Genomic DNA, 55,083 nt, shown 5'->3' with positions numbered 1-55,083 from the left:
GCGCCGCCGCAGGGTAGCCTCGCCACGTGGCCGCCCTGCCACTGCCGTTCCGCTAAGTTACAAGATGTCTCGCTCTGTCCGGAGGCCCCAGTGACGACACGTGGAGTTCTCTACGTGCACTCCGCGCCCCGCGCGTTGTGCCCGCACGTCGAGTGGGCGGTCGCGGGGGTGCTCGGCACGCGCGTCAACCTCGACTGGATCCGGCAGCCCGCCGCGCCGGGCACCTGGAGATCCGAGTTCTCCTGGAAGGGCGAGGTCGGCACCGCCTCCAAACTCGCCTCCGCACTGCGCGGCTGGCACCTGCTGCGCTTCGAGGTCACCGCCGAACCGTGCCCCACCGCCGAGGGCGAGCGCTACAGCTGCACCCCCGAGCTCGGCATCTTCCACGCGGTCACCGGCATCCACGGCGACATCCTCATCCCCGAGGACCGGCTGCGCGCCGCGCTGCTGCGCTCCCAGCGCGGCGAGAGCGACCTGGAGGCCGACCTCGCCAAGCTCCTCGGCAAGCCCTGGGACGACGAACTGGAACCCTTCCGCTACGCCGGCGAGGGCGCCCCGGTCCGCTGGCTGCATCAGGTGGTGTGACGCTCCGTCAAGGGCGCTCCTCCATAACCGAAGAACGAACGGCGTGTGGCCCGTACCCCTTGATCAAGGGGTACGGGCCACACGTCATTCAAAACAGGGAACCGGCGTCAGACGGAGCGGAACGCCAGCACCACGTTGTGCCCACCGAAGCCGAACGAGTCGTTCAGCGCGGCGATGCGGCCCTCGACGGGCAGCTTGCGCGCCTCGCCGCGGACGATGTCGGCAGCGGCCTCGGCCTCGGGGTCGAGGTTCTCCACGTTGATGGTCGGCGGCGCGACCCGGTGGTACAGGGCGAGCACGGTCGCGACCGACTCGACGCCACCGGCGCCACCGAGGAGGTGACCGGTCATCGACTTGGTCGCGGAGACCGCGAAGTGGTCGGCCTCGTCGCCGAACACCTTGCGCAGCGCCTTCAGCTCGGCCACGTCACCGGCCGGGGTCGAGGTGGCGTGCGCGTTCACGTGCACGATCTCGGCCGGGTCCAGGTCGGTGTTGTCGAGCAGGTTCTGCAGGGCGTGCGAGATGCCGCGGCCCTCGGGCTCCGGCTGCACGATGTCGTGCGCGTCGGCCGAGATGCCCTGGCCGACCGCCTCGGCGTACACCCGGGCGCCGCGCTTGGCGGCGTGCTCGGCGGACTCCAGGACGAGGACGCCGGCGCCCTCGCCGAGGACGAAGCCGTCACGGGCGACGTCGTAGGGGCGCGAGGCACCCTGCGGGTCGTCGTTGTTCTTGGACATCGCCATCATGTTGCCGAACGCGGCGATGGGCAGCGGGTGGATGGCCGCCTCGGTGCCACCGGCGACGACGACGTCGGCGCGGCCCGTGCGGATCATCTCGATGGCGTAGCCGATGGCCTCGGCGCCCGAAGCGCAGGCGGAGACCGGGGTGTGCACACCGGCGCGGGCACCGACGAGCAGACCGACGTTGGCGGACGGGCCGTTCGGCATCAGCATCGGCACGGTGTGCGGGGAGACACGGCGTACGCCCTTCTCCTTCAGCACGTCGTACTGGTCGAGCAGGGTCGTTACGCCACCGATGCCGGAGGCGATGACAGTGCCCAGCCGGTCGGGGTCGACGCTCGGGTCCTCGCCCGCCTTGTCGGTGAAACCGGCGTTCGCCCAGGCCTCCTTGGCCGCGATCAGCGCGAACTGCGCCGAGCGGTCCAGGCGGCGGGCCTGCGGGCGGGGAATGACCTCGCCCGGCTCCACGGCGATCTGCGCCGCGATACGGACAGCCTGGTCGGCGGCCCACTCCTGCTCGAGGGGGCGGACGCCGGAACGTCCGGCGATCAGGCCCTCCCAGGTAGAGGCTGCGTCGCCACCCAGCGGTGTGGTTGCGCCGATACCGGTGACGACCACGGTGCGATTGGTCGGGCTCACGGGAATTCTTTCTCCAACGGATACGAGGATTCAGCGGCGCCACCGCCGGGTGGCGGGGCATCAGCCCAGGGGAACCAGGGCGCCAGGCCCCGGTGAACCCGGACGGTCGGCCCAGGTGACCGGAAGATCAGGCCTGGTGCTTGAGGATGTAGTTCGTCGCGTCGCCGACGGTCTTGAGGTTCTTGACGTCGTCGTCCGGGATCTTGACGTCGAAGCGCTCTTCGGCGGCGACGACGACCTCGACCATGGACAGCGAGTCGACGTCCAGGTCGTCGGTGAAGGACTTGTCCAGCTGGACGTCCTCGGTGGGGATCCCGGCGATCTCGTTGACGATCTCGGCGAGACCTTCGACGATCTCTTCCTGAGTGGCGGCCATGTCAGGCGCTCCTTCGGTGTGTTTCCAGAGGGTGGCGGTTTTCCGTACGGACCGGATGATCCGGTACGGAGTGCCTAAGGGAGGGTAACGACCGTCGCGGCGTACACGAGACCCGCCCCGAAGCCGATGACGAGCGCGGTGTCGCCGCTCTTCGCCGCACCGGTCGCCAGGAGCCGCTCCATTGCGAGCGGAATCGAGGCGGCCGAGGTGTTGCCGGTGGTGCGCACGTCACGCGCGACCGTGACGTGTCCCGGCAGTTTCAGCGTCTTCACCATCGAGTCGATGATCCGCTCGTTGGCCTGGTGGGGAATGAAGACATCCAGGTCGTCCGAGGTGATCCCGGCCGCGTCCAGCGCCTGCTGGGCGACCTTCGCCATCTCGAACACGGCCCAGCGGAACACCGCCTGGCCCTCCTGCGTGATGGCAGGGAACTTGATCTCGCCCTTGGAGTCGAGCGGGAGCTCGGAGACGTCGCCGACCTTGAAGCGGTCCCACGGCACGGTCTGCTTGATCGTGCCGGCCTTGTCGCCCTCGCTGCCCCAGACGGTGGGGCCGATGTGCGGCTCCTCGGAGGGACCCACGACGATCGCGCCCGCGCCGTCGCCGAACAGGAAGGCCGTCGCGCGGTCCTCCAGGTCGGTGAGGTCGGACAGCCGCTCCACGCCGATGACGAGGACGTACTCCGCGGAACCCTCGACGATCATGCCCTTGGCGAGGGTCAGGCCGTAGCCGAAGCCCGCGCAGCCGGCCGAGATGTCGAAGGCCGCGGCCTTGTTCGTGCCGAGCTTGTCGGCGATCTCGGTGGCGATGGCCGGGGTCTGGCTGAAGTGCGACACGGTGGCGACGACCACGGCGCCGATCTGCTCGGCGTTGATCCCGGCGTCGGCGATGGCCTTGCCGGACGCCTCGATCGACATCGCGGCGACGGTCTCCTCGTCGGAGGCCCAGTGCCGCGTCTCGATGCCCGAGCGCGAGCGGATCCATTCGTCGGACGAGTCGATCGTCTCCAGGATCACCTCGTTGGGCACCACCCGGACGGGACGGTAGCCGCCGACGCCGAGGATGCGCGCGAAAGGAGCGCCCTTGGGTGCCTTGATCTTCGACATGCTCTCGGGCTCCTTAGGCCGCGCTGTGCTCGGCGATGAGCTCGCGAGCCGCGTCGAGGTCGTCTGGTGTCTTCAGGGCCAGCGTCGTGACACCGGGCAGGGCGCGCTTGGCGAGACCGGTCAGCGTCCCGCCGGGGCACACCTCGATCAGCGCGGTCGCGCCGAGCTTCTGGAAGGTCTCCATGCACAGGTCCCAGCGGACCGGGTTGGCGACCTGGCCGACCAGGCGCGAGACGACCTCGGCACCGGAGGCGACGGACTGGCCGTCCCGGTTCGAGATGTAGGTGACCCGCGGGTCCGCCGGACTCAGTTCCTCGGCGGCCTTGGCCAGCGCCTCGACCGCGGGGGCCATGTGGACGGTGTGGAACGCGCCCGCCACCTTCAGAGCGACGACACGCCGGACACCCTCGGGCTTGTCCGCCTCCAGGGCGGCCAGCTGCTCCAGCGTCCCGGCGGCGACGATCTGGCCCGCGCCGTTCACGTTCGCGGGGGTCAGCCCCAGCTTCTCCAGGTGCGCGACCGTCGTCTCGGGGTCCCCACCGAGCAGCGCCGACATACCGGTCTGCGTGATGGCGGCGGCGTCGGCCATCGCCAGGCCGCGCTTGCGTACGAGGGACAGCGCGGCGGTGTCGTCCAGCACTCCCGCGAACGCGGCGGCGGTGATCTCGCCGACGCTGTGCCCGGCGACCGCACCGGGGGTCACGTCACCGAGTGCCGCGGCGGACAGGAGGCCGGCGGCGACCAGCAGCGGCTGGGCGACAGCCGTGTCACGGATCGCGTCCGCGTCGGCCTGCGTGCCGTAGTGGGCAAGGTCGAGCCCGATGGCGTCCGACCACGCGGCGAGGCGTTCGGCGGCGCCGGGGAGGTCGAGCCAAGGAGTCAGGAAGCCGGGCGTCTGAGCGCCCTGGCCGGGAGCGACGAGTACGAGCACTCTCACACTCTCTCTTGTGGACGGCCACGGCCGCCCGTGGGGACAGGGACGAAGAACACGAGAGGGAATTGTAGGTCCCCGACAAAAGGCTAGGTCTGGGGATCTCCATCGGCCAGACGCCCCAGGATCAGCGCGATCCGCAGCGTGAACGCGGATCGTACATCCGAGGGTGACCAGCCGGTGACGTCAGTCACACGTCGGAGCCGGTAGCGCACGGTGTTGGGATGGACGAACAGCATCCGGGCGGCGCCTTCGAGGCTGCTCGCCTGCTCCAGATAGACGCTGAGCGTCTCCAGGAGCGCGGAGCCGGCTTCCTCCAGCGGTCTGTAGATCTCCTCCACCAACTGCTCGCGGGCGGAAGGGTCTCCGGCGATGGCGCGCTCGGGCAGCAGATCGTCCGCCAGCACCGGGCGCGGGGCGTCCTGCCAGGCAAAACACGCCTTCAGCCCGGCCGCCGCGGCCTGCGCGGACCGGGTCGCGGCGAGCAGATCGGGCACGATCGGCCCGGCGACGACGGATCCGGCGGCGAACGGACCGATCAGTGACTTGGCGACCGCGAGCGGGTTGTCGCTGCCGCCCGCGATGACGACCAGCCGGTCCCCGAGCACCCCCGTCAGCACCTGCAGCTTGGCGTGCCGGGCGGCCCGCCGGATCGCCTCGACCGTCAGTTCGCTGTCACCGTCCGGTGCCGTGCCCAGCACCACGCAGACATGTTCGGGCGAGTTCCAGCCGAGCGCGGCGGCCCGGGAGACGGCGCCCTCGTCGGCCTCGCCGGAGAGCACGGCGTTCACGACGAGCGATTCGAGCCGGGCGTCCCAGGCACCGCGTGCCTCCGCCGCCTGCGCGTACACCTGGGCGGTGGCGAAGGCGATCTCGCGGGCGTACACGAGCAGCGCCTCGCGCAGCACGCCCTCGTCCCCGGGAGCCGCCACCTCGTCGATGGCCGACTCCATGACCTCGATCGTGGTCCGCACCATCTCCACCGTCTGGCGCAGCGTGATGGCCCTGGTCAGCTCGCGTGGCGCGGTCCCGAAGACATCGGTGGAGATGGCCTGCGGCGCGTCCGGGTGCCGGAACCACTCGGTGAACGCGGCGATACCGGCCTGGGCGACGAGCCCGATCCAGGACCGGTTCTCCGGGGGCATGGCCCGGTACCACGGCAGCGTCTCGTCCATCCGCGTGATGGCCTGGGCGGCGAGACTGCCGGCCGACTTCTCCAGCCGCTTGAGGGTCGCGGTGTGCATCTGGACGTCATGCGCTGGGCGCTCGGTCTTGCTGGCTTCGGGTTCGGGCACGGGACAAGACTGCCTTATCCGGACGGAGCTGTGCGGCGGCGGGTCGCAAAGTAAGCGCGGGGCGTTCGCCTGGCCGGGGCTACGGTGGGCGGGTGATGGACGTCCGCCGCGCCGACGAGCGCTACCGCGGAGGGGACCCGGCGGCCGGGATCTCCTCGCTCCACGCCTTTTCCTTCGGCCCGCACTACGACCCCGACAACCTCCGCTTCGGCGCGGTGATCGCCTGCAACGAGGAGCGGCTCGCCCCTGGCGCCGGCTTCGACGAGCACCCGCACAGCCACACCGAGATCGTCACATGGGTGGTGGAGGGAGAGCTGACCCATCGCGACTCGGCCGGTCACGAGACGGTGTTGCGCCACGGCGACGTCCAGCGGCTGAGTTCCGCGGGCGGCGTCCGCCACGTCGAGCGCAACGACGGCGAGCTGCCGGTGGTCTTCGTCCAGATGTGGCTTGCCCCCCTGGAACCGGGTGGCGACCCGGCGTACGAGACCGTCCGCGGTATCGCCGATTCCACCCCGTACGCCGTTCCCGAAGCGGGCGCCATGCTCCATGTGCGCCGACTGACGGCGGGTGAGCGCACGGCGGTCCCGGACGCGCCCTTCGTCTATGTCCATGTCCTGCGCGGCGAGGTCCGGCTGGACGGCGTGGAACTGGGGGAGGGCGACGCGGCCCGCGTCACGGACGCGAAGGACCTGGAACTGGTCGCGGGTGTGCCCGCCGAGCTGCTGGTGTGGGAGATGGCGGCCGTCTGACACCGACGCCGGGATGCCGCCCGGATCGCCCCGACGCCGACGCGCCGCCTCCGAGGCCGGTTCGTCCACTCCTACGTCGACCGGTCGCCTCCGAGGTCGGCGCGTCCGGTCTTACGTCGACCGGTCGCCCCCCCGAGCCGGCGCGTCCATCCCAGCACCAGCGCGTTCGGCCCTAGGCCGACGCGTCCAGCTCGCGGATCAGCCGGTCTCCCTCGCGGGTCATGATCTCGGGGTCGCGCAGGGCGTTGGAGAGCAGGGACATCCCCTGGTAGGCGCCGACGAGCGTCAGCGCGCGGCCCTCCGGGTCGGCGACGCCGATCTCCCTGTACTGCTGTTCGACCCAGTCCAGCAGCTGCCGGACGACCCGTCCCGCCAGGAGATCGAGGCCGCCCTCGTCCCGCTTGTCGAGCTCCGCGGCGAGGGTGCCGGTGGGACAGCCGTAGCGCGCCGCGGTGTCCCGCCCGGAGACCCACGCCGCGATGAGCCCCTTGAGGCGGTTCCGCGGCTCGGGGAGCTTGTCGAGCTCGTCGGTGAGTTCCCTCAGGTGGCCGGAGTGTTCGGCTAGAGCGGCCTCGACCAGCTCATCCTTGGTCTTGAAGTAGTAGTACACGTTGCCCGCCGGGACCTCGGCGGCACGGGCGATGTCGGCGATCGTCGTGCGCTCCACGCCCTGCTCGTGCAGCACCCGGGCCGCGGCCGCCGTCAGCTGCCGCCGCTTGCCGGCCGCTTTGGCCCGCGGCCCCCGGGGCATCTCTGAGTCAGTCACCCGACTGACTATAGACAGCGGCATCCCGCCTTGCTAGCGTCCTGCCCATCGGGGTTAGTCAGTCGACTAACTAACTTTCGGCCGAGGGAATCGACATGTACGTGGTGACGGGTGCGACCGGGAACGTGGGACGCGCGCTGGTGCGGACGCTCGGCGGAGCCGGACTGCCGGTGACGGCGGTGGCCCGGAAGATCACCGGGGACGAGGTGCCCGAAGGCGTCCGGGCGGTCGCCGCCGACCTGGCCGAACCGGCCGGGCTCGGACCGGCGTTCGAGGGCGCCGAGGCACTGTTCCTGCTGGTGGCGGGCGAGGATCCGCGGGGCGTCCTGGACGCGGCGAAGACCGCCGGAATCCGCCGGGTGGTGCTGCTGTCCTCACAGGGTGTGGGAACGCGCCCGGAGGCCTACGGGCACCCGGCCCGCTTCGAGGAGGCCGTACGGGAGTCCGGCCTCGAATGGACGGTCCTGCGGTCCGGCGGGATGGACACCAACGCCTTCGCCTGGGCCGAGTCGGTCCGCGCCCGGCGCGAGGCAGCCGCGCCGTTCGGTGACATCGGTCTGCCCTTCGTCGACCCCGACGACGTCGCGGCCGTCGCGGCGGCCGCCCTGCGCGAGGACGCCCACGCGGGGGAGACCTACACCCTGACCGGTCCCGCGCCGACCACCCCGCGCGAACGGGCCGCCGCGATCGGCGCCGCCCTGGGCGAGCCGGTGCGCTTCACCGAGCAGACCCGCGAGGAGGCGCACGCCCTGATGGCGGGCTTCATGCCGCTGCCCGTGGTCGAGGGCACCCTCGCCATCCTGGGCGAACCGACCGAGGAGGAGCGGCGGGTCGGCCCGGACGTGGAACGCGTCCTCGGCCGCGCGCCGGGCACCTTCGCGGCCTGGGCGCTGCGCAACGCGGCGGCGTTCCGCTGACCGCGCCGGGGCCGCGCCGGACGGCGTGAGGCGGTCCGGCGTCAGCCGGTCCCGCGTCAGGAGGCGAGGTCGGCCAGCACCGCGTCGGTGAACGGGGTCCACGCCTCGATGGCCCAGGGCCCGAAGGTCCGGTCGGTCAGCGCGACGCAGGCGGCGCCCACGGCCGGGTCGACCCACAGGAACGTACCGGCCTGCCCGAAGTGGCCGAAGGTCCGCGGTGAGGACGAACTCCCCGTCCAGTGGGGTGACTTGGAGTCGCGGATCTCGAAGCCGAGCCCCCAGTCGTTGGGGCTCTGGTGGCCGTACCCCGGCAGGACGCCCTTGGTCCCGGGGTACTGGACGGTCATCGCCTCCGCGACCGTACGCGGGTCCAGCAGTCGCGGGGCCTGGAGCTCGGCGGCGAACCGGACGAGGTCGTCCACCGTCGAGACCCCGTCCTTCGCGGGCGAACCGTCCAGCGTCGTCGCGGTCATGCCGAGCGGTTCGAGGACCGCCTGGCGCAGATACTCCGCGAAGGGCATGTCCGCGGCCTTGGCGATGTGGTCCCCGATCACCTCGAACCCGGCGTTGGAGTACAGCCGCCGCTCCCCGGGCGCGAAGGTCGCCCGGTGCTCGTCGAAGGCCAGACCGGAGGTGTGCGCGAGCAGATGGCGGACCGTCGAGCCGGCGGGCCCGGCCGGTTCGTCGAGCTCGATCGCACCCTCCTCGTACGCGACGAGCGCGGCGTACGCGGCGAGCGGCTTGGTGACGGAGGCCAGCGCGAAACGGTGCCCGCCCGGCCCGTACGAGCCGGCCACCGTGCCGTCCGCGCGGACGACCGCCGCGGCGGCGGTGGGAACGGGCCAGTTCGAGATCAGCGCCAGACTCTGCAAAGACATGCCCACGAGCCTAAGTCGTTCACAGGCTCAGCCGCATCGAGGGGTCAGGCTTGCGGACGAACCCGAGGGCCGCGTAGAGCGGCTCGGCCTCGGCGGACGTGTTGAGGTCGACGTGGGCGACACCCCGCTCGCGGAACCAGTCGAGGAGCGTCTCCATACAGGCACGGGCGTATCCGCGGCGCCGTGCCTCCGGATCGGTGGCGACGCTGAAGACGTACCCGACCGTGCCGTGCGGGTTGTCCGCCCGCCCGATCCGGTACTCGATCGTCCCGGCGGCGAGGGCCGCGAGAGCCCCCGGCCGGTCCGGGCGGTCGACCACGAACGCGGCGAAGGATCCCCCGGGGTCGGCGAGCTTCCCGCGTACGGTGGGGAGCGACGCGGCGTGCCACTCGGTGGAGGCGCCGACGTCGAACACCGAATCGATCATCACCTGGCGCAGGCGCAGCACTTCCCGGGCGTCCTCCGGCGTGGCACGGCGTACGAGACTCATGATCCGCACGGTATCCACGGCCTCCCGGCCACGTCCTCGCAATTTTGGCGGATTCGACTTGCTTGGAGTGCACTCCAAGGTTTTAGCGTGGGGGCCATGACGGTGATGGAGACCACAGCCGAGGCCACCGGGACCGATACCGGGACGGACTTGTGCGCCGGCCCTCCCGAGCGGGAGCGGCGCCCGGACGGCCAGGACAACTACACGATCAGCGAGGTCGTCGTCTTCACCGGCCTCAGCGCGCACACCCTGCGCTGGTACGAGCGCATCGGGCTGATGCCGCACATCGACCGCTCGCACACCGGGCAGCGCCGCTACAGCAACCGCGACCTGGACTGGCTGGGCCTCGTCGGCAAGCTCCGGCTCACCGGGATGCCGGTCGCAGACATGGTCCGCTACGCGGAGATGGTGCGCGCGGGCGACCACACCTACCTGGAGCGCTATGAACTCCTGGAGGCGACCCGCCGGGACGTCCGGGCCCGGATCGCGGAGCTCCAGGACACCCTCGCCGTGCTCGACCGGAAGATCAGCTTCTACGGTGACGCCGGGCGCGCCCTCGCGTCGGAGAGGTCTCGATGACCGACAGCAGGATCAGGGCGGTACGGCTCGGCAACGAGGGGCCGGAAGTCGGTGTGCAGGGCCTCGGCTGCATGGGCATGACCTGGGCGTACGGACCGCCGGACGCCGACGCCTCCCGGGCCGCCCTCCACCGGGCGCTGGAACTCGGCGTCACGCTGTACGACACCGCCGAGGGCTATGGCGGCGGCGAGAACGAGAGGTTCCTCGCGCCGTTCCTCAAGGCGCACCGGGACGAGATCGTCATCGCGACCAAGTACGGCGTGACGGTCCCGCCGGACAACCCGCGCAAGCGGATCATCCGCAACGACCCGCCGTACATCCGCCAGGCCGTCGAGGGCAGCCTCCAGCGCCTCGGCGTCGAGGTGATCGACCTCTATTACATGCACCGACGCGATGTGAACGTGCCGGTCGAGGAGAGCGTCGGTGCGATGGCCGACCTCGTCCGCGAGGGCAAGGTCAAGTATCTGGGTCTGAGCGAGGTCACCGCGGGGGAGCTGCGCGCCGCCCAGGCCGTGCATCCCATCGCGGCCGTCCAGTCGGAGTGGTCGCTGTTCAGCCGGGACATCGAGACGAACGTGGTGCCCGCCGCCCGCGAGCTGGGCGTGGCGCTCGTCCCGTACTCACCGCTCGGCCGCGGCTTCCTCACCGGCTCCTTCGGCAACGCCGACCAGGACCTCTCGCGGGACGACGTCCGCCGCACCCAGCCCCGCTTCACCGGCGAGAACGCGGCGGCGAACGCGGCGCTCCTCGCCCCGATCCGTACCGTCGCCGACGCCCGTGGTGTCTCGCTCGGCCAGATCGCGCTGGCCTGGGTCCAGCAGCGGGCGAGTGTCCACGGCCTGACCGTCGTACCGATCCCGGGCACCACCCGGCGCGAGCGGGTGGAGGAGAACACGGCGGCCACCGGCATCGCGCTGACCGAGGACGAGCTGGCCCTTCTGGAGCCGATCGCGGCCGAGGTGGCGGGCGACCGCTACCCCGACATGTCGTTCTCGTCGGCGGGCCGGGAGTGAGCGGGGCCCGGAGCGTCCCGGTCCCCGCCGCTACAGCTGCGCCAGCAGCTCCGCCTTCTTGACGGAGAACTCCTCGTCCGTGAGGAGCCCCGCCCCGTGCAGTTCCCCGAGGTGCCGGATCCGGTCGGCGATGTCGGCCGGGTCCCGGCGCGGTACCGAGGACGCGGCCACCGGCGCGGGACTCGCGGAGCGCGCGGCGGCGAGCACGGCCGCCGCGAACGGCAGCGACTCGTGGACGGGCCCGTACCCGAGCCCGAAGACGACCGCCGCCGGGTCCTGGTCCGCCTGGGCGGGCTGCGCGGGCGCGGGCTCCCGCCGCAGCAGGCGGAGATGGCCCTCGAACACCTCCGGGGAGCGCCATTCGACCCCGCACAGTCCCGAGACCGGGAAGGTCTGGTCGCCGGCCTTCCACTTCGCCGAGGACGCGCCCGTCCAGAACCACCGGAAGGACACCGTCCTGCCGTCGAAGGAGGCCTTCCCGTCGTAGGCCTTGAAGTGCAGCGGTCCCTCGGGCGGCTTCACGAGATAGCGCTCGGCGGGCTCGTCGTCCTTGGTGAGCTGTCCCCGCAGCTCGTCCGCGTAGTACTCGGCGAGCGTCTCGCGCTCGGCCGGCAGCACCAGGCGGTAGGGGTCGCACCCCTCCTTGAGCTGTCCCGCGGCCGCCTCCATCAGCGGATCGGCGCCGGGCCGCGGCACCGCACGCAGAACGACCGTGCCTCGCTTCCCGGGCGTCAGCGTCACCGCCGCGATCGCCTCCAGGGGGATGCGGCGTTCGCCGAGCGCCTGGAACAGCTTCGGCGTACGGATCCCCCGTTCGAAGCGGATGAGCACGGAGTCGGACTCGAACTCCCAGGCGGCATGAAATCCGGCCAGTACGTCACCCATGCGGGCCATCGTATGCGGCACGCAAGCCTCCGTCGCCTCTCTGGGCGGACCGCAGTTTTTCGTCCTCTACGCGTGTCAGGCCGACGCGCCGACGGACAAACCCGTCCGGCATACGTCATCATCGTGCGCGCATCGGACAGCGCGGTACGCGCCGATCCCGATCTCCGCGAAGTTGCGGAGACTCTCCGTGCCCGGCTCGAAGTAGCCGGCGTGCCCCTTCGCCCCGTCGGCGGACAGGAGGCGCGCCCCGAACCCCTTCGACACCGGGTCCGCGCCGTGTCCGAGACCGCCGACCTCCAGGTGCGGCACGTCCTGGATCCAGTCGTCCGCGTCGCGCATCGCCCAGACCCGGGCGGTGGTGTGCAGGTTCGCCGCCTTCGCCGCCCGCATGCCGGGGCTGCCCGCCACCGCTATGTCGGACACTCGGGAGGGCAGCGAGGAGGCGGCCACTCCGCACAGGACCGAGCCGTAGCTGTGGCAGTACAGCGCCACCTCCGTGCTTCCCGGCAGTGCCCGCACCAGCGCGTTCAGCCGCACGGCGCCTTCCTCGGCACGCATGGCGGTGGCCGCGTCCATGCCGAGCCCGCTGGGCGCCGTGTAGTCGGCCCACGCGATCACGGCCGTACGCGTGAGCGGGGCAGCCGAACGCTCCGCCCTGTACAGGGAGTCCGCCATACCGACGGGCGCCGAGTACTGCTTGAACGTGCGCTGGAAGGTGAGCAGGTCGGTGTCGACACCGGGCACCACGACCGAGACGCGGCGGGCCGTGTCGAGGTCACCGAAGACCTCGGCGACGCGCCCCGAGCCGTTGGGGTCGAAGGCGAGGATCTTGCGGCCCTTGTGCAGCAGTGCTTCGTAGCGGTGCATCCGGCGGCCCGCGTCGTGCTGGCCGAGCGAGGACAGCCGGTTGTCGTGCATGCGCTTGCGCTCGACCGTGCGCTCGTGCTTCAGGGCGAGACGGTTCGCCGTGTAGCGCAGGGTCACCGGCGCGCCGTTCATGTTGCCGACCGCGAGCGGATAGCGGTGGGCGAGCCGGGAACGCTGCTGCGCGTCGAGCGTGGTGAAGAAGTGGGCCAGCCGGCCCGGAGCGGAGTCCGGGTCGGGCAGCTTGTGCCCGGCGACCGTGCCGTGCTCCCACGCCGAGCGGGACGCCTGGAGCGGGGAGGGCTCGCGGTGGCTGTGGAGCGCGGTCCAGCCACTGGTGGCCAGCATCACGAACACCACGGCCAGCGCGAGCAGTGCGCGCCAGGCGTTGAGTTGGGGGGTTGTGTCGAAGGAAGTCACTGAGAGGACACCCTAGGAGAAGTGAGCAGCCTCCCGTTAAACGAGTGACTGGGATCACGTTTCTGATGGGGTGATTGGGGCAAACCGGGTTCAGTTTGAGTTAAATGGTGACACTGTGTGCGTACATCTCTGCGACGCGTGTGCGATATGTGACGCTCCGCGCGGGGGTGTTGTGATTCCGCGGGGTCCCCGCGAGGGGTCTCGCGGGGACGTCATCCGTACAACGAGCGCGGGTATGCGCGAGGTTCCGTGCGTGGGCATGGGCCGGGTTCTGTACGCGGGTGTGTGCCGGGTTCCGTAGGTGGGCATGCGCACGGTTCCGTACGCGGGGCATGCGCGGGGTTCCGCGCGCGAGCATGTACCGGGTTCTGTGGGCGGGCGCATGTCGGGTTCCGTATGCGGACCGCACCGGCTGTCGTGCGCGGACATCGTGGACATCGCAGGGTGTCGCGCGGGGCTGCCTCGGAGTGACACCGCGAAGCGTCACCGGACGGTCACTGTGGCGCCGTGCCCCACTTCTCGGCCAACGCCGGCCCCACATGGTCGAGATAGGTCGCGGTCAGCTCGCGGATCGCCTCGACGCTGGTGTCCTCGCCCGCGCCCCACAGGCGGCCCGTCACCCGCATCACCCCGCCGAACACGGCGACCGCGATGCGCGGGCGCGGGTCCGTGTCCACGTCGAGGCCCTCGCGGTCGGCGATCAGCCGCGCGATCTCCTCCTCGATCTCCTCCGAGCGGCGCAGATGGACGGCGAGCAGCGCGGGTGTCGACTCGATCAACTGGTAGGTGCGCATGTGCAGTTCGATCGGCACGACGGCCTCGATCGCCTCGCCGATGGTGTCCCAGCTCTCCAGGACCGCCCGGCGCAGCGCCTCCAACGGGGCCTCGTGGGGCGGTCGTTCGCGCACCGCGGCGATGAAATGCGACTCGGCGAGCCGCTGCAGGAAGAGGGCGGCGTCCTCCTTGCCGGCGAAGTAGCGGAAGAAGGTGCGCTGGGAGACGTCGACGGCCTCGGCGATCTCGTCGACGGTGGTCCGCTCGTACCCCTGGGTGGTGAACAGTTCGAGGGCGGCCCGCAGCAGCGCGTCCCGGGTGCGCTGCTTCTTGCGCTCCCGCAGCCCGGGGCGTGACGCCGCCGGCTCCGCCGTGCGTACCGTCTCCGCCGTGCCGACCGTGTCCGTCATGGTGTCGCGATCTCTCCTGTCCAAGCTGTTCGCCCAGTTCAGCCTATCTGTGAGTAACGTGACAGTTACCGACTTGTGAATCGGTTTGTCAATTGTCAGCGGCTGTCACTAGCCTCGAAAAATGACTAGTCAGACCACCATCGACAAGACGGGCCCGGGGGACAAGACTCCGGTCTCCCCGTTGGACCAGGCTCCGTCCACGGGCCTGCGCGGCCATCCGTGGTTCACCCTCATCACCGTGGCCGTCGGGGTCATGATGGTGGCCCTGGACGGCACCATCGTGGCCATCGCCAACCCCGCCATCCAGAAGGACCTCGGCGCCAGCTTCGCCGACGTCCAGTGGATCACCAACGGCTACTTCCTCGCCCTCGCGGTCACCCTGATCACCGCGGGCAAGCTCGGCGACCGGTTCGGTCACCGGCAGACCTTCCTCATCGGCGTGGTCGGCTTCGCCGCCGCCTCGGGCGCCATCGGGCTGTCCGACAGCATCGCCCTCGTGGTCACCTTCCGCGTCTTCCAGGGCCTGTTCGGCGCGCTGCTGATGCCGGCCGCGCTCGGCCTGCTCCGCGCCACCTTCCCGGCCGAGAAGCTGAACATGGCGATCGGCATCTGGGGCATGGTCATCGGCGCCTCCACCGCGGGCGGCCCGATCCTCGGCGGTCTGCTCGTCCAGCACGTCAGCTGGCAGTCGGTGTTCTTCATCAACGTGCCCGTCGGCGTCATCGCGCTGGTCCTCGGCGTGCTGATCCTCACCGACCACCGCGCCGAGAACGCCCCGCGTTCCTTCGACGTCCTCGGCATCGCGCTGCTCTCCGGCGCCATGTTCTGCCTGGTCTGGGCGCTCATCAAGGCCCCGACCTGGGGCTGGGGCGACGTCCTGACCCGGTCCTTCCTGGGCGCCTCGCTCCTCGGGTTCGTGCTCTTCGCCCTCTGGGAGAAGCGCGTCAAGGAGCCGCTGATCCCGCTCGCGCTGTTCCGCTCCGTGCCGCTGTCGGCCGGTGTGGTCCTGATGGTCCTGATGGCCATCGCCTTCCTCGGCGGACTGTTCTTCGTCACCTTCTACCTGCAGAACGTGCACGGCATGAGCCCGGTCGACGCCGGTCTGCACCTGCTGCCGCTGACCGGAATGATGATCGTGGGCTCGCCGCTGGCCGGCGCCCTGATCACCAAGGTGGGCCCGCGCATCCCGCTGGCGGGCGGCATGGCGCTCACCGCGATTTCCATGTTCGGCATGTCCCGGCTGGAGACGGACACGAGCAGCCTGGTCATGTCGCTCTCGTTCGCGGGCCTCGGCCTCGGTCTCGCGCCGGTCATGGTCGGAGCCACCGAGGTCATCGTCGGCAACGCCCCGATGGAGCTCTCCGGTGTCGCCGGCGGTCTCCAGCAGGCCGCCATGCAGATCGGCGGCAGCCTCGGCACGGCCGTGCTGGGCGCCGTGATGGCCTCCAAGGTCGACGCGGACCTCCCGGGCAACTGGACCGACGCCAAGCTGCCGCCGCTCACCCCGGCCCAGCTCGATCAGGCCTCCGAGGCGGTCCGGGTCGGCGCCGCGCCGGTGACCAAGGACACCCCGGCCGCCATCGCCGCGCAGATCACCGATGTCGCCCACGAGACCTTCATCTCCGGCATGAGTCTCGCCTGTCTGGTCGCCGCCGGTGTCGCCGTCGTGGCCGTCTTCGTCGCGCTGCTCACCAAGCGGGGCGAGAACGCGGAGGCCGCGGGAGCGGGCGGCGGACACATCTGACGGACGGTCCGCGCACCGGCAGGCCTGCCGGCGTGGAACGGGGGTACCCGACTCATCGACCCGAACCGACCGAGAGGTCACGGGAGTTCAGGAGTGGATGATGACGGGCTTCGGAAACGGTACGCGCAAGTACCCCCGTTCACGTGGCCGGATGGGACCACGGACCGGGCCGGACAGCGCGACCCTGGGCATCATCGGAGTCGTGTGCGCGGTGGCCGGATTCTTCACGCTGGGAATCGTGCTCGGGCCGGCCGCGATGGTCTGCGGCTGGCTCGCGATGGGCCGCCGCTGGACCGGCTCCGGGCCGGTGCCGGCCCTGATAGCCCTGGTGCTGGGAGCGATCGACACCCTCCTGGCGGTCATCTGGCTGGCAGGCGGCGCGGGCAACGGCCTGCTCTGACACCGGCCGGGCAGCTGATATCGGCAGTGGGCTCGCGCGTCGCCCCGAGCGGCACGCGGGCCCACTGGTCCGTTCGGGGGCGTTCCACCGTCCTCAGGTCCTCAGGTCCCCAGGTCCCCGGGTCCACGTGTCCCCCGGGGTCTACGTGGGGGAGTGTTCCTCCGTTCCCGCCGGCAACGGATGCGGCAGGATTCCCGGGCCGCCGGTCAGGGCGGCGACCTCCGCCCGCAGGGCTCGTACCTCCGCCGTGAGCGCCTCGATCGCCGCGGTCTGCCGCCGCTCCTCCACGTCGTCCTTCTCGAACCGTGAGATGAACCAGGCGGCGATGTTCGCGGTGACCACACCGAGGAGGGCGATCCCGGAGAGCATCAGGCCGACCGCGAGGACGCGGCCCATCCCCGTGGTCGGGGCGTGATCGCCGTACCCCACGGTCGTCATCGTGGTGAACGACCACCACACCGCGTCACCCAGTGTCTTGATGTTCCCGTTCGGCGAGTCCCGCTCCACCGACAGCACGGCGAGCGAGCCGAACATCAGCAGGCCGACGACCGCGCCCCCGACGTACGTCGTCAGCCGGATCTGCGAGGCCATCCGCGCTCGCCGCCCCACCAGCATCAGCGTGGAGACGAGCCGCAGCAGCCGCAACGGCTGGAGGATCGGCAGGATCACGGCGCACAGGTCCAGCCAGTGGTCGCGGACGAAGGACCGCCGCTGCCGGGCGAGGGCGAGCCGGACGAGGTAGTCGATGGCGAAGGCACCCCACACCACCCACTCCACCAGCGTGCAGGTGAACGTCACCGAACGGCCGGCGTCGCTGTCCACGATCGGCACGGCGTACGCGAGGGCGAACGCCACCGCGAGGACGAGCAGGGGCCGCTGGGTGTGCAGCTCCCAACGGGCCTGTGCCGATTCTTCCTTCATGGCCGCATCGTAGAAAGAAAAAAAGAGGGAGGGGCGGCGGGCCCACGGCCCGCCGCCCCTCATCCGTCGTACCGGTGGCCAGGGCCCGTCCTAGGCGTCGCCGCCCGCCGCGCCCGGGTCGGCGGCCGTCACGTCGAGGAGCTGGTAGCGGTCGACCGCCTGCTTCAGCACCGACCGGTCCACCCTGCCCTCACGGGCCAGCTCGGTCAGCACGGCGACCACGATCGACTGCGCGTCGATGTGGAAGAAACGCCGGGCCGCACCGCGCGTGTCCGCGAAGCCGAAGCCGTCCGCGCCGAGGGACTGATAGGTGCCGGGCACCCACCGGGCGATCTGGTCGGGAACCGATCGCATCCAGTCGGAGACGGCCACGAACGGACCCTGGGCGGCGGACAGTTTCCGCGTCACATACGGGACGAGCTGCTCCTCCTCGGGGTGCAGCAGATTGTGCCGCTCCACGTCGACGGCCTCGCGCCGCAGCTCGTTCCAGGACGTCGCCGACCAGACGTCGGCCCTGACGCTCCACTCCTCGGCCAGGATCCGCTGCGCCTCCAGGGCCCAGGGAACGGCCACACCCGAGGCCATGATCTGCGCGGGGATGGTGCCCGAGGTGCCCTCGCTGAAGCGGTAGAGGCCCTTCAGGATGCCCTCGGCGTCCACGTTCTCCGGCTCGGCCGGGTGCTGGAGCGGCTCGTTGTAGACGGTGAGGTAGTAGAAGACGTCCTCGCCGTGCGGGTGCTCCTCGGACGAGCCGTACATGCGGCGCAGACCGTCCTGGACGATGTGCGCGATCTCGAAGCCGAACGCCGGGTCGTAGGCGACACAGCCCGGGTTCGTCGAGGCGAGCAGCTGCGAGTGGCCGTCCGCGTGCTGGAGGCCCTCACCGGTCAGCGTCGTACGCCCAGCGGTCGCGCCCAGTACGAAACCGCGCGCCAACTGGTCGGCCATCTGCCAGAACTGGTCACCCGTTCGCTGGAAACCGAACATCGAGTAGAAGACGTAGACCGGGATGAGCGGCTCGCCGTGGGTGGCGTACGCGGAGCCCGCAGCGATCAGCGATGCCGTGCAGCCCGCCTCCGAGATGCCGTCGTGCAGCATCTGGCCGGTCGGCGACTCCTTGTAGGCGAGCAGCAGTTCGCGGTCCACGGACTCGTACTGCTGGCCGAGCGGGTTGTAGATCTTCGCACTCGGGAAGAACGAGTCCATGCCGAAGGTGCGGTACTCGTCGGGCGCGATCAGCACGAACCGCTTGCCGATCTCCTTGTCCCGCATGAGGTCCTTGAGCAGCCGGACAAAGGCCATGGTCGTGGCGATGGACTGCTGACCCGAGCCCTTCTTCACGCTCGCGTACGTCTTGTCCTCGGGCAGGACCAGCGGCTTCGACCGCACGACGCGCGTCGGGACGTACCCGCCGAGCCCCTTGCGGCGGTCGTGCATGTACTGGATCTCCTCCGAGTTCCGCCCCGGGTGGTAGTACGGCGGCGCGCCGTCCTCCAGTTCCCGGTCGGAGATCGGCAGGTGCAGCCGGTCGCGGAAGCCCTTGAGGTCGGCGACCGTCAGCTTCTTCATCTGGTGCGTGGCGTTGCGGCCCTCGAAGTTCGGGCCGAGCGTCCAGCCCTTGACCGTCTGCGCCAGGATCACCGTCGGCTGGCCCTTGTGCTCCTTGGCCGCCGAGAACGCCGCGAAGATCTTCTTGTGGTCGTGACCGCCGCGCCCGAGGTGCAGGATCTGGTCGTCGGTCATGCCCTCGACCATCGCGCGCAGCCGGTGGTCGTCGCCGAAGAAGTGCTGGCGGATGTACGCGCCCGTCTCCGTGGCGTACGTCTGGAACTGGCCGTCCGGCGTGGTGTTCAGCCGGTTGACCAGGACCCCGTCGCGGTCCTGTGCGAGCAGCGGGTCCCAGGTGCGGTCCCAGACCAGCTTGATGACGTTCCAGCCGGCGCCCCGGAACTGCGACTCCAGCTCCTGGATGATCTTGCCGTTGCCGCGCACCGGGCCGTCGAGGCGCTGGAGGTTGCAGTTCACGACGAAGGTCAGGTTGTCCAGGCCCTCGCGCGCGGCGATCGACAGCTGGCCGAGCGACTCCGGCTCGTCCATCTCGCCGTCGCCGAGGAACGCCCATACGTGGGACTTGGAGGTGTCCGCGATCTCGCGCGCCGCCATGTAGCGGTTCATCCGAGCCTGGAAGATCGCGCCGAGCGGGCCGAGGCCCATCGACACGGTCGGGAACTCCCAGAAGTCCGGCATCAGCCGCGGGTGCGGGTACGAGGACAGTCCGTAGGGCGCCTTCGACTTCTCCTGGCGGAACGCGTCGAGCTGCTGCTCGGAGAGCCGGTCCAGGAGGAACGCGCGGGCGTAGATGCCCGGCGAGGCGTGGCCCTGGAAGAAGATCTGGTCGCCGCCGTCGCCCTCGTCCTTGCCGCGGAAGAAGTGGTTGAAGCCGACGTCGTAGAGCGAGGCGGAGGAGGCGAAGGTCGCGATGTGGCCGCCCACGCCGATGCCGGGGCGCTGCGCCCTGGAGACCATCACCGCGGCGTTCCAGCGGGTCGCGTTGAGGATCTTGCGCTCGATCTCCTCGTTGCCCGGGAAGAACGGCTCGTCCTTGGTGGCGATCGTGTTGACGTAGTCCGTGCTGCGCATCTCGGGCACGGCCACGCGCTTCTCACGGGCCCGCTCGATCAGCCGCAGCATCAGATAGCGGGCCCGCTCGCGGCCGCGCTGGTCGACGGCGGCGTCAAGGGAGTCGAGCCACTCCTGAGTCTCCTCAGGGTCGAAGTCCGGGACCTGGCTGGGAAGGCCGCCAATGATGATCGGGTTGCGATCGGATCCGGAAGCCACGCTGTTCCTTCGCTGTCAGAGGGCTGTCTACGGTGGGTTTTCCCTGCATCTGCACCGATCCCCATCGTGTACCTCGGGAACGCGTACGTCATCTCTACTAGGGGGTAACCGAGACGTTCGTGCAGACCGTTGGGACGGGCCCGACCAAAACGTAACGATACGCTCAGGGCGTGACGCGTTCCGCAAAGCCGTTCGGCTCTCGTACGCTCCAAGGGTTCCGAATGGAATAAATGGGGCAGAAGAGTGTGGTGCCCGTCACGTGGCGTCATGATGGCCCGCCGGGAGTTGCGTCGGCACTGCCAGGATCGTCACCGTTTCGGCGGTCTCGACGGCCGGGTACTTGCGCGATCCGCTCCGCCCGTGTGGACTACGGCCAACGCTTCGCGCACGCGCGTGGCTGAGACTCCCCCGACTCTGGACGAGCAGGGGGAGACCCCAATCCCGAAACATGATCAGGAGGCAAGCCGTGAGCGCGACCGCGGACCACGCGGAGGAGCGGACCAACCCGGCCGCCAGGCTGGGGTTCGAGCCCGGACAGGTGGTCCAGGAGATCGGCTTCGACGACGACGTTGACCACGAGCTCCGTGAAGGCATCGAATCGCTGATCGGCCAGGATCTGGTCGACGAGGACTACGACGACGTCGCTGACGTGGTGCTGTTGTGGTTCCGGGACGAGGACGGCGATCTCACGGACGCACTGGTGGACGTCATCGGTCTCCTTGAGGACGGCGGCATGATCTGGCTGCTGACCCCGAAGACCGGCAGGGACGGTTACGTCGAGCCCAGCGACATCAGCGATGCCGCACAGACAGCCGGCCTCTCCCAGACGAAGAGCATCTCCGTCGGCAAGGAATGGTCGGGTACCCGCCTGGCCACTCCCAAGTCGAAGCGCTGAGCTGCAGCCCCGTCTGCAAGCAGAGCATCCGTGAGGCCCCCGCCGAGCCACCTCGGCGGGGGCCTCACGCATACCCCCGGACCAGCCCGGCCGGGGGCCTCACGCATGCCCGTGAACCGGCCCGGCGGGGGCCGCACGCACCTGCCCGGGCGACCCTGCGGGGGTCGCGCCGCGGCCGGGAGTCGATCACTGCGTACGCTGGTCGTCACCCGAACAGACCTTTGGAAGGGAAGCGAGTGACTATGGCCATCGAGGTCGGCACCAAGGCCCCGGACTTCGAGCTGAAGGACAACCACGGCGCCACCGTGAAACTGTCCGACTTCCGTGGCGAGAAGAACGTTGTGCTGCTCTTCTACCCCTTCGCTTTCACCGGCGTGTGCACCGGCGAGCTCTGCTCCCTGCGCGACAACCTGCCGCAGTTCGCCGACCGCGACACCCAGCTCCTCGCGGTCTCCAACGACTCCATCCACACCCTGCGCGTCTTCGCCGAGCAGGAGGGCCTGGAGTACCCGCTGCTCTCCGACTTCTGGCCGCACGGCAACATTTCGCGCGCGTACGGCGTCTTCGACGAGGACAAGGGCTGCGCCGTGCGCGGCACGTTCATCATCGACAAGGAGGGCGTCGTCCGCTGGACCGTGGTCAACGCGCTGCCGGACGCGCGTGACCTGAACGAGTACGTCAAGGCGCTCGACACCCTGTGATTCTTCGGTTCCAGCCCTGCGAGGCACGGGAACCCGTCACTAGGATCGAACCGTTGATCCGATACCAACGCAGCTACGGGGCTCCCCGCCCCTGAACACCATTGGGAGGACTCGTGGGAGTCAGCCTCAGCAAGGGCGGCAACGTATCGCTGTCGAAGGAGGCCCCGGGACTGACCGCGGTCATCGTCGGTCTGGGATGGGACGCCCGGACCACCACCGGCGTGGACTTCGACCTCGACGCCAGCGCCATCCTCACGAACGCGGACGGCAAGGTCAGCACCGACCAGAACTTCGTGTTCTTCAACAACCTGAAGAGCCCGGACGGCTCGGTGGAGCACACCGGCGACAACATCACCGGTGAGGGCGAGGGCGACGACGAGCAGATCAAGGTCAATCTCGCCGCCGTTCCCGCCGACGTCACGAAGATCGTGTTCCCGGTCTCCATCTACGACGCCGAGAACCGCCAGCAGTCCTTCGGCCAGGTCCGCAACGCGTTCATCCGCGTGGTGAACCAGGCCGGCGAGGCGGAGATCGCGCGCTACGACCTCTCCGAGGACGCCTCGACGGAGACCGCGATGGTCTTCGGCGAGCTCTACCGCAACGGCGCCGAGTGGAAATTCCGCGCCATCGGCCAGGGCTACGCCTCGGGCCTGCGCGGCATCGCGCAGGACTTCGGCGTCAACGTCTGAGCCGACAGGGCCTCGGGCATCTAGGTCCGGTGCCGCACCGCCTCGGTGCGGCACCGGATCTGCCGTACCAAGTGAAGATCGAACCTCGGGGAGGACCAGCATCATGGGCGTCACGCTCGCCAAGGGGGGCAATGTCTCCCTCTCGAAGGCCGCACCGAACCTCACACAGGTGATGATCGGGCTCGGCTGGGACGCGCGCTCCACCACCGGAGCCGACTTCGACCTCGACGCCAGCGCCCTGCTGTGCAGCGGCGGCCGGGTGCTCGGGGACGAGTGGTTCATCTTCTACAACCAGCTCAAGAGCCCGGACGGCTCGGTCGAGCACACCGGTGACAACCTCACGGGTGAGGGCGAGGGCGACGACGAGTCGATCCTGATCGATCTGGCCAAGGTTCCGGCCAACGTGGACAAGATCGTCTTCCCGGTCTCCATCCATGACGCGGACAATCGCGGCCAGACCTTCGGCCAGGTCAGCAACGCCTTCATCCGTGTCGTCAACCAGGCCGACGGCCAGGAGCTCGCCCGCTACGACCTCTCCGAGGACGCCTCCACCGAAACGGCGATGATCTTCGGCGAGGTCTACCGCTACAACAGCGAGTGGAAGTTCCGTGCGGTCGGCCAGGGGTACGCGTCGGGGCTGCGGGGCATCGCGCTCGACTTCGGAGTGAACGTTTCCTAGGCCCACCTGCGTCAGCCGAAGGCGGCCCCTTAGACTTCGTGGTCAACAGTAGGTAAAGCCGAGTACGGCGCGGGGGCGACCCTCCCCCAAGCTAGCGCTTGGGGGTGCCCCCACCACACGATGATTGGGTAGCCAGTGCTTCTGAAAACCTTCGGCTGGTCGTTCGCGATTACCGCGCTCGGCCTGGTCGCAGCGGCCGTCTACGGGGGGTGGACCGCCTTCGGCATCGTGGCGATCCTGGCCGTCCTGGAGATCTCGCTGTCCTTCGACAACGCGGTGGTCAACGCCGGAATCCTGAAGAAGATGAATGCCTTCTGGCAGAAGATCTTCCTCACTGTCGGCGTCCTGATCGCCGTCTTCGGCATGCGCCTGGTCTTCCCCGTCGTGATCGTCGCCATCAGCGCCAAGATCGGCCCGATCGACGCGGTCGATCTCGCGCTGAACGACAAGGACAAGTACCAGCAGCTGGTGACCGACGCTCACCCGTCGATCGCGGCCTTCGGCGGTATGTTCCTGCTGATGATCTTCCTCGACTTCATTTTCGAGGACCGGGACATTCAGTGGCTGCGCTGGATCGAGCGCCCGCTCGCCAAGCTCGGCAAGGTCGACATGCTGTCGGTCTGCATCGCCCTGATCGTCCTGCTGATCACCTCCATGACCTTCGCGGTGCACGCCCACCAGCACGGCGGCGCACACGTCGACAAGGCGCAGACGGTGCTGGTCTCCGGCATCGCGGGCCTGATCACGTACATGGTCGTCGGCGGACTCTCCGGCTACTTCGAGGACAAGCTCGAAGAGGACGAGGAGCGCGAACACGAGGAAGAGGAGGAGGCCGAGCGGAGCGGCAAGAAGAAGCCGGCCGTCGTCCTCGCCGGCCAGGCCGCGTTCTTCATGTTCCTCTACCTGGAAGTGCTGGACGCCTCGTTCTCCTTCGACGGTGTCATCGGCGCCTTCGCCATCACCAACGACATCGTGCTGATGGCGCTCGGCCTCGGCATCGGCGCGATGTACGTCCGGTCGCTCACGGTCTACCTGGTCCGCCAGGGCACCCTCGACGACTACGTCTACCTGGAGCACGGCGCGCACTACGCGATCGGCGCCCTCGCCATGATCCTCCTCGTGACCATCCAGTACGAGATCAACGAGGTCATCACCGGCCTCGTCGGCGTCGTCCTGATCGGCTGGTCCTTCTGGTCGTCGGTGCGCCGCAACAAGGCACTCGCCGAGGCCGAGGGAAAAGGCCCGACCTCGGACGAGAAGGCTGAGGTCTCGTCCGGGGTGTGACACCCCTCCGGCTGAGGAACGCTCTGAGCGGGGCGGTCGTCGAGGACGAGTCCTCTGCGGCCGCCCCGCCGCATACCGAGAAACGTGGGGGGCGGAATGGGCATCTGGCAGGACCTCTGGCGCGGGCGCTCGGCGGACTTCGACTCCGGCAGCGCGGCTTCCAACTCCATCGAAATGACCAAGCGCAACCACACGGTCTCGCTCACCAAACAGGGCGCGGCCACCGGCAACCTGCGCATCAACCTGTCCTGGCGGATGCGTACCTCCGACTTCGGCGGGCCGCAGCGCGGCAGCCTGCTGCGCCACCCCTTTCGCACCTTCAAGCCGGAAGTGGTCCAGGGGCACACCCAGAGCATGGTCAACGTCGACCTCGACCTCGGCGTCATGTACGAGCTGACGGACGGCACCAAGGGCGTCGTCCAGCCGCTCGGCAGCTTCCTCGGCGAACTCAACGCCCCGCCGTTCGTCAAGCTCAGTGGCGACGACCGCTTCGGTTCCGCCTCGGGCGAGACGGCCTACGTCAACCTCGACCACCGCGACGACATCAAACGGCTGCTGGTCTTCGTCTACATCTACGACCAGACTCCGGCCTTCGACCGTACGCACGCCATCATCACGCTCTATCCGAGCAACGGCCCGCGGATCGAGATCGGCCTCGACGAACGCCATCCGCAGGCCCGCTCCTGCGCCGTCGTCATGATCGAGTTCAACAAGGGCGAGGTGACCGTCCGCCGCGAGGTGAGGTTCGTGTACGGCTTCCAGGCCGAACTGGACCGCCTCTACGGCTGGGGGCTCCAGTGGGGTCGCGGATACAAGTCGAAGGCCGACCGTTAGCGGTCGGCCGGGCTCGGCGACCGGCCGACGCTCACACTCAGCGGCCTCGGCGGCCTCGGCGGCCTCAGCGGCCGATGAACTGCGGCCCCTGCGGCGGCAGCCTGAAGTCCGGGTCCGGCCCCGCGCCAACCGCCTGCGGGAAGCCGTACGCGGGCTGGGTGGCCGGCGCGGTCTGCGGCTGCGGGTAGCCGTAGGCCGACGGGTCCGCCTGCTGGCTGGTCGGCTGGGGGTAGCCGTACGCCGGCCCGGTCGCGGCCGCAGCGGCGGGCTGCGGATAGCCGTACCCGGGCTGCCGCGGGACCGGGGCGGAGTGCTCCGGCGGCAGCGGCACCGAGGTCTCGGGAGCCGCGGCGGGCGCGGCCCAGGCGGCCGGTTCCGGCGCGGACCCGGCCGCGGGCGCCGCCGCGGCCTCGGACTCGTCCACCGAGATCCCGAAGTCGGTCGCGAGCCCCACCAGACCGTTGGAGTAGCCCTCGCCGAGCGCCCGGAACTTCCATCCCTCGCCACGCCGGTACAGCTCGCCGCAGATCAGCGCGGTCTCCGCGCCGGTCTCCGGCTTGATGTCGAAGTACGCCAGCGGTTCACCGTCCGCGAGAGCCGCGTCGTACAGCAGAATGCGCAGATCACGTACGCGATCGAAGGTGACGTCATCCGCCGATGCGACCAGGAGAATCTGTCCGACACCGGGCTCGACACCCGTCAGATCCGTCTGGATGGTGTCGGTGAGGCCCTCGGCGCCCCGCTTCTTGCCGAGCCGCCACACCTTGCCCGACGGATGGCGGGGCTGGTTGTAGAAGACGAAGTCCTCGTCGGATCGCACACGACCGTCGGGGCCGAGGAGCAGCGCCGAGGCATCGACATCGGGGACTCCCTGACCGGGCGTCCAGCGCAGGACGGCGCGCACCGCTGTGGCGTCCAGCGGGACGTTCGACCCTTTCAGCATCGCGTGCGTCATGCGGTCATCCTGCCCTGTCGGTCCTGGTCACGACAATGTGGGGTCGTTCCGGAACCGGTCTGTGTTGGACATGGTGGAGTTACCTGAACTTCACGCCCGGTGGGAATCTCTGACATGGAACCGTACGTACTATTACCGGCCACATCACATTCGGCCACCTAGCCGCCGCGGGGGAGTCCCATGCGTCATTTCGGTCACGTCACCCCGGAAGAGCGGCAACGCCTCTTCCACCGGGAACCCGGCGTCTTCACGTCCGACTCCCCGGCCAGAATCCTCGCCGCGGCCCTCGGGGCGACGCTCTACAGTCCGGCGACCCGCCCGACGCTGGCCGACGACATCATCAAGCAGACCACGCGCGGCGTGGTCTCGATGGTGCTGTGCCTGGAGGACTCCATCGACGACTCCGAGGTCGTGGGTGCCGAGGAGAACCTGGTCCGCCAGTTCACCGACCTCGCGGCCCGCCCGGAGGCCGGTGAGGTGCCCCTGCTGTTCGTGCGGGTCCGCTTCCCCGAGCAGATCCCCGACCTCGTGCGGCGCCTCGGCCCCGCCGTCCGGCTGCTGTCCGGATTTGTGATGCCCAAGTTCACCGAGGAACGCGGCACCCCCTTCCTGGAGGCCCTCGCCACCGCCGAGACGGCGAGCGGCAGGCGGCTCTTCGCCATGCCCGTCCTGGAGTCGCCCGAGCTGCTCTACCGCGAGTCGCGCGTGGAGACCCTGGAGGGCATCTCCCGCGCCGTCGACAAGTACCGCGACCGGGTGCTCGCACTGCGCCTCGGCGTGACGGACTTCTGCTCCTCGTACGCGCTGCGCCGGGCCCCCGACATGACGGCGTACGACGTCCAGGTGGTCGCCTCGGTGATCGCCGACGTGGTCAACATGCTGGGGCGGGCCGACGGCACCGGCTTCACCGTCACCGGGCCGGTGTGGGAGTACTTCCGCGTCCAGGAACGCATGTTCAAGCCGCAGCTGCGCCGCAGCCCCTTCCTGGAGGGCCAGGCGGAGGAACTGCGCGAGACACTGATCGAGCACGCCATGGACGGGCTGCTGCGCGAGATCACCCTCGACCAGGCCAACGGCCTGATGGGTAAGACCTGCATCCACCCCTCGCACGTGCTGCCCGTGCACGCACTGTCCGTGGTCAGCCACGAGGAATTCAGTGACGCCCAGGACATCCTCAGGCCCGAGCGCGGCGGCGGGGGTGTACTGAGATCGGCGTACACGAACAAAATGAACGAGGTGAAGCCGCATCGCGCCTGGGCCGAGCGCACCCTGCTGCGCGCCGAGGTCTTCGGGGTCGCCCACGAGGACATCGGCTTCGTCGAGCTGCTCACCGCCGGACTCCCGGCGTGAGCCGGCCCGGCCGAGCGACGCGCAACCCCGACAGCAAGGAACCGATGAACACCCCAGCGCACGACCCGAACCACTCCGACGACGCGCACGGCCCGGACGGGGCTGACGACGCCGTGTGGACCGGGACCTGGGTCGCCGAGCGGCTCGGCGTCGAGCTCGTCGGCGACGAAGGGCTGAACGCCCTGCTGGGGCTCGCGCTGCGGCGCAACCCCAAGCGCGCCCACCTGCTCGTCTCGAACGTCCTGGGCAAGCACGTGCCGCAGTCGCCGGCCGTCGTCCACGACTACGGCGTCGCGCTCGGGCGGCGGGTGCGTGAGCTGCTGGGCACCGAGGACGCCCGCGCGGCTGTGGTCCTCGGATACGCCGAGACGGCCACCGGGCTCGGCCATTCGGTCGCGGACGGGGTGGGCGTCGCGCCCTACCTCCACTCCACCCGCCGCCCGGTCCGCGGGGTCCGGCCGGCGGGTGGCTTCGAGGAGTCCCACTCGCACGCCACCTCGCATCTCCTCCTGCCCGAGGACCCGGGTCTGCTGGCGGGCTCCGGCCCGCTGGTCCTCGTCGACGACGAGTTCTCCACCGGCAACACCGTCCTCAACACCATCCGCGACCTGCACCGGCGCTACCCGCGCGAGCGGTACGTCGTCGTGGCGCTGGTCGACATGCGGTCGGAGGCCGACCACGCGCGCTTCGAGAAGTTCGCCGGGGACATCGGCGCCCGCGTGGACCTGGTCGCGGCCGCGTCGGGCACGGTGCGCCTGCCCGAGGACGTCCTGGCGAAGGGGACGGCCCTGGTCGCCCGCTACGAACCTGCGGCGCCCGACACCCCCGCCACCGCCCCCGAGGGCGCGGGCCGGGCCGTCCGCGTCGAGCTCGGCTGGCCGCACGGCCTCCCCGACGGCGGACGGCACGGGTTCACGCCCGGACACCGAATACGTCTGGAGGGTGCCCTGCCCGCCATGGCGGCACGGCTCGCCGACGTCCTGCCCGAGGGCGCGCGCCGCGTCCTGGTGCTCGGCTTCGAGGAGCTGATGTACGCGCCGCTCCGACTGGCCCACGAGCTGGAGCGGCTGGTGCCCGCCGAGGTGCGCTTCTCCACCACGACCCGGTCCCCGGTGCTCGCCCTCGACGACCCCGGTTACGCCATCCGCAGCCGCATTGCCTTCCCGGCCCACGACAACCCGGACGACGGCCCCGGCGAGCGCTACGCCTACAACGTCGCGGGCGCCGGCTTCGACGCCGTCGTGGCGGTCGTTGACTCCACCGCCGACACCCCCGAACTGCACGCGCCCGACGGCCTGTTGGACCAGCTGGCGGCGCACACCCCGCGGGTCCTGCTCGCCGTCGTCCCGTCGTACGTCCCCGCACGGCCGTCCACCGAAAGGCCCTCCATGCTGCCCGAGCCCCTCCGCGGCCCCGCCTTCTCCTCGTACGCCCCCGACGAGGTCGGCTGGCTGCTGCAGGACCTGTCGGACGTGACGCTGGAGGCGCCGACCGAGGAGCGCGAGGAGGCGATCCAGAGCGGCGGCGCCCACTACGCCGAGTCGCTGCCGGTCGAGTACCAGCCGAGCGCCGAGTACCAGGAGCTCTTCCACGCGGCCCTCGCCACCTCGGCCGCCCGGATCGCCGAGGCCGTCGGTGCCGTCACCGAACTCGTCCTCGCCGACCGGTCGCCGCGTCCCGTCCTGGTGTCCCTGGCCCGGGCCGGCACCCCGGTCGGCGTCCTGATGCGCCGCTGGGCCCAGCACCAGCACGGCCTCGACCTGCCGCACTACGCCGTCTCCATCGTCCGCGGCCGCGGCATCGACGCCAACGCGCTGCGCTGGCTCGCCGCCCACCACGACCCGGCCGACGTCGTCTTCGTCGACGGCTGGACCGGCAAGGGCGCCATCACCCGCGAACTCACCGACGCCATCGAGGAGTTCGAGGAGGCCGAGGGCATCACCGGCTTCGACCCGGAGATAGCGGTGCTCGCCGACCCGGGCTCGTGCGTGCGCACGTACGGCACCCGCGAGGACTTCCTCATCCCCTCCGCCTGCCTCAACTCCACCGTCTCCGGGCTGATTTCGCGCACGGTCCTGCGCTCCGACCTGGTCGGCGAACACGACTTCCACGGCGCGAAGTTCTACCGCGAGCTCGCCGGCTCCGATGTCTCCGTCGAGTTCCTGGACGCCGTCGCCGCCCACTTCCCCGCTGTCGCCGAATCGGCCCGCGACCGGGCGAAGGAACTCCTCGCCGCCGACCGCACCCCCACCTGGGAGGGCTGGGCGGCCGTCGAGCGGATCAGCGAGGAGCACGGGATCCACGACGTGAACCTCGTCAAGCCGGGCGTCGGCGAGACCACCCGGGTGCTGCTGCGCCGGGTCCCCTGGAAGATCCTCGCGCGCGCCGGAGCGGGCGCCGACCTCGACCACGTCCGGCTGCTCGCCGGGCAGCGCGGGGTACCCGTCGAGGAGGTCGAGGAACTCCCGTACACCTGCGTGGGGTTGATCCACCCGAAGTACACGCGTGGCGCGACCGGTGCCGACGGCAAGGCGGTGACCCTCTGATGTCCGTGCCCAAGGTGCTCGTCGCCAGCGACCTCGACCGAACGCTCATCTACTCCTCGGCCGCGCTCGCGCTGACCATGCCGGACGCGCGCGCGCCCCGGCTGCTCTGCGTCGAGGTGCACGAGAGCAAGCCGCTGTCCTACATGACGGAGACGGCCGCCGCGCTGCTGACCGAACTGGGCGACATCGCGCACTTCATGCCCACCACGACCCGCACCCGCAAGCAGTACCAGCGCATCAACCTGCCCGGTCCGGCCCCGGAGTACGCGATCTGCGCCAACGGCGGACATCTGCTCGTCGACGGTGTCTCCGACCACGACTGGCACTCGGGCGTGAAGGAGCGGCTCGCCTCCGAGTGCGCGCCGCTCGACGAGGTGCGGGAGCACCTGGAGGCCACCGCGGACCCGGCCTGGGTGCGCAAGCACCGGGTCGCCGAGGACCTGTTCGCCTATCTGGTGGTGGAGCGGGAACTGCTCCCCGAGCAGTGGGTGAAGGACCTGGCCGTGTGGGCGGAGAACCGCGGCTGGACGGTCTCGTTGCAGGGCCGCAAGATCTACGCCGTGCCGAAGCCGCTCACCAAGAGCGCGGCCGTGCGCGAGGTCGCCCGCCGTACCGGAGCCGTCCTCACCCTCGCCGCCGGGGACTCGCTGCTCGACGCCGACCTGCTGCTCGCCGCCGACCGCGGCTGGCGTCCGGGTCACGGTGAGCTCGCCGAGGCCGACTGGACGGCACCGGCGATCACCGCGCTGCCGGAGCGGGGTGTCGCGGCGGGGGAGCGGATCCTGCGCGAGTTCGTGGGCGCCTGCGCCGGCTCGGGACTCGTCTGAGGGAGGCGCGGAACTCGGTTCCGGTCCCGTTGGGGGTGGGTGTGTCCGGGGGGCGTTCCGACCCTGGCACGCCCGGCCCGGGACCGGTCCGAGCCGTGTCCCGAACGCGGCTTCGGTCCTGTCGCGTCGGGGCGTGCGGGCGCTCGGTCCGGCGCGTGCCGGCTTCAGGGCCGGGTGGGCGGTATGGCGAACTTGGTTCCGGCCCGGTCGTATTGAGCGGCTACGGGCTGATCCGGCCTCGATGCGCCCGACTCGGGACGGTCCGAGAGATATGTGGAACTTGGTCCCGATGGCGTCCTGTTGGGACGACCGGGGCCGTTCCGCCGCGACACGCCGGAGTTGATTCGGGCGTGACTGAAGAGTTGGTAAGAAATCCCCCGGATCAGCCGCAGCAGCCGCCGCCGCAGCACCCGCCTCCGCCGCCACTCGAACGCGGTGCGGGCGCAGGCGCGGACGCCGAACCACCCCTGGCGACAGCGACCGTCGACAGCAGTTTGACGGTGTCGTCGTGCCCGGCCGGACAGGCCGCGGGAGCGGCGGATTCGGCCATGGGGCGGCTCAGTTCAAAGGTGTCGCCGCAGGTCCGGCAGCGGTACTCGTAGCGAGGCATGCGCACAGGTTAGCCGGAACGAGTCATCGTCCGTAGGGCTCCGGGACCTTCGTCGGGCGTGGCGGATCGAGGTTCCCGGGGCGCGAGTGAGGGCTGGTCGAAGGGGTGAACCGGTGAACTCCGTTGCCCCTTGAGCTTTTTTGTCTCGTTGCCGATCGAAGGGATCGCATTGGTCGCTGATAATTTAATAGGGCCGCGACGAGCCGCAAGGTCGGGGAGGGGGGCTCGCAGCCGCGAAAGCGGCCGCTGCAACTACCCGCGCGCGCAATTCCGAAGTGCGGAGGGAGACGCAGTCGTGACCAGGACATGGCATCGCAACGATGCTCCGAATCCCCTGTCTTTGGGCCGTCCGAGCGCAGGAGCGCGCCGTGGCTAGCCCAACCGGATCGCAGCGCGGTCGCGGCAGCCGCCGCAAGCCCTCGCAGCCCACCCCGCTGTCCGGACTCGCCGCACGCCTCGTGCCGCTCGCCCGTCGCCTCAGACCCGCCTACCCGCGCCCGGGGCGGGTCGGTTGGCGACGCTGGCTGCCCTCCTGGCGGCAGTGGCTCGGCGGCATCGCGCTGTCCATCGGCCTGAGCGGCTCGCTGCTCGTCATCGCTTACGCCGCAACGGACATACCCCAGAACCTGAACACATATGCCACCCAGCAGGACAACGTCTACTTCTGGTCGGACGGCACACCGATGGCCCGTACCGGCTGGGTGCGTCGCCAGGCCATGCCTCTGAAGGACATACCCGAGGACGTGCGCTCGGCGGTCCTCGCGGCGGAGAACGAGAGCTTCTACACCGACCCCGGCATCTCCGCCAAGGGCCTGGCCCGCGCCCTGGTGCGCACGGTCGGCCAGGGAGACACCCAGGGCGGCTCCACCATCACCCAGCAGTACGTCAAGAACGTCTACCTGACCCAGAACCGTTCGGTGACCCGCAAGTTCACCGAGGCCATGATCGCCCTCAAGCTCGACAACAAGATGAGCAAGGACAAGATCCTCGAGGGCTATCTCAACACCAGCTGGTTCGGGCGCGGCACCTACGGCCTCCAGCGGGCCTCGCAGGCCTACTACGGCAAGGACGTGAGCCGCCTCAACGCCAGCGAGGGAGCCTTCCTCGCCGCACTCCTCAAGGGCGCGGGCCTCTACGACCCCACCTTGAGCAAGGCCAACCACCAGCGGGCCGTGGAGCGCTGGTCCTGGATCCTCGACCGCATGGTCAAGTCCGGCAAACTGTCGGCGGCCGAGCGTGCCACGTACACGAAGTTCCCCGAGCCGATCAAGCAGAGCGGGAGCTACGACACCGGCAAGCAGAGCGACTACCTGGTCGAACTGGCGACCCAGTACGCCAAGAAGGCCGGGCACATCTCGGCCCGGGACTTCGACCTCGGCGGCTACCAGATCTACACGACCTTCGACCGCAAGCGCGAGACCGCGCTCACCGACGTCGTGGCCAAGGCCCGCAAGCAGGCGAAGAGGGACCACCCGGAGGACGCGAAGGCAGCCCACTACGGTGCCGCCTCGATCGCCGCCGACGGACGGATCCTCGCCGTCTACGGCGGCCCCGACCACCGTGAGCAGGGCTACAACGAGTCCAACGCCACCACCGTCCCGGCCGGTTCGGCCTTCCTGCCCTTCGTCTACGCCGCGGCCCTGGAGCACGGCGTCCACAAGACCCGCGAAGGCGCGGCCACACCGGTCACCCCCGACTCCCTCTACAACGGCGACGACGGCGTCCCGGTCAGCACGCCCGAAGGCCCGTACTGGGACCGCGGAGGCAAGAAGGTCGCCGCCCACAACGAGGGCAACAAGAACTACGGCCAGATCACGCTGCGTTCGGCGCTCGCCGCGAACGTGAACACCCCGTTCATGCAGCTCGGCATGGACGCCGGCCTGGACAAGGTGCGCGAGACCGCCGAGGCGTCGGGACTGCTCTCCTCCAGCATCGGACCGCAGGTGCCCGGACTGTCCCTCGGCACCGCCACACCCAGCGCGATCCGTATGGCCAGCTCCTACGCCACCTTCGCCGCCGGCGGAACGCACTTCGAGCCGTACTCCGTGCGCCGCATCACCCGCAACGGCGCCCACGTCCGGCTGGACATGCCCGCACCCCATCGCGCCATGCGCGCGGAGGTGGCCCGCCAGGTCACCGAGGCGCTCTCGGACTCCTTCCGCACCGGTCACCCCGGCGCGGCCCCCCTCGCGGCGCAGGTGGCCGGCAAGCGGGGCGCCACGCTGGACGACAAGGCCGCCTGGTACGTGGGCTCGAACCGTTCCGTGTCGACGGCGGTGGTCCTGTACCGCATCGACCTGACCAAGAGCCTCGAACCGCTTCCGCTCAAGGGGATCGCCGGCGCACCCGTCGCCGACGCGCCGTACAGCATCTGGTCCGGTGCCATGAGCCCGCTTCGCTGACCCCGTCGGCCGACCGTCCGGCTCGGCCCCCGCCGACGGCCACCCGGTGGCCGCGCCACGCTCCTTCCACCCCCCTCGCAGAATGTGCCCCGTATGAACTCGAAGCACAGCCGGCGCCGTCGCCGTGAGCCCGATCCCGGTTCTGCCGCAGCCTCCGCACGCCAGGGCTTCGCGGCCATGACGGCCTTCCTCGTCGTCACGTCGGTGGCCGCCACCTACCTGGCCCTGAACACGGACCACACCACACCGGCCGCGTCCGCCCGCGCGCACGGTTCCGACGCCGCCAAGGCGAAGAAGGAACCGGTGTGGGACGGGAAGACCCATGTGCTGGGCGACGGCTCCACGTCCTACACCGGCCCGCAGAAGGGCGAGTTGAAGGCCGTACCGCTCAAGCCCGGCGAGAAGCCTCCCCAGTTCGTCGTCTTCTCCTGGGACGGCGCTCTCCAGGGCGACGACCAGCTCTTCTCGCACTACCGGGAGCTGGCCCAGCAGTACAACGCCCACATGACGTTCTTCCTGACCGGTATCTACCTGCTGCCCAAGGACAAGAAGACGCTCTACGAACCGCCGATGCACTCGCCGGGCTCGGCGGCCATCAGCTACGCCACCGACGATCACCTGCGCGCCACGCTGGAGGAACTCGGCAAGGCGTGGAAGCAGGGCAACGAGATCGGCACCCACTTCAACGGCCACTTCTGCGGCGACAAGGGCGGCGGGGACTGGAGCGTGACGGAGTGGGAGAGCGAGATCAACCAGTTCTTCTCCTTCGTCGAGAAGTGGAAGACCAACACCGGCTACACCGACCTGGCGCCCCTGCCCTTCGACCCGGCCCGTGCCATCAGCGGCGGGCGCGCACCCTGCCTCGAAGGCCAGAAGAACCTGCTCAAGGCCATGAAGGCCACGGCCAACAAGTACAACTGGCGCTACGACGCCAGCTCCGCGGGCGACTTCCAGATATGGCCCAAGAAGAAGGAGGGCGTATGGGACTTCCCGCTCGAGATGCTCCCCTACGAGAACGGCAAGTACCAAGGCCTGTCCATGGACTTCAACTTCCTCTACAACCAGTCCGACGGTGAGACCGAGGGAGACCCGGCCAAGTACCCGCAGTGGGAACAGGAGACCGTCAAGTCCTACGAGGCCGGTTTCAACCGCGTCTACTACGGCAGCCGGGCACCGCTGTTCATCGGCAACCACTTCGAGGACTGGAACGGCGGCATCTACATGAAAGCCATCGACCAGGTCATCAAGAACGTGTGCACGAAGAAGGGCGTTCGCTGTGTGTCCTTCCAAGAGCTGACCAAATGGCTCGATGTGCAGAAGCCCGAGACCCTGGAGCGCCTGCGCAGCCTCGACCCCGCCCAGTCGCCGGACTGGTCGACCGTGGTGAAGTAGGGCCCGCCATGGCGCCGGTGGCTCCGCGGCAACGCGCTGAGCTTCAACTTACCTCCGACATAAAGGACCTGGTTGTAGGCGACGCGAACTCCCCCCGGATTCAGCACAGTTGAGTGGGACATGTAAAGATTCCCTTCCCTGGAGTCCGACCGGGGATCAAGGAGAATCATCAGTGATAGCGAAGAACTTAAGCCGCAGTTGCTCGACCGTGGGGGCCCTCACCCTCTCCGCCCTCCTGCTGCCCCTGTCCGCCGCCCACGCGACGGCCCCCGCTCCCCGGGTGACCGCGTCGACGGCCGACGCCTTCGGCCGTGTGGCCGACGCCGTGTTCACCGACCGCACGGCCGCCCTGCTGGACGGGGCCCCGACGGCCCGTACGGCCCTGAAGGCGACCACGGCGGGCATACGGGTGTCCGACACCCTCGCGCACACCGAGAGCACCGCGGTCTCCTCGCTGCACGGCACCCGGTCCCGCCTCGCGGCCCTCGGTGAGGCCTACAGCGCCGCCGACACCCGGGTCGCCGTGAACAGAACCCGGGTGACGGGACAGCGGGCCACCGCCTGGGTCACCGAGACCACCACCCTCACCTACCGGAAGATCCGCGGCGACGAGCCCGCCACCACGGGCTTTCGCGCACACCACGTACTGACCTTCGCCGCCCAGCCGGACGGCACCTGGAAGCTGACGGGCGAGCGGTCGACGGACAAGGGTCCCCGGCAGGTCAACGAGCCCGTCACGACGACGCCCCGCAGGACCACGATGGCCGCTGTCGACGCCCCCCGGGCAGCGACCACGTACCCCGCGCCCGCCAACGCCAAGACGCTCACCGGCGGCCCGTACGACTACGCGGCCATGGCGACGTACGCCGAGACGTACTGGAAGAACTACAACCCCGCCTACCGCAGTTTCAACTCCGTCGGCGGCGACTGCACCAACTACGTCAGCCAGTCCCTGAAGGCGGGCGGCTGGGCGCCGGTCACCAGCTCCGACGAGGACTACGGCACCTGGAACTACGGCGCGACCACGCAGACCGACACCTGGGTCGGCGTCAACGAGTTGTCCTGGTTCACCCAGACCGCCGGGCGCTCCACGCCCCTGGCGAACGTCTACCAGATGGACGTCGGCGACATGATGCAGATGGACTTCGACAAGGACGGGTCCAAGGACCACTCCATGATCACGTCGTACCGGAGCGCCGGCGGGGTGCCGTACCTGACCTACCACGACACCGACACCTACCGCCGGTCGGTGTCGAGCCTCCTCGCGTCGTACCCGAACGCGGCGTACTACGCGTACCGCACCTGATCAGTGCCTCGGCACGGCCCTGCGACGCGACGGACGGGTGCGTCGCGGGGCCGCTGCCGGGGTCCGCGACGGCCGCTCGGGCAGGCCCGTCGCCGGGACGAGGGCTTCCGCCGCCGGGACGCGGTCCTCCTCGCCCGGGGTCTTCCTCGCCCTTCTCAGACGCCGCCGCGCTGCTCGCGGATCTGCGCGACCACATGCGCCACCGTCTGGCGCACCGCCTCCGTCTCGGTCAGGAAGTGCCAGTAGTCGGGGTGCCGGCCCTCCAGCGTGGCGACGGCCCGGTCGAGCCGTGCGACAGAATCGTCGAGCGGACCGGCCTGCCGGGGGTCGGGGGTGTTGCGGCCCGCCATGGCCAGCCGCTGCGCGTCCCGGATCGCGAACCGCGTGCGGTCGATCTCCTGCTGGGGGTCCTTCTGCACGGCGTTCAGCCGCCGCAGCCGGTCACCGGCCGCCGACACGGCCTCGTCGGTGCTGTTCAGCAGCGCCCGCACCGTCGCCAGCAGGGAGGCCGCGTCCGGCCAGCGCTGCGCCTCGCGCGCGGCCCGTGCCTCCTTCAGCTTCGCCTCGGCCTGCCGTACGTGCTCCGTGGCCTGCTCCGGCACATGCTGGAGGTCCTGCCAGCACGCCGCGGAGAACCGCCGCCGCAGCTCGCTCAGCACGGGCTCCACCTGCCCCGAGCGGGTCGTCAGCGCCTGCGCGCGGGTCCGCAGCGAAACGAGCCGGTGGTCGATCTCGGCGGCTCGCTCCGGCAGCCGCTCCGCCTCCGAGCGCACCGCCGCGGCCTCCCGCGAAACCCGCTCGGCACGCTCCAGCGTCTCCGGCACGCCGTGCTGCCCGGCGCCCCGGTTGAGCTTGGTCAGCTCGGGCCCGAGAGCGGCGAGCCGGGCGGCGAGATCGTCCGCCTTCAGCCCCGACTGCCGTACGGAATCAAGGGCGTTCGAGGCGGCGAGCAGCGACTGCCGGGCGCGCTCGACAGCCGGGGCCAGCCGGGCCAGCTGGGTCTCGGCCTTGCCGAGCAGCGGCCCGAGACTCTGCTCGAACCGGTCCAGGTCGGCCTTCACACGGCCCAGCTCGTCCTTCGCGGCGACGAGTTCGCCGCGGGCCCGCGCCGCGACCGACGCCTCCAGCTCGTCCCGGTCCAGATCGTGGGCGTCGACAGCGGTGATGTACTTCTGGCTGGCCTCGTCGATCCGCCGCCCCAGCGCCTCGAAGTCGGCGACCACGCGCCGGGCGGCCGGGGAGTCGTCCACGGCCGTGATGGTCTCGATCGAGATGCGCAGGTCGCGCTGGGCGGTGTCGAGTTCGTAGAACGCCGCCGCGGCGGCGTCCTTGGCGGCCTGCGCCTCGGCCCGCTGGCCCTCGGACCGCCCGCCGAACCAGCGCCGCGTGCCGCCTCCCGCGAAGGCCGCGGGCAGCACGAGGGCGGCGAACAGGGGCAGTGCGACGAGCGTGAACACGTCACGGGCGACGGACGGACGAGGACGACGCACCGGCCGCTCCGGTCGCTCCGGCGATGGGGCCCGCCGGGCGGCAAGAGGGTGTGCAGGCCGCGCGGATCCCGCGAACGGCGAATACGGCTGCGAAGGTGTCGCCGTCACATCCCTCTCCCGTGCTGTCATCCGCCTTGCCCGGCTGTCATTCTCCCACCGGTTGAAGACGAACACACGGGCCGGTCAGTTCGCTGTTCGTACCGTGATCTTTCCGTCGCCGGTGTGCGCGGAGACCCGGTGGGAGCTGGAGTCGTCGCGGGGCACGTCCACCTGGACCGAGCCGTCACCGCTGCCGGTCGTCACCCGGTAGGTGGCGCGGGGCAGCACGATCGAGACGGAGCCGTCGTTGCTGCGGGAGTCCACCAGGTCCGGCACGGCGCCGAGTTCGAGCCGTACCGAGCCGTCCTCGGTACGGGCGCGCACGCTGCGGGCGTCCACGCCGACCGCCCGGATCGAGCCGTCGCCGCTGCGCAGGTCCAGCGCGCCCGAGGAGTCGCTGACCCGCACCGAACCGTCCGCCGTACGGATGCTCAGCGCTTCCTCGAAGCCCTGCGCGCTCACCCGTCCGTCCCCGTCCTCCACCTTGACGGCCACCCCGCGCGGCACCACGATCCGGTGCCGGGCCGAGCAGTCGGCGACGACACCCGAGCACTTCATCCGCAGCACCAGCCGGTCGCCGTCCTCCATGGCCCAGGTGACCTTGGGGTCCCCGCCGAGCGTGACATGCCCCTGGAACCACCGGGTGACCTGGACCTCGCCGGCCTTCGCGGAATCCGACACCACCAGATCGAGCGCGGAGTCGGCCGAGTCGACGGTCAGGGTCCGCCCGTGCAGCCCGAAGGACCGCTGCTCGGGGTGCTTGTCGTCCCCGGCGGACGCCCCGCACGCGCTGACGCCCACGACGAGCGCGATCACGACACCGCTGACGGCGGCGGCACGAGTGCGGGTGCGGGTGGCGGTGCTGGTGGCGTGCGAGGCGGGTGTGGCGGGTGTGGCGCGTGGGGCGCTGTGGGTACGGTTCCGGGTGGCGCTATGGGTGCGCGTGCGGGTCATGACTGATCTCCCCCTGAGACGGTCTGCGAGACGCTTCGACCTTCGGCCTTCGACCTTCGATGGTCGACCGGAGCCGGTCCTCGAAGCCTCTCCGACGGTAGGCATCCACGGAGCCCGGGACGATCCGGCCCGCTCCCGGATACGGGGTGGGGATAACCCCCGGGCCGCACCGCCGGGCCCCGCCCCGCCCTCCGCCCGCCCCTCACTCGCCGGATACGGGTTTGCGGGGCACACCCCCGGGCAATGTAGGCTGTCGACTCGTCCTGGGCGCGTAGCTCAGTGGTAGAGCGCCGCCCTTACAAGGCGGATGTCGGCGGTTCGAAACCGTCCGCGCCCACCAGTCTCAGGACACGAACAAGGCCCAGGTCAGCCGGTGTGAATCCGGTGATCTGGGCCTTGATATTTCTCAGCCGCTAGACGGCTCCGTGCCACTCACGTGCCAGAAAGTCCACGTGGAGTCCACTTCACTTTCTTGATCTGGCCGTCCACGTAGTCGGCGATCTCGCGGTCGCGCCCGTTGACGAGGTGCCGATGGACCCGCGCGGCCCGCACCGACGAATGGCCCATCCGTTGCATCAGCTCCCGGTTGCTGGCGCCGCCGGTCGCGGCGAGGGTGCGGAGGTAGATGCGCAGGACCAGGCCGATCCGGGTGGGGCGCAGCCGCAGGATGCGCGGGGCGCGAGACCCGGGCACGGGCCGGTTGCTGATCCGGGCGAGGGCCTGCGATGAGTTCCAGCACGGTCCCAGGTCTTCAGGTACATCCACCTTCCGCGCGCGAATTTGGAGGCACCTTGAAACTCTTGCTTACGTCAGGCGGCGTCACGAACCCAAGCATCCACTCGGCGCTCGTGCAGCTTCTCGGCAAGCCGATCGCCGAGTGCCACGCCCTCTGCGTCCCGACAGCACAGTAGGGTCACCCGATGTGCGGTCCGACATCGGTGCGGGGCTTCGCAGCCGCCGAGCCCGCATGGCAGCACTTGTCCGGCCTGGGCTGGGCGTCGCTCGGTGTCCTCGAGCTCACCGCACTGCCCACCATCGGCGCCGAGCGATACGTCCCCTGGATCAGGGAGGCCGACGTGCTCCTGGTCGACGGCGGCGACGCGACCTATCTGTGCCACTGGATGCGGGAGTCCGGGCTGGCCGATCTGCTGCCTTCGCTGCCCGACACGGTCTGGGTGGGAGTGAGTGCCGGAAGCATGGTGATGACGCCCCGGATCGGAGCGCACTTCGTCGAGTGGCCGTCCGCACCGGACGATCGCACCCTGGGAGTCGTCGACTTCTCGATCTTCCCGCACCTGGACGCCTTCCCGCAGAACACCCTGGCTGACGCAGAGCGGTGGGCCGTCGACGTCGGCGTCCCGGCCTACGCCATCGACGAACAGACGGCCATCAAGGTCGTCGACGGCTCCGTCGAGGTGGTCTCTGAAGGGCAATGGACGAAGTTCGGGTCATAGCCGCCCGGCATTCGAGACGTCGCGTCGTTCCGCGAGACCCTCTAAAACTGCCGATCATCGTTGACACCTGGGTCTCTGAATCACTAGGAGATCCACATGTCGAAGACACCCCCGCGCGAGCGCGGGCTTGCCCCTGGGGCCCGACTCCTCTGCGCCTTCGGCGCCGGGGTCAACCCCTGGGTCCGCAGCAAGCAACGACCCATGAGCAGAGACCTGGACACGGAGCTCCCCGGTCAGAGCATGGCTCCGGCGGGGGTGCTCAGGCTCCAAGATGGCGGGGGCGCCGTTCGCGAGTGCCGGCCTAGGTGTGGCCTAGGTGGCGTGCGCGGGGTGCTCCCATCCCGTCTGCCGTCGACCCAGGCAGAGCCGAGCAGTCGCGGCCCCGGGCGTCAAGGTCGTTCGTACAGTGCCGCGCTCCACCTGGACGCACCGTTCGGGTTGCAAGGATCCGGGCGGGATCGGGGATACGGCGTCGGTGCCGCTCCGGGCTCTTGGGCGGGGACCGGCACACGCGGGTCAATCGATCCTCAGTGGCTTTGGCTTTGGCTGATCTGTAGGCACCCTGAATTGATCGACAATCCATTGAACAGGTCCTTCGACTCGTACGGACGCACGGCCGTTCGTGGTGTAGGGCCGTTCCAGTTCCTGATCCTCGGTGTGAGGGGTGTGTTGCCGGACGGCGGAGTTCGAGTCTTCGGCCACCACCGTGCAGGCGCTTGCCATGAAGGCAGCCGCCGGCCGAGACCTACCCGTCGAGGTGCTCGGACCACCAACCTCGGTCGGCTTGCCAGTCCTGGAACCAGGCCACGAAGTCGGCCTCTGGCTCGCTTTCCTCCCTCGCGTCCATGTACGGGGCCACGCATCCGTCTCCCAGCCACCAGACCCGGCCGCGTTGAGGCCCCGTGACCACGAGTACCCAGAACTCGTCGTTGCCGCCCAGGAGAACCGAGCCGTTCTGATAGATGGCGTGGAGCAGGGGCGAGTGCTCATCGTGGTCGTAGTAGTCGTACTCCCACTGCCACTCCTCCTCCACGGGGAAGGGTTCAGTGAACCTGCGTACCGCTGTTCCGTCGAATGGTTCGGGGCTGAGCCAGCAGACGGCTTTCCAGCTCTGCCAGTTCTCAGGCAGGCTGCCCAAGGGAAGGAGCGCGTGTCCCATGGATGCGCCCTCCAGCGAACCGTTGGAAACCTCCGCGACGAACGTACGGTAGGGCTCCGGTAGTTCGATGCCGTGAGCGGCTTCCCACGCTCGTACGCCGGCCCAGCCGAGGGGGGACCGTCGAAGATCTCCGGGGACGGCATCACCGAGGGCGGAGATCGCACTACTCAGGCGGTACTGCTCTGAGCTACCTGTCATGTGCGTAGTGAACAGGCCGGACGGCGAGTGCTGTGCGGCGGGGAAGTACGGCAATCACACGGTGGTGTCGGTCGGCCGGGCCACGATGCGCGGTCCGGAGGTGATCATGAGGCTTACTGTCCCACCAGCCCCGCTCGACATCGCGGAAGCATCTCCAGAACTTCTGCCGTATGCGCGGGCGACCACTCTGCTGTACCCGCGCGCCGGCAGCCCCGTACGGGATGAGAGCTCGCTGGGCGGGCCGCTCGCGTGGCCCGCCGATGAGCCCTGGCCGATGTGTGCCGCTCCTGACCACTACAACCCTGCCCGCGGTTGCGCGGTGGTCGGTCCGGCCCCCGTCGCCATGGTGCCCGTGTTGCAGCTCTTCGCTCGCGACGTCCCGGCCATGGTGTTTCCGGCCGGCGCCGACGTGCTCCAAGTGCTCTGGTGCCCGCTGATCCACTCCGAACACGACCAGCACTCGCCGGTGCCCGTGCTGCGGTGGTGATCCGCCACCGCCCTGGCGGATCGACCACTGGTGGACGAGGTGCCGCGACCTTACGACTTCGACCACAGTTCACCGCTACGACTGCTGAGTTGTCGGCCGCCCAGGGCGCTGGCGAAACGGTGAGCCGGTCAACTGTCCTGTGGGCCAACGCGGTCGGGCCTCACGGCAGCGCCGGGCAGCGGAGGTTGCGGTGATCGGTCTGTCGGATACGCGTCGAAGCTTGCTGGAGCCGAGACCGCCGAGGTCGGACGGCGCGGCTCCGATGCGAGGAGTCGGCGTGCGCGGCCATCGATAAGACCCTGCACGCGACCGACCCGCGTCGTTGAGCCACCACACCCCGGGATCACCTGCTCGGAGCGCTGGGGGCCACCGGGCCAGGCCATCCTCCAGTTCGACGCGCGCCCCTTATAACGGGGTGTCACGCGTGTGCTTCAGGCGCATCCGGGCGTCGACCTTGTCCGGAGGGGGGACCTCCGACCAGAAGCGGTGGCCGGAGACGAACACAGTGAGCTCGCGCTCGCGTTGGCGGAGCTTCTCGACCTCGGCCTGTTCGTCGGCGGTCCAGCCGGGGGAGGCGGGGCGCTCCACCTTGCGCCAGCCGCCGGTGTCACTGAAGCCGTCCAGCGGCTCCACCGACCAGGGGAGCCGCTTCAGCAGGGCCAATAGCTCGGCCCGGACCTGATGCAGCTCCTCCTGACCGGCGAGGAGGTCACTCGGAAAGTCATAGGTCGCAGCCACGTGGCAATGCTACGCCTGTTCGATTTTGTGATGCGAGTTCCTTCCGGGACTTCACGCGAACGGGTGTTCCGAACAGGTGTTCCGATGGCGTGTGACCTGGGGGAACGCCTCGTCTCCCGGGTCGCGAGCCTCTGGTGAACCCGGGCCGGTCGGGCCGGTCGCGACGCGGTGCGCCCGGAAGAGTTGTCCAGGTGAAACTGAACAGTCACAACTGGACAGTTTGGGCTGAGCGATTTACGGTGACGCTATGGATCAGAGCGGCAATCGGCGGGGCGACGCGGGTGTCTCGGATTCCGCGGCGCGCGCCGCGCAGGATCTGCGGGTCGCGTTCAGTCTGCTCCGGCGGCGGATCCGCGAGGTCTCCGAGAAGCAGGACCTCACGCCCTCCCAGATCTCCGCGCTCACCCTGGTGAGCAAGAGTGGGGCCGCCACGGCGAGCGCGCTGGCGGCGACCGAGGGAGTGCGCCCGCAGTCGATGGCCGCCACGCTCGCGGCCCTCGACCAGTACGGACTCATCCAGCGCAATCCGGACCCCGGGGACGGCCGGCGTCAGCTGGTCACGCTCACCGACGCCGGGCGCGAGCGCGTCGAAGGCACCCGGCAGGCCCGTTCGGAGTGGCTCGCCCGAGCCTTCCAGGACCGGTGCACCGAGGACGAGCGGCAGACGGTCATCGAGGCGATGGCCCTGCTGGAACGGCTCGCCCGGCCGTGATACCGACCCTCCGGGACTGGATCCAGCACCGCCTCACCCCCGCCCGTCACCGACCGCCCGACCGTTTCGACCGTCGACTGATCGCCCCGATGGTGCTCGGTTCCGTGCTGAACCCGGTCAACTCCTCCATGATCGCGGTGGCGTTGGTGCCGATCGGCAGAGCGCTCGGGGCGTCGCCGGCGGAGACCGCCTGGCTGGTCTCCGGGCTCTATCTCGCCACCGCCGTGGGGCAGCCCGTCATCGGACGGCTCGTCGATCTGTACGGCCCCCGCCGCCTCTACCTCGCCGGTACGGCCATGGTGGGCATCGCCGGACTTCTCGGTGCCCTCGCCCCGAACCTCGGTGCGCTGGTCGCCGCCCGGATACTGCTCGGATTGGGCACCTCGGCCGCGTACCCCGCCGCGATGCACCTCACCCGCAGTGAGGCCGAACGCACCGGGCAGGGCAGCCCGGCCGGAGTGCTGACCGCGCTCGCCGTCTCCGCCCAGACCGTCGCCGTGATCGGGCCCACTCTGGGCGGCCTGCTCATCGGCGTGGGCGGCTGGCGCACCATCTTCCTCGTCAACGTGCCACTGTCGCTGGCCTGTCTGGTCCTCGGAGCCTTGCGGCTGCCAAAGGTACGGCCGGCAACGGTGCGGCTGCCAATGGTGCGGCTGCCAATGGTGCGGCTGCCAAAGGCGCGGCCGTCGACTGTTCCGGAGCCGACTCCGCACCCGAGCGCGACCGCCCCGGATCGCACGTACGCCCCGAAGCCCACGACGGCGCAGGACGCGACCCCCGGACCCGCAGTACCCGCCGCGCGTGGCGTCGACCTCGTCGGCATGGCCCTCTTCGCCGCCCTGCTCGTCTCACTGATGCTGTTCCTGATGAAGCCGCAGGCCGCCGACTGGTATCTGCCGGTGCTCGCGCTCGTCGCCGGGAGCGCCTTCGCACGGCGGGAACTCCGGGTCCCGGAGCCGTTCATCGACCTGCGGGTGCTCGGCGGCAACGGACCCATGCTGGCCACCTTCCTGCGCCAGTTCCTCAGCTACACCACCGCGTACGCCTTCCTCTACGGGTTCACACAGTGGATGGAGGAGGGGCACGGGCTGCATGCGGCCGGCGCCGGGCTCGTCCTGCTGCCGTTGTCGCTGAGTGGACTTGTCGTCTCCGGCGTCACGGGGCGGCGGGAAGCTGTTCGCGGCAAGCTGGTGGTCGGGAGTCTCGTCCAGATCGCCGGATGCGTGGCGCTCCTGACCATGAACTCCGGCAGCGCGATCTGGCTGCTGGCCGGCGTCGGCGCCCTCATGGGTGTTCCGCAGGGTCTCAATGGCCTGGCCAATCAGGACGCCCTGTACCGCCAGGCCGACCCCGCCCGGATGGGCTCCGCGGCCGGACTGCTGCGCACCTTCACCTACCTCGGCGCGATGGCCGCCTCCGCCGCCGACGCGGCCTTCTTCACGCACGGCGCTGACACCGGCGGCCTGCACCATCTGGCCCTCTTCATGCTCGCCGGGGCAGTGCTGCTCCTGGCGGTGACCCTCATCGACCGATCCCTCCGCGATCTCATCCCTCGAAAGGCCTGACCATGGCAGTCACCACGCTCGACCCCCGCACGGCGCTCGTCCTCATCGACCTCCAGCACGGCATCGTCGGCAACCCGGGCCTCGCCCCGTACGCCGCCGCCGACGTCGTGGAGCGGGCGGTCCGGCTCGCGGACGCCTTCCGCGGCCACGACCTCCCGGTCGTCCTCGTGCGGGTCACCGCCGCCGCCGACGGCGCGGACGCCGTACACGGCCGTATCGACGGCCCGAGCCGCGGCCGCGCCTTCCCGGAGGGCTGGGACGTCATCGTCGAGGAGCTGGCCGGGCACCCCGGGGACATCACCGTGACCAAGCGGAACTGGGGCGCCTTCTACGGCACCGACCTCGACCTGCAGCTGCGCCGCCGCGGGATCACCCAGATCGTGCTGGCCGGCATCGCCACCAGCATCGGCGTGGAGTCCTCCGCCCGCGCCGCCCACGAACACGGGTACCACGTCACCCTCGCCACGGACGCCATGTCCGACCTCGACCCCGAGACGCACCGCAACAGCGTCGAGCGGATCTTCCCCCGCCTCGGCGAGAGCGGGACGACCGAGGAGATCGTCGAGCTGCTCGACAAGACCCGGGCCTGAGCGGCCAACTCCTGCGGGCCGCAGCTACCTTGGGGTCCATGACCCTGGATGATCTTCGTGTGTTCGTCGCCGTCTGCCGGGCCGGGAGCCTGAGCGCCGTGGCCCGGGAGCTGGGCTGTACGCAGTCGGCGGTGAGCCAGCACGTACGCCGGCTGGAACGGGAGGTCGGGGTCGGCCTCGTCGAGCGGCAGGCCCGGGGCGTGGTGCCCACCCGCGCCGGGCGGGTCCTCGAACGGGCCGCGGCCGACGGGATCTCGGGCCTCGACCTCGCGCTGCGCCGGCTCGACGAGCTGGCGCGCGGGGGCGCCGGGACGGTACGGATCGCCACCGGCGGCACCACCGTGCGGCACTTCATGGCCGGGGCCGTCGTCGAATTCCGTCGGCGGTACCCCAAGGTGAGCCTGGAGTTCCAGACCGAGAACTCCAGCCGCGGCTGCTTCGACGCGCTCGCCGACCACGGCCTCGACCTCGCCTGGGTCACCCTCGGCCCACCCGTGCGCGGGGTCGAGCAGCGGGCCGTCGCCGAACTCTCCTGGGTGCTCGCCGTACGCGCCGACGACGAACTCGCCGCGCGGGAGCGGATCGAGGCGGAGGAACTGGCCGGACTACGGATCGTCGGACTGCCCGAGAACTCCACCTCCCGGGCCCATCTCGACGCCGCCTACCGGGAGTTGGGGATACCGGCGAGCGCCTCCGACACCAGCGTCGCCGACTGGGACACCGCGATCCTGCTCGCCGAACTCGGCCTCGGCCATGCGGTCGTCCCCGACCTGCCCGGTCTGCGTGGCCCCGGCCGCCCCGGCCTCCGCTTCCTCCCCGTACCGGCCCTGCCGCCCCTCACGGTCGGTTGGGCCGTACGTCAGTGGGACGCCTTGTCGCCCATGGCGCACGCGTTCGCCGACACGGTGTCCCGGCACTGCGCGGGCGCGGGCCCGAGCGCCGGGACGGGGACGGTGGCCGGGGACTGACGGGGACGGTGGCCGGGGACTGACGCCGACACCGGTCCCGTAAGCCCCCCGGATGCCCCGGATGAACGGCATCGGGTGACAACTGCCCGCCGCCCGGCCGCCCGAGCCGCCGCCCGGCTGTTCGGCCGCCGCCTGGCCGTCCGAGCCACTGCCCGGCTGTTCGGCGGCCGTCCGAGCCGGCCCGGCACCGGCACCCAGTACCGCCTGGATCGCACCGGCCCAAGACGCTGCCGGGCGCCCGGGTCCCGTAGCCCGGATGCCGTCGACCGCCGCCCGCCCCGGTCCCGGTCCCGTCGCCCCGGATGTCGTCGACCGCCGCCACGGTTCCGTCAGCCGCCCCGGACGTCATCGGGCGCCGCCCCGCCGTCAGTTGCTCGCGTCGGCGGTCGGCGTCAGGTCCCGGACCAGCCCGCTCGCCACCGGTACCGGCACCCCGGTCCGCTCCGCCGCCCGCAGCAACGCGCCGCCGATCGCGTCGAGTTCGAGTGTGCGGCCCGCTTCGGCGTCGCGCTGCATGGAGGACTTGGTGGCCGCCGGGAAGGCGTCGTAGCGGGCGAGAGCGGCCGCCGGATCGACGGGGGCTCCGCACGCGCGGCCGACCGCCGCCGTCTCCTCGACGAGGGCTGCCAACTCCGCACGGTGCAACGTGCGTACGTCGCCCACCGGCACTCCGTACCGCGTCGTCAGCAGCGCGAACGGCGCGAGGAACGACATCTTCGCCCAGAGCGTCGCCGCCTCGCCGTCCTGGACCCGGGCGCGCACCCCGGCCCACTCCAGGGCCCCGGCGAGTGTCTCGACCCGCGCTCGGGGTGCCGTGTCGGCGGTCAGGTCGACCTCGGCGAAGGGGCTGCCGTGCTCGATCACTCCCGGCGTGATCCGCGTCGACTCCACGCGGATCACGGCGGGGGCCACCTGCTCGGGGCGGTAGCGCTCGCGCAGCAGTGCCGGGTGCTCGACACCGTTCAGGAGCGGGACGATCAGGCCTTCCTCGCCCAGGGCCTTCGACGGGAGACGCTCCAGCGCGGCGTCCAGGGCCGTCGCCTTGACCGCGATCAGACACACGTCGGCCGGCTCGCGCAGTTCGGTGTCGGCCGCGACCCGCGCCGTGAAGTCGCCGAAGTAGCCGCTGCGCACCTCGATGCCGTCCGCGGCCAGCGTCCTGGCGGTCTCGTCCCCCGCGAGGCAGATCACCCGGTGGCCGGCGCGGGAGAGAAGCGCCGCGAGCAGTCCGCCGACCCCGCCCGGACCCAGCACCGCCACCGTCAGCCCGTCGTTCGCCATATGTCCTCGTTCCTCTCCGCGGGACCCCGAACGGGGCCCCGGAGATCGTCACAAGCGGCGGTCACCCGAGTCAATCCTCGGAGAACCTTGCCCAAGTCCAAGGATTTACTGGGGTATTGCGGTGAACGGGACCCCAGGCGCCGCTACGGCACCTGTACCGAAGCCCCGGGCTCCAGCAGCCGCAGCCGGTCCGTGAGACCCGCCTCCGCGAAGGCCTTCGTCAGGGTCGAGCCGTCCTGCGTGAAGTGGCCCCAGTGCTCGAAGTGCAGCGGGACGACCCGGGCGGCGCCGAGTATCTCCGCCGCCCGCGCCGCGTCCTCGCTGGTCAGGGTCAGTGGAGCGTCCGGCACCAGCGGGGTCCGCGCCGCGCCCGCGAACAGCACGGCCACGTCGAAGGGGCCCTCCCGGTCCGCGATCTCCCGTACGACGTCCAGGGACGCGTTGTCGCCGCTCACGTACACCTTCGGCAGCCCCTCCCCGGACAGCACGAAGCCGGTCACCTCGCCCACGAGTGGCAGCGAGCCGTCGGGTCCGTGCTGCGCCGGAACGGCCGTCACGGACAGCACTCCGCCGTCCGGACGCGCCAGTTCGACGGACTCCCAGGGGCGCAGGGCCCGCACGGGCGCGCCGATCCGCTCGTACGCCGAAACCGTCGACAGGGTCACCGGGGCGTCCTGGAGATACCCGCGCCCGGACGCGTCCAGGTTGTCCGGGTGCTGGTCGTGGGAGAGCAGGACGGCGTCGACCGGGCCGAGCTTCTCGGCCGGCAGCGCGGGCCCGGTGGTCTTCACCAGTTTCCGTGCGCCGACGGGGTACTCACCGGGAGCGTCGAAGGTCGGATCGGTGAGCAGCCGCAGGCCGCCGATCGCGATGACGGCGGTGGGGCCGCCGACGTAAGTGATCTCCATTGACGTCATGTTCTGCTCAATCCGTGGAACCGGCGGCGGTATTCCCGGCCGTGGCGGCCCCTCTTGCGCGACCGGTGACCAGGACGGCGCCGGACGCGCGAGACTGGAGTCATGTGCCGCAGCATCAAGACACTTCGCCCGCCCGCGATCCCCGAGGAAGCGACCGAGGAGGAGATCCGCGCCGCCGCTCTGCAGTACGTCCGCAAGGTCTCCGGGTTCCGCGCCCCGGCCGCCCACAACCGTGAGGTCTTCGACCGAGCCGTCGAAGCGGTCGCGGCGGCCACGGCCGAGTTGCTGGACGACCTGGAGGTGCGCGGGGCGGCGACCCAGCGCGCCGGATAGCGCGCCCCGCACAGCACGCGGTGTGTGGGCCGTAGCCCGCGAGCCCGTGGCCGCCCGCAGCGGTCAGGCCCTGGCGCGCAAGCCCGCGGCCCGTAGCCCTCAAGCCCGTGGCCCATGAGCCCGCGGCCCATGACGCCGCAGGCCTGCAAGCCCGCAGCCGGTGGTCCTTGGCTCGCAGCCGCTGGTCCGCGGCTCAGGCGCCGGTGCCCTGCTCCCGTACCATGGGCCGGCGCACGAGGTAGGCCGCGCCCGCTCCCGCGATGAACAGAGCCCCGAACGAGACGCCCGTCGCGAGCCAGGTGGCGCCCAGCCACTGGCCGCCGAAGTAGCCGAGGGCCACGCTGTAACCGGCCCAGGCCAGTCCCGCGAGGACCGACCAGGGCAGGAACTCGCGGACCCGGCGGTGCGCGGCGCCCGCGCCGAGCGAGACGACCGAGCGGCCGGCCGGCGCGAAACGGGCGACGACGACGAGTACGCCGCGGGCCCCGCCGCCGCGCGCCAGGACCTCGCCGAGACGTTCCTGCGCGCTGGTCAGGCGGCGGGACCGGGCGATGGCGCGATCCAGGCGGTCGCCGCCGCGCCAGGCGAGGCGGTACGCCATCAGGTCGCCGAAGACCGAGGCCGTGGCCGCGCAGAGGGTGAGCACCAGGATGTCGGGCACGGCGTGCGGAACGGCGCCGGTGGCCGTGGCGGAGCCCGCCGCGGCCGTCGCCGCCGTGATGACCAGGACACCGCTCGGCAGGACCGGCAGAAACACATCAAGAACGATGGACACGGCGACCACCGCGTAGATCCATGGGCTGCCCGTCAGCGACCCCACACTCTCCAGCACGAAACTCTCCCCCGACTCCCCCGTAAGCACGGCCGCGCCGCGACTCACGGGGGAGTGGCGGGGCGGCCTGTGACAGCCATACAGCGTACGCCGCGGATGTGACAGAAGATCCGCTGGGGGCACGTGTGTCGGTCACGTCACGTTCACGAGCCCGCACGTTCCGGTACTTCGTACGGCGCCGATGTCCGCCATGGGTGTGGATGGCGCCCTGGGTGAGCGGCTCCGCCGACGAGCCGGGCGGCCCCGTCGGCGAGGCCGAACGGTCCGGAGACGACGGCGCCCGCCTCCGTGAACCGGGGGCGGGCGCCTTCCTGCGAGGTCAGGCGGTGACGGGCTCCGCTGCCCGCTCGTCCTCGGCGGCCGAGGAGGTGCGGGCGGCGAGCAGCCGGTCGAGGCCGAGCGCGCCGGAGCCGGTGAAGACGAGGAGCAGCATGGTCCAGCAGAACAGCGCGGAGAGCTCGCCGCCGTTCTGGATCGGCCACAGGGCGGCCGACTGGTGGACGTCGAAGTAGGCGTACGCCATCGAGCCCGAGGCGATGAGCGCGGCGGCGCGGGTGCCGAGGCCGAGGAGCACGAGCGCCCCGGCGACGAGCTGGATGACGGCCGCGTACCAGCCGGGCCAGGTGCCCGCGTCGATGGTGCCGCCGTCGGTGCCCATCGCGCCGCCGAGGACGCCGAAGAGCGAGGCGGCGCCGTGCGCGGCGAAGAGCAGGCCGACGACGATACGGAACAGGGAAATGGCGTACGGCTGGGCGCTGTTGAGGCGTCCGGTCATGTGGGGGACTCCTTCGGTCTGGTTCGGTCCGGGAGGCCGGACCGTGGGACGGAACCGAGTGAGTCACCAAGGTTAGGTGGACCTAAGCTATACTTGCAAGTTCAACATTCAGCCACGGTCGGGCTTCCGTTTGTGGTTCCGCTTCGGTCGTCGTCGCACGTAGGGCCGTCCATGCCGCGACATCGGTACCCGAAAGCGTGACCGAATCTGCTCCGGGTCCGGCGCTCGCCGCGGTCACCCGGCCCACGCCCGCCCCGCGTCGGCATCCCGAGCGTGAACCGCAGTGCTTACGGGCGGCCCTGACGGCTGATCAGGCGACAGGGCCGCCGCGGTGCCGTCCGTCCCCGGTCTCGTAGCCGTCGACCGCGGGCGGGCGGCACTGTCCCGTCCGTGCTGTCCCCTCATCACGTCCCCTCATCACGGTCCCCTCATCACGGTCCCGTCTGCACGGTCCCGTCCGTATCGGCCGGGCGGGAGTCCGTCGGCGTTCCGTCAGCGCGTCCGGTTCCGGAAGCCGCACCCACGGAAGCGGATGGTCCGCCTCATCGCGCCGCCGAGTGCGGGGCGATCACGGACTCCTTCACGGTCGTCAGCCGGGCGCCCCTCGCCGTGCTGCCGGTGGCGCCGCCCCGCACCTCTCGTGCCTGTTCGAGGCGCAGCGACGCCGAACGGCCGTGCAGGGTCAGGGTCATCAGCTGATTGCCGAACCAAGGGCCGCCGGTCTTCCGCCAGTCGACCGGTGGGTGCCCGCAACGGCCGTGCCGGACGAGGAGGTTGCCGAACAGCCGGGCCGGACGGCTCCAGCCGAAGCGGAAGCCGAGCCGTATGGAGAGCGGGATGGAGTTGTGGACGGGGGAGCAGGTCAGCTGGAGAACCCGGGCGGCGGGCTGCCGGGCGGGGTCGGCCCAGACCGGATCGGCGACATACGCGTGGTGCACGTCTCCCGACAGCACGCACACCGTCGCCGGCGCGTCCTCGCCCGAACCGGCCTCGGCGATCAACTCCGCCAGCTCCTCGAACGACTCCGGGAACGCCGCCCAGTGCTCCAGATCGGCCGCGCGGCGCAGCCGCTCGCCGAACCGCGCCCATCGCGCGCCCCGCTCACCCCGGCACAGGGCGGCGTCCCACGTCTCCGCCTGGTGGATCAGCGGGGGCAGCAGCCAGGGCAGGGACGTGCCGATCAGGAGATGGTCGCGGGAGCCCGGCGCCTCCAGGACCTGCTCGCGCAGCCAGGCGGCCTCGCCGGGATCGAGCATCGAGCGGTGCTTCTCGTCCAGGACGCGGGCCGCGCGGCTGTCGAGCATCAGGACACGGGTCCGGCCGAAGTCGCGGCGGTAGCTCCAGCGGACCGAGGCCGGGTCGCGGTCGGCCTGGGCGGCGAAGGCGCGCAGCACGTCCGTGCCGTCGGGGGTCTCGCGTACGGCCGCGTACAGCAGGTCCGCGGCGAGTTCGCCGGGGGAGAGGTTGCCGAGGTGCTGGTGGACCCAGTACGACATCAGACCGCTCAGCACCCGCTCGCGCCACCACGGGGTCGCCCGGATCTCCGCGACCCAGGCCGCGCTGGTGTTCCAGTCGTCGATGACGTCGTGGTCGTCGAAGATCATGCAGCTGGGTACCGTGGACAGCAGCCAGCGGATCTCCGGGTCGAGCCAGGATTCGTAGTAGAGGCGCGTGTACTCCTCGTAGTCCGCGACCTGATGGCCCGGGGGATCCGCCAGACCCCTTCGCGCTGCGATCCACTCGCGGGTCGCCTTCGAGACCTCGTCCGCGTAGACCTGGTCGCCCAACAGCAGGAGCACGTCAGGGCGTTCGCCGTCCGGGGTCGCGGCGATCCGGGCGGCGAGGGTGTCCAGGGCGTCGGGCCCGACCGGGTCCTTCTCGTCCGCGGGCGGCGCCGCCCAGCGGCAGGAACCGAAGGTGACGCGGACGGCGGCGTCGTCGCCCTCGGGGGTGCGGACGGCCGAGGGGGGAAAGGGCGAGTCGGGCAGCGGCCAGACGGTCGCCTCGTCCAGCAGGATCTCGTACGCGGTGACCGTGCCCGGCGTCAGTCCGCTCACCGGCACCAGCGCGTAGTGGTGGCCCGCGATCTGGAACGTTCGGGCCTTTCCGCCCGCGCCGTCCGCGCAGCGCACCTCGGCGGTGCACGGACGGCTCGCCTCGACCCAGAAGGTCGCGGACGAGCCGTCGACGTACCTCAGCAGCGGTCCCAGGCGCAGTTCAGCCATGATGATCCCCCTCCTCCGTCGCCCCGTACGGTACGGAACGACGGAGGCCTGTGGGGAGGTTCCGGAGACCGTGGGAACACCGTGGGGGGAACGGTGTCCGGAACCCGGGCGACCTGGGCCGCCGGTCTGTGACGCCCGTGCGGGTCAGCAGCCGCTCAGGACCGAGCTCAGCTTCGACTTCTCCGCGGAGTCGACCTTGAGGTTGTAGTAGTACTTCACCTGGACCCAGGCGCGGACGTAGGTGCAGGCGTACGAGCTGAGCGAGGGCATCCACTCGGCCGGGTCCTTGTCGCCCTTGGACTGGTTCACGTTGTCCGTGACGGCGAGCAGCTGCGGGCGCGTCACGTCATTGGCGAAGGCCTGGCGCTGGGCCGTGGTCCAGGCGCTGGCGCCGGAGTCCCAGGCCTCGGCGAGCGGCACGAGGTGGTCGATGTCGACGTCGGAGGCGGCGGTCCAGGTGGCGCCGTCGTAGACGGAGTACCAGCTGCCGCTGGTGGCCGCGCACGCGGAGTCGGTGACGACGTTCGAACCGTCGCGCTTGAGTATGTACTCACGGGTGTTGCAGGTGCCGCTGATCGTGATCCACGTGGGGAACAGATCACGGGCGTAGCCGGTGCGGTTCTCCGTCGCGACGGTGAGGGACGCGAGGTAGGTGCGGGCGGTGGCCGCGCTGACCGGGGTGGGGAGGGCGGCGGAGGCGGTCGGGCCGTTGAAAACACTGGCCATGGCTATCAGGCCCGTGATGGCTGCGAGTATGCTCAGCCGTCGACGCGCGTAGACCTTTGGCATGCGAACTCCCTTGGGGTGTGGGGGCGTTGGAGCGAGCGAACGAATGCTCGCGGCGTCGTATTGCCGGGAGGTAAGTGCGCGGTTAGAAGTTAGTGACGTGCACATGACATGACAAGGTTTATGGCAGAACTTTCGGCTCGGGGGGAAAGCCCGTCCGCGGGACTTTCGGCCCTGGGGGGCCGCTTCGCGGGTCGCGTACCATGGACGGCGCAGAAGGGGAGTAGCTCTTCGCCGGACCGTCGACATACTGCTCAGCTCGCCTGAGCCGGCGCCCGGAGGCAGACCTCGTTCACGAGGTCGGCCAGCGAGACCTTCGGCAAGCAGTGCACTTGCCCGTGCCGGGACCTTCCGGCGTGGGTGCTTCTGCCCGCGCCTCCCGGTGCGGGTGTCGCTGTGTGCTGCCGTGCCGAGGAGTCGCGCAGTCGCAGCACGCGCAATCGCAACACTCTCGGCGGGGCAGCCCGACCGATTGAGGAATTTTGATCAGCTTCAGCGTGATGGCGCTCGTCTTCGGTGTCGTCTTCCTTGCCGAACTGCCGGACAAGACGGCCCTCGCCGGACTCGTCCTCGGCACGCGCTACCGCGCCTCGTACGTCTTCGCCGGTGTCGCCGCCGCGTTCGCCGTCCATGTGGCGCTCGCGGTCGCGGCGGGCAGCGTGCTGACGCTGCTGCCGCAGCAGATCGTGCACGCGGTCACCGGTGTGCTGTTCCTCGGCGGTGCTGC

At 70.5% G+C, this 55,083-nt stretch carries 53 protein-coding genes and 1 tRNA gene (1 of these 54 only partly in view); 28 read left to right on the top strand and 26 right to left on the bottom strand.

Annotation, left to right across the window (positions count from 1 at the left end):
• The first annotated feature begins 90 nt into the window (after positions 1-90).
• On the top strand, positions 91-585 hold the full coding sequence (locus tag ACZ4N5_RS11945) for a DUF3145 domain-containing protein (protein WP_261702513.1): 495 nt from the start codon (positions 91-93) through the stop codon (positions 583-585).
• A gap of 107 nt (positions 586-692) precedes the next feature.
• On the opposite strand, the gene fabF is transcribed toward ACZ4N5_RS11945, so the two are convergent.
• The 5 genes from fabF to fasR form a co-directional block, all read right to left on the bottom strand.
• On the bottom strand, positions 693-1,964 hold the full coding sequence (fabF, locus tag ACZ4N5_RS11940) for a beta-ketoacyl-ACP synthase II (protein WP_467756952.1): 1,272 nt from the start codon (positions 1,962-1,964) through the stop codon (positions 693-695).
• A 127-nt stretch (positions 1,965-2,091) separates the two neighbouring features.
• Positions 2,092-2,340 carry an acyl carrier protein gene (locus ACZ4N5_RS11935; RefSeq protein WP_189185313.1) on the bottom strand — a complete coding sequence of 83 codons (249 nt, stop codon included), beginning with the start codon at positions 2,338-2,340 and terminating at the stop codon, positions 2,092-2,094.
• A gap of 74 nt (positions 2,341-2,414) precedes the next feature.
• Positions 2,415-3,446 carry a beta-ketoacyl-ACP synthase 3 gene (locus ACZ4N5_RS11930; protein WP_467756951.1) on the bottom strand — a complete coding sequence of 344 codons (1,032 nt, stop codon included), beginning with the start codon at positions 3,444-3,446 and terminating at the stop codon, positions 2,415-2,417.
• Positions 3,447-3,459: 13 nt separating this feature from the next.
• Positions 3,460-4,377, bottom strand: a complete 918-nt coding sequence (locus tag ACZ4N5_RS11925) for an ACP S-malonyltransferase (RefSeq protein WP_467756950.1) — start codon at positions 4,375-4,377, stop codon at positions 3,460-3,462.
• A gap of 89 nt (positions 4,378-4,466) precedes the next feature.
• The gene (fasR, locus tag ACZ4N5_RS11920; RefSeq protein ID WP_467756949.1) at positions 4,467-5,672 is read right to left on the bottom strand and encodes a fatty acid biosynthesis transcriptional regulator FasR; all 1,206 of its coding nucleotides are present in this window, start codon (positions 5,670-5,672) and stop codon (positions 4,467-4,469) included.
• Positions 5,673-5,767: 95 nt separating this feature from the next.
• Between fasR and ACZ4N5_RS11915 the strand changes: the two genes are divergently transcribed.
• On the top strand, positions 5,768-6,424 hold the full coding sequence (locus ACZ4N5_RS11915) for a pirin family protein (RefSeq protein WP_467757128.1): 657 nt from the start codon (positions 5,768-5,770) through the stop codon (positions 6,422-6,424).
• Positions 6,425-6,596: 172 nt separating this feature from the next.
• On the opposite strand, the gene ACZ4N5_RS11910 is transcribed toward ACZ4N5_RS11915, so the two are convergent.
• A complete protein-coding gene (locus tag ACZ4N5_RS11910) occupies positions 6,597-7,175 on the bottom strand; it encodes a TetR/AcrR family transcriptional regulator (protein ID WP_467757127.1) in 579 nt (192 codons plus the stop codon).
• 110 nt (positions 7,176-7,285) lie between these two features.
• Here ACZ4N5_RS11910 and ACZ4N5_RS11905 point away from each other — a divergent pair, with 110 nt between their 5' ends.
• Positions 7,286-8,107: an SDR family oxidoreductase gene (locus tag ACZ4N5_RS11905; protein ID WP_467756948.1), complete on the top strand. Its 822-nt coding sequence runs from the start codon at positions 7,286-7,288 to the stop codon at positions 8,105-8,107.
• Positions 8,108-8,163: 56 nt separating this feature from the next.
• On the opposite strand, the gene ACZ4N5_RS11900 is transcribed toward ACZ4N5_RS11905, so the two are convergent.
• Complete coding sequence (locus ACZ4N5_RS11900; RefSeq protein WP_467756947.1) at positions 8,164-8,985, bottom strand: serine hydrolase domain-containing protein; 822 nt, start codon at positions 8,983-8,985, stop codon at positions 8,164-8,166.
• A gap of 19 nt (positions 8,986-9,004) precedes the next feature.
• Positions 9,005-9,475 (bottom strand): GNAT family N-acetyltransferase, encoded by a 471-nt coding sequence (locus ACZ4N5_RS11895; protein ID WP_467756946.1) that lies wholly within the window; start codon positions 9,473-9,475, stop codon positions 9,005-9,007.
• A gap of 96 nt (positions 9,476-9,571) precedes the next feature.
• Between ACZ4N5_RS11895 and ACZ4N5_RS11890 the strand changes: the two genes are divergently transcribed.
• Both ACZ4N5_RS11890 and ACZ4N5_RS11885 read left to right on the top strand, forming a co-directional pair.
• Positions 9,572-10,054: a MerR family transcriptional regulator gene (locus ACZ4N5_RS11890; RefSeq protein ID WP_467756945.1), complete on the top strand. Its 483-nt coding sequence runs from the start codon at positions 9,572-9,574 to the stop codon at positions 10,052-10,054.
• A complete protein-coding gene (locus ACZ4N5_RS11885) occupies positions 10,051-11,067 on the top strand; it encodes an aldo/keto reductase (protein WP_467756944.1) in 1,017 nt (338 codons plus the stop codon). The genes ACZ4N5_RS11890 and ACZ4N5_RS11885 overlap by 4 nt, the downstream gene beginning before the upstream one ends.
• A gap of 30 nt (positions 11,068-11,097) precedes the next feature.
• On the opposite strand, the gene ACZ4N5_RS11880 is transcribed toward ACZ4N5_RS11885, so the two are convergent.
• The 3 genes from ACZ4N5_RS11880 to ACZ4N5_RS11870 form a co-directional block, all read right to left on the bottom strand.
• Positions 11,098-11,961: a DUF4429 domain-containing protein gene (locus ACZ4N5_RS11880; RefSeq protein ID WP_467757126.1), complete on the bottom strand. Its 864-nt coding sequence runs from the start codon at positions 11,959-11,961 to the stop codon at positions 11,098-11,100.
• A 66-nt stretch (positions 11,962-12,027) separates the two neighbouring features.
• Positions 12,028-13,236, bottom strand: a complete 1,209-nt coding sequence (locus tag ACZ4N5_RS11875) for an alpha/beta hydrolase (protein ID WP_467756943.1) — start codon at positions 13,234-13,236, stop codon at positions 12,028-12,030.
• A 494-nt stretch (positions 13,237-13,730) separates the two neighbouring features.
• Positions 13,731-14,420, bottom strand: coding sequence for a TetR family transcriptional regulator (locus ACZ4N5_RS11870; protein ID WP_467756942.1), 690 nt, complete (start codon positions 14,418-14,420; stop codon positions 13,731-13,733).
• Positions 14,421-14,541: 121 nt separating this feature from the next.
• On the opposite strand from ACZ4N5_RS11870, the gene ACZ4N5_RS11865 reads away from it, so the two are divergent.
• Together ACZ4N5_RS11865 and ACZ4N5_RS11860 are read left to right on the top strand one after the other, a co-directional pair.
• On the top strand, positions 14,542-16,164 hold the full coding sequence (locus ACZ4N5_RS11865) for an MFS transporter (protein ID WP_467756941.1): 1,623 nt from the start codon (positions 14,542-14,544) through the stop codon (positions 16,162-16,164).
• 97 nt (positions 16,165-16,261) lie between these two features.
• Positions 16,262-16,564: a small hydrophobic protein gene (locus ACZ4N5_RS11860; protein ID WP_467756940.1), complete on the top strand. Its 303-nt coding sequence runs from the start codon at positions 16,262-16,264 to the stop codon at positions 16,562-16,564.
• A gap of 141 nt (positions 16,565-16,705) precedes the next feature.
• On the opposite strand, the gene ACZ4N5_RS11855 is transcribed toward ACZ4N5_RS11860, so the two are convergent.
• Both ACZ4N5_RS11855 and aceE read right to left on the bottom strand, forming a co-directional pair.
• Entirely contained in the window at positions 16,706-17,485 is a 780-nt protein-coding gene (locus ACZ4N5_RS11855; protein WP_467756939.1) for a potassium channel family protein, read from the bottom strand.
• 90 nt (positions 17,486-17,575) lie between these two features.
• Positions 17,576-20,323, bottom strand: coding sequence for a pyruvate dehydrogenase (acetyl-transferring), homodimeric type (gene aceE / locus ACZ4N5_RS11850; RefSeq protein WP_467756938.1), 2,748 nt, complete (start codon positions 20,321-20,323; stop codon positions 17,576-17,578).
• A gap of 466 nt (positions 20,324-20,789) precedes the next feature.
• On the opposite strand from aceE, the gene ACZ4N5_RS11845 reads away from it, so the two are divergent.
• The 6 genes from ACZ4N5_RS11845 (at position 20,790) to ACZ4N5_RS11820 (ending at position 25,405) form a co-directional block, all read left to right on the top strand.
• Positions 20,790-21,218: a DUF3052 domain-containing protein gene (locus tag ACZ4N5_RS11845; protein ID WP_081217087.1), complete on the top strand. Its 429-nt coding sequence runs from the start codon at positions 20,790-20,792 to the stop codon at positions 21,216-21,218.
• A 242-nt stretch (positions 21,219-21,460) separates the two neighbouring features.
• The gene (locus ACZ4N5_RS11840) at positions 21,461-21,919 is read left to right on the top strand and encodes a peroxiredoxin (RefSeq protein WP_355857041.1); all 459 of its coding nucleotides are present in this window, start codon (positions 21,461-21,463) and stop codon (positions 21,917-21,919) included.
• 113 nt (positions 21,920-22,032) lie between these two features.
• Positions 22,033-22,608 (top strand): TerD family protein, encoded by a 576-nt coding sequence (locus ACZ4N5_RS11835; protein ID WP_266758290.1) that lies wholly within the window; start codon positions 22,033-22,035, stop codon positions 22,606-22,608.
• A 103-nt stretch (positions 22,609-22,711) separates the two neighbouring features.
• Positions 22,712-23,287 carry a TerD family protein gene (locus ACZ4N5_RS11830; protein WP_328555764.1) on the top strand — a complete coding sequence of 192 codons (576 nt, stop codon included), beginning with the start codon at positions 22,712-22,714 and terminating at the stop codon, positions 23,285-23,287.
• A 135-nt stretch (positions 23,288-23,422) separates the two neighbouring features.
• A complete protein-coding gene (locus ACZ4N5_RS11825) occupies positions 23,423-24,571 on the top strand; it encodes a DUF475 domain-containing protein (protein WP_467756937.1) in 1,149 nt (382 codons plus the stop codon).
• 96 nt (positions 24,572-24,667) lie between these two features.
• Positions 24,668-25,405 carry a TerD family protein gene (locus ACZ4N5_RS11820; protein WP_467756936.1) on the top strand — a complete coding sequence of 246 codons (738 nt, stop codon included), beginning with the start codon at positions 24,668-24,670 and terminating at the stop codon, positions 25,403-25,405.
• Between the two features lie 64 nt (positions 25,406-25,469).
• Here ACZ4N5_RS11820 and ACZ4N5_RS11815 read toward each other — a convergent pair whose 3' ends face one another.
• Complete coding sequence (locus ACZ4N5_RS11815; RefSeq protein ID WP_467756935.1) at positions 25,470-26,360, bottom strand: TerD family protein; 891 nt, start codon at positions 26,358-26,360, stop codon at positions 25,470-25,472.
• Between the two features lie 180 nt (positions 26,361-26,540).
• Here ACZ4N5_RS11815 and ACZ4N5_RS11810 point away from each other — a divergent pair, with 180 nt between their 5' ends.
• From ACZ4N5_RS11810 to ACZ4N5_RS11800, 3 genes are read left to right on the top strand one after another with little or no spacing between them, the layout of a single operon-like run.
• Positions 26,541-27,710 (top strand): HpcH/HpaI aldolase/citrate lyase family protein, encoded by a 1,170-nt coding sequence (locus tag ACZ4N5_RS11810; RefSeq protein WP_467756934.1) that lies wholly within the window; start codon positions 26,541-26,543, stop codon positions 27,708-27,710.
• A gap of 44 nt (positions 27,711-27,754) precedes the next feature.
• Positions 27,755-30,256: a phosphoribosyltransferase gene (locus ACZ4N5_RS11805; protein WP_467756933.1), complete on the top strand. Its 2,502-nt coding sequence runs from the start codon at positions 27,755-27,757 to the stop codon at positions 30,254-30,256.
• On the top strand, positions 30,256-31,083 hold the full coding sequence (locus tag ACZ4N5_RS11800; RefSeq protein WP_467756932.1) for an HAD family hydrolase: 828 nt from the start codon (positions 30,256-30,258) through the stop codon (positions 31,081-31,083). The genes ACZ4N5_RS11805 and ACZ4N5_RS11800 overlap by 1 nt, the downstream gene beginning before the upstream one ends.
• 382 nt (positions 31,084-31,465) lie before the next feature.
• Here the strand turns inward: ACZ4N5_RS11800 and ACZ4N5_RS11795 are convergent, their stop codons facing one another.
• Positions 31,466-31,693: an FmdB family zinc ribbon protein gene (locus tag ACZ4N5_RS11795; RefSeq protein ID WP_467756931.1), complete on the bottom strand. Its 228-nt coding sequence runs from the start codon at positions 31,691-31,693 to the stop codon at positions 31,466-31,468.
• 320 nt (positions 31,694-32,013) lie between these two features.
• Here ACZ4N5_RS11795 and ACZ4N5_RS11790 point away from each other — a divergent pair, with 320 nt between their 5' ends.
• The 3 genes from ACZ4N5_RS11790 to ACZ4N5_RS11780 all read left to right on the top strand — a co-directional run bounded on the left by ACZ4N5_RS11790 (position 32,014) and on the right by ACZ4N5_RS11780 (position 36,793).
• Positions 32,014-34,095: a transglycosylase domain-containing protein gene (locus ACZ4N5_RS11790; protein WP_467756930.1), complete on the top strand. Its 2,082-nt coding sequence runs from the start codon at positions 32,014-32,016 to the stop codon at positions 34,093-34,095.
• A 93-nt stretch (positions 34,096-34,188) separates the two neighbouring features.
• Positions 34,189-35,487, top strand: coding sequence for a polysaccharide deacetylase family protein (locus ACZ4N5_RS11785; protein WP_467756929.1), 1,299 nt, complete (start codon positions 34,189-34,191; stop codon positions 35,485-35,487).
• A 208-nt stretch (positions 35,488-35,695) separates the two neighbouring features.
• Positions 35,696-36,793 carry an amidase domain-containing protein gene (locus ACZ4N5_RS11780; protein ID WP_467756928.1) on the top strand — a complete coding sequence of 366 codons (1,098 nt, stop codon included), beginning with the start codon at positions 35,696-35,698 and terminating at the stop codon, positions 36,791-36,793.
• 155 nt (positions 36,794-36,948) lie between these two features.
• Here the strand turns inward: ACZ4N5_RS11780 and ACZ4N5_RS11775 are convergent, their stop codons facing one another.
• Entirely contained in the window at positions 36,949-38,391 is a 1,443-nt protein-coding gene (locus tag ACZ4N5_RS11775) for a hypothetical protein (RefSeq protein WP_467756927.1), read from the bottom strand.
• A gap of 75 nt (positions 38,392-38,466) precedes the next feature.
• Positions 38,467-39,336, bottom strand: coding sequence for a DUF4097 family beta strand repeat-containing protein (locus tag ACZ4N5_RS11770; protein WP_467756926.1), 870 nt, complete (start codon positions 39,334-39,336; stop codon positions 38,467-38,469).
• 265 nt (positions 39,337-39,601) lie between these two features.
• Here ACZ4N5_RS11770 and ACZ4N5_RS11765 point away from each other — a divergent pair.
• A tRNA-Val gene (locus ACZ4N5_RS11765) sits at positions 39,602-39,676 on the top strand.
• A gap of 92 nt (positions 39,677-39,768) precedes the next feature.
• Here ACZ4N5_RS11765 and ACZ4N5_RS11760 read toward each other — a convergent pair.
• Positions 39,769-40,029, bottom strand: coding sequence for a hypothetical protein (locus ACZ4N5_RS11760; RefSeq protein ID WP_467757140.1), 261 nt, complete (start codon positions 40,027-40,029; stop codon positions 39,769-39,771).
• A gap of 227 nt (positions 40,030-40,256) precedes the next feature.
• Between ACZ4N5_RS11760 and ACZ4N5_RS11755 the strand changes: the two genes are divergently transcribed.
• A complete protein-coding gene (locus ACZ4N5_RS11755; RefSeq protein WP_467756925.1) occupies positions 40,257-40,790 on the top strand; it encodes a Type 1 glutamine amidotransferase-like domain-containing protein in 534 nt (177 codons plus the stop codon).
• A 745-nt stretch (positions 40,791-41,535) separates the two neighbouring features.
• Here ACZ4N5_RS11755 and ACZ4N5_RS11750 read toward each other — a convergent pair.
• Positions 41,536-42,147, bottom strand: coding sequence for an SMI1/KNR4 family protein (locus tag ACZ4N5_RS11750; protein ID WP_467756924.1), 612 nt, complete (start codon positions 42,145-42,147; stop codon positions 41,536-41,538).
• A 106-nt stretch (positions 42,148-42,253) separates the two neighbouring features.
• On the opposite strand from ACZ4N5_RS11750, the gene ACZ4N5_RS11745 reads away from it, so the two are divergent.
• Positions 42,254-42,634, top strand: coding sequence for a hypothetical protein (locus ACZ4N5_RS11745; RefSeq protein WP_467756923.1), 381 nt, complete (start codon positions 42,254-42,256; stop codon positions 42,632-42,634).
• Positions 42,635-43,039: 405 nt separating this feature from the next.
• Here the strand turns inward: ACZ4N5_RS11745 and ACZ4N5_RS11740 are convergent, their stop codons facing one another.
• Positions 43,040-43,372, bottom strand: a complete 333-nt coding sequence (locus ACZ4N5_RS11740) for a hypothetical protein (RefSeq protein WP_467756922.1) — start codon at positions 43,370-43,372, stop codon at positions 43,040-43,042.
• A gap of 247 nt (positions 43,373-43,619) precedes the next feature.
• On the opposite strand from ACZ4N5_RS11740, the gene ACZ4N5_RS11735 reads away from it, so the two are divergent.
• The 4 genes from ACZ4N5_RS11735 to ACZ4N5_RS11720 are packed head-to-tail and all read left to right on the top strand — an operon-like array spanning position 43,620 to position 47,207.
• Positions 43,620-44,084, top strand: coding sequence for a MarR family winged helix-turn-helix transcriptional regulator (locus ACZ4N5_RS11735; RefSeq protein ID WP_467756921.1), 465 nt, complete (start codon positions 43,620-43,622; stop codon positions 44,082-44,084).
• Positions 44,081-45,649: an MFS transporter gene (locus tag ACZ4N5_RS11730; RefSeq protein WP_467756920.1), complete on the top strand. Its 1,569-nt coding sequence runs from the start codon at positions 44,081-44,083 to the stop codon at positions 45,647-45,649. Before ACZ4N5_RS11735 ends, ACZ4N5_RS11730 begins: the two co-directional genes overlap by 4 nt.
• A 2-nt stretch (positions 45,650-45,651) precedes the next feature.
• On the top strand, positions 45,652-46,239 hold the full coding sequence (locus tag ACZ4N5_RS11725) for a hydrolase (RefSeq protein ID WP_467756919.1): 588 nt from the start codon (positions 45,652-45,654) through the stop codon (positions 46,237-46,239).
• A gap of 38 nt (positions 46,240-46,277) precedes the next feature.
• Positions 46,278-47,207, top strand: coding sequence for a LysR family transcriptional regulator (locus ACZ4N5_RS11720; RefSeq protein ID WP_467756918.1), 930 nt, complete (start codon positions 46,278-46,280; stop codon positions 47,205-47,207).
• 366 nt (positions 47,208-47,573) lie between these two features.
• Here ACZ4N5_RS11720 and ACZ4N5_RS11715 read toward each other — a convergent pair whose 3' ends face one another.
• Together ACZ4N5_RS11715 and ACZ4N5_RS11710 are read right to left on the bottom strand one after the other, a co-directional pair.
• Positions 47,574-48,488 carry a ketopantoate reductase family protein gene (locus ACZ4N5_RS11715; RefSeq protein WP_467756917.1) on the bottom strand — a complete coding sequence of 305 codons (915 nt, stop codon included), beginning with the start codon at positions 48,486-48,488 and terminating at the stop codon, positions 47,574-47,576.
• 143 nt (positions 48,489-48,631) lie between these two features.
• Positions 48,632-49,396 (bottom strand): MBL fold metallo-hydrolase, encoded by a 765-nt coding sequence (locus ACZ4N5_RS11710; RefSeq protein WP_467756916.1) that lies wholly within the window; start codon positions 49,394-49,396, stop codon positions 48,632-48,634.
• Between the two features lie 111 nt (positions 49,397-49,507).
• Here ACZ4N5_RS11710 and ACZ4N5_RS11705 point away from each other — a divergent pair, with 111 nt between their 5' ends.
• A complete protein-coding gene (locus ACZ4N5_RS11705) occupies positions 49,508-49,738 on the top strand; it encodes a DUF2277 domain-containing protein (RefSeq protein ID WP_467756915.1) in 231 nt (76 codons plus the stop codon).
• A 193-nt stretch (positions 49,739-49,931) separates the two neighbouring features.
• Here the strand turns inward: ACZ4N5_RS11705 and ACZ4N5_RS11700 are convergent, their stop codons facing one another.
• From ACZ4N5_RS11700 to ACZ4N5_RS11685, 4 genes are all read right to left on the bottom strand, one after another.
• Positions 49,932-50,570: a DedA family protein gene (locus ACZ4N5_RS11700; RefSeq protein WP_467756914.1), complete on the bottom strand. Its 639-nt coding sequence runs from the start codon at positions 50,568-50,570 to the stop codon at positions 49,932-49,934.
• Positions 50,571-50,889: 319 nt separating this feature from the next.
• Complete coding sequence (locus ACZ4N5_RS11695; RefSeq protein WP_467756913.1) at positions 50,890-51,345, bottom strand: DoxX family protein; 456 nt, start codon at positions 51,343-51,345, stop codon at positions 50,890-50,892.
• 542 nt (positions 51,346-51,887) lie between these two features.
• Complete coding sequence (locus tag ACZ4N5_RS11690) at positions 51,888-53,570, bottom strand: alkaline phosphatase D family protein (RefSeq protein WP_467756912.1); 1,683 nt, start codon at positions 53,568-53,570, stop codon at positions 51,888-51,890.
• A 144-nt stretch (positions 53,571-53,714) separates the two neighbouring features.
• The gene (locus ACZ4N5_RS11685) at positions 53,715-54,359 is read right to left on the bottom strand and encodes an HNH endonuclease family protein (RefSeq protein WP_467756911.1); all 645 of its coding nucleotides are present in this window, start codon (positions 54,357-54,359) and stop codon (positions 53,715-53,717) included.
• 479 nt (positions 54,360-54,838) lie between these two features.
• On the opposite strand from ACZ4N5_RS11685, the gene ACZ4N5_RS11680 reads away from it, so the two are divergent.
• Positions 54,839-55,083 carry the 5' portion of a TMEM165/GDT1 family protein gene (locus tag ACZ4N5_RS11680; RefSeq protein WP_467756910.1) on the top strand. It continues 337 nt past the right edge of the window, so 245 of the gene's 582 nt are visible here — the first part of the coding sequence; its start codon is at positions 54,839-54,841; the stop codon falls past the right edge of the window.

The sequence above is a fragment of the Streptomyces sp. NPDC026500 genome, assembly GCF_055567635.1.
This window is presented reverse-complemented; position numbering and strand designations above follow the sequence as displayed.

What these genes read in the sequence shown, in the direction of transcription:
- ACZ4N5_RS11935 (WP_189185313.1), bottom strand. Translation starts at nt 2,340, where the DNA reads ATGGCCGCCACTCAGGAAGAGATCGTCGAAGGTCTCGCCGAGATCGTC.
- ACZ4N5_RS11930 (WP_467756951.1), bottom strand. Translation starts at nt 3,446, where the DNA reads ATGTCGAAGATCAAGGCACCCAAGGGCGCTCCTTTCGCGCGCATCCTC.
- ACZ4N5_RS11915 (WP_467757128.1), top strand. Translation starts at nt 5,768, where the DNA reads ATGGACGTCCGCCGCGCCGACGAGCGCTACCGCGGAGGGGACCCGGCG.
- ACZ4N5_RS11910 (WP_467757127.1), bottom strand. Translation starts at nt 7,175, where the DNA reads ATGCCCCGGGGGCCGCGGGCCAAAGCGGCCGGCAAGCGGCGGCAGCTG.
- ACZ4N5_RS11905 (WP_467756948.1), top strand. Translation starts at nt 7,286, where the DNA reads ATGTACGTGGTGACGGGTGCGACCGGGAACGTGGGACGCGCGCTGGTG.
- ACZ4N5_RS11900 (WP_467756947.1), bottom strand. Translation starts at nt 8,985, where the DNA reads ATGTCTTTGCAGAGTCTGGCGCTGATCTCGAACTGGCCCGTTCCCACC.
- ACZ4N5_RS11895 (WP_467756946.1), bottom strand. Translation starts at nt 9,475, where the DNA reads ATGAGTCTCGTACGCCGTGCCACGCCGGAGGACGCCCGGGAAGTGCTG.
- ACZ4N5_RS11890 (WP_467756945.1), top strand. Translation starts at nt 9,572, where the DNA reads ATGACGGTGATGGAGACCACAGCCGAGGCCACCGGGACCGATACCGGG.
- ACZ4N5_RS11885 (WP_467756944.1), top strand. Translation starts at nt 10,051, where the DNA reads ATGACCGACAGCAGGATCAGGGCGGTACGGCTCGGCAACGAGGGGCCG.
- ACZ4N5_RS11880 (WP_467757126.1), bottom strand. Translation starts at nt 11,961, where the DNA reads ATGGCCCGCATGGGTGACGTACTGGCCGGATTTCATGCCGCCTGGGAG.
- ACZ4N5_RS11870 (WP_467756942.1), bottom strand. Translation starts at nt 14,420, where the DNA reads ATGACGGACACGGTCGGCACGGCGGAGACGGTACGCACGGCGGAGCCG.
- ACZ4N5_RS11865 (WP_467756941.1), top strand. Translation starts at nt 14,542, where the DNA reads ATGACTAGTCAGACCACCATCGACAAGACGGGCCCGGGGGACAAGACT.
- ACZ4N5_RS11860 (WP_467756940.1), top strand. Translation starts at nt 16,262, where the DNA reads ATGATGACGGGCTTCGGAAACGGTACGCGCAAGTACCCCCGTTCACGT.
- ACZ4N5_RS11855 (WP_467756939.1), bottom strand. Translation starts at nt 17,485, where the DNA reads ATGAAGGAAGAATCGGCACAGGCCCGTTGGGAGCTGCACACCCAGCGG.
- ACZ4N5_RS11840 (WP_355857041.1), top strand. Translation starts at nt 21,461, where the DNA reads ATGGCCATCGAGGTCGGCACCAAGGCCCCGGACTTCGAGCTGAAGGAC.
- ACZ4N5_RS11830 (WP_328555764.1), top strand. Translation starts at nt 22,712, where the DNA reads ATGGGCGTCACGCTCGCCAAGGGGGGCAATGTCTCCCTCTCGAAGGCC.
- ACZ4N5_RS11820 (WP_467756936.1), top strand. Translation starts at nt 24,668, where the DNA reads ATGGGCATCTGGCAGGACCTCTGGCGCGGGCGCTCGGCGGACTTCGAC.
- ACZ4N5_RS11815 (WP_467756935.1), bottom strand. Translation starts at nt 26,360, where the DNA reads ATGACGCACGCGATGCTGAAAGGGTCGAACGTCCCGCTGGACGCCACA.
- ACZ4N5_RS11810 (WP_467756934.1), top strand. Translation starts at nt 26,541, where the DNA reads ATGCGTCATTTCGGTCACGTCACCCCGGAAGAGCGGCAACGCCTCTTC.
- ACZ4N5_RS11805 (WP_467756933.1), top strand. Translation starts at nt 27,755, where the DNA reads ATGAACACCCCAGCGCACGACCCGAACCACTCCGACGACGCGCACGGC.
- ACZ4N5_RS11800 (WP_467756932.1), top strand. Translation starts at nt 30,256, where the DNA reads ATGTCCGTGCCCAAGGTGCTCGTCGCCAGCGACCTCGACCGAACGCTC.
- ACZ4N5_RS11795 (WP_467756931.1), bottom strand. Translation starts at nt 31,693, where the DNA reads ATGCCTCGCTACGAGTACCGCTGCCGGACCTGCGGCGACACCTTTGAA.
- ACZ4N5_RS11790 (WP_467756930.1), top strand. Translation starts at nt 32,014, where the DNA reads ATGCTCCGAATCCCCTGTCTTTGGGCCGTCCGAGCGCAGGAGCGCGCC.
- ACZ4N5_RS11785 (WP_467756929.1), top strand. Translation starts at nt 34,189, where the DNA reads ATGAACTCGAAGCACAGCCGGCGCCGTCGCCGTGAGCCCGATCCCGGT.
- ACZ4N5_RS11770 (WP_467756926.1), bottom strand. Translation starts at nt 39,336, where the DNA reads ATGACCCGCACGCGCACCCATAGCGCCACCCGGAACCGTACCCACAGC.
- ACZ4N5_RS11755 (WP_467756925.1), top strand. Translation starts at nt 40,257, where the DNA reads ATGTGCGGTCCGACATCGGTGCGGGGCTTCGCAGCCGCCGAGCCCGCA.
- ACZ4N5_RS11750 (WP_467756924.1), bottom strand. Translation starts at nt 42,147, where the DNA reads ATGACAGGTAGCTCAGAGCAGTACCGCCTGAGTAGTGCGATCTCCGCC.
- ACZ4N5_RS11745 (WP_467756923.1), top strand. Translation starts at nt 42,254, where the DNA reads ATGAGGCTTACTGTCCCACCAGCCCCGCTCGACATCGCGGAAGCATCT.
- ACZ4N5_RS11735 (WP_467756921.1), top strand. Translation starts at nt 43,620, where the DNA reads ATGGATCAGAGCGGCAATCGGCGGGGCGACGCGGGTGTCTCGGATTCC.
- ACZ4N5_RS11725 (WP_467756919.1), top strand. Translation starts at nt 45,652, where the DNA reads ATGGCAGTCACCACGCTCGACCCCCGCACGGCGCTCGTCCTCATCGAC.
- ACZ4N5_RS11720 (WP_467756918.1), top strand. Translation starts at nt 46,278, where the DNA reads ATGACCCTGGATGATCTTCGTGTGTTCGTCGCCGTCTGCCGGGCCGGG.
- ACZ4N5_RS11715 (WP_467756917.1), bottom strand. Translation starts at nt 48,488, where the DNA reads ATGGCGAACGACGGGCTGACGGTGGCGGTGCTGGGTCCGGGCGGGGTC.
- ACZ4N5_RS11710 (WP_467756916.1), bottom strand. Translation starts at nt 49,396, where the DNA reads ATGGAGATCACTTACGTCGGCGGCCCCACCGCCGTCATCGCGATCGGC.
- ACZ4N5_RS11705 (WP_467756915.1), top strand. Translation starts at nt 49,508, where the DNA reads ATGTGCCGCAGCATCAAGACACTTCGCCCGCCCGCGATCCCCGAGGAA.
- ACZ4N5_RS11695 (WP_467756913.1), bottom strand. Translation starts at nt 51,345, where the DNA reads ATGACCGGACGCCTCAACAGCGCCCAGCCGTACGCCATTTCCCTGTTC.
- ACZ4N5_RS11690 (WP_467756912.1), bottom strand. Translation starts at nt 53,570, where the DNA reads ATGGCTGAACTGCGCCTGGGACCGCTGCTGAGGTACGTCGACGGCTCG.
- ACZ4N5_RS11685 (WP_467756911.1), bottom strand. Translation starts at nt 54,359, where the DNA reads ATGCCAAAGGTCTACGCGCGTCGACGGCTGAGCATACTCGCAGCCATC.